The organism is Corynebacterium sp. LaCa_70 (assembly GCF_058182015.1).
In genome coordinates this window covers 805,129-862,799 of sequence record NZ_CP190914.1, presented here as the reverse complement: position 1 = coordinate 862,799, position 57,671 = coordinate 805,129, and the positions used below count along the sequence as shown (strand labels likewise).

Annotated in this window: 53 protein-coding genes, 1 tRNA gene and 4 pseudogenes (2 of these 58 only partly in view); 20 read left to right on the top strand and 38 right to left on the bottom strand. The window is 55.1% G+C overall.

All coding sequences use genetic code 11. The annotated features are described in order from the left end of the window. From ACP8MI_RS03915 to glyA, 4 genes are all read right to left on the bottom strand, one after another. On the bottom strand, nt 1-206 hold the start of the coding sequence (locus ACP8MI_RS03915) for an aminotransferase class IV (RefSeq protein ID WP_144736693.1). It extends 586 nt beyond the left edge of the window; the window shows 206 of its 792 coding nt (coding positions 1-206); the start codon lies at nt 204-206; the stop codon falls past the left edge of the window. A gap of 27 nt (nt 207-233) precedes the next feature. After that, nucleotides 234-1,166, bottom strand: coding sequence for an ABC transporter substrate-binding protein (locus ACP8MI_RS03910; RefSeq protein ID WP_018119915.1), 933 nt, complete (start codon nt 1,164-1,166; stop codon nt 234-236). A gap of 101 nt (nt 1,167-1,267) precedes the next feature. Continuing rightward, nucleotides 1,268-3,457 carry a chorismate-binding protein gene (locus ACP8MI_RS03905; RefSeq protein ID WP_284589518.1) on the bottom strand — a complete coding sequence of 730 codons (2,190 nt, stop codon included), beginning with the start codon at nt 3,455-3,457 and terminating at the stop codon, nt 1,268-1,270. Between the two features lie 3 nt (nt 3,458-3,460). After that, nucleotides 3,461-4,729: a serine hydroxymethyltransferase gene (gene glyA, locus ACP8MI_RS03900; protein WP_018119913.1), complete on the bottom strand. Its 1,269-nt coding sequence runs from the start codon at nt 4,727-4,729 to the stop codon at nt 3,461-3,463. An 81-nt stretch (nt 4,730-4,810) separates the two neighbouring features. On the opposite strand from glyA, the gene coaA reads away from it, so the two are divergent. Beyond that, nucleotides 4,811-5,725 carry a type I pantothenate kinase gene (coaA, locus tag ACP8MI_RS03895; protein WP_049168812.1) on the top strand — a complete coding sequence of 305 codons (915 nt, stop codon included), beginning with the start codon at nt 4,811-4,813 and terminating at the stop codon, nt 5,723-5,725. A gap of 39 nt (nt 5,726-5,764) precedes the next feature. Here the strand turns inward: coaA and ACP8MI_RS03890 are convergent, their stop codons facing one another. From ACP8MI_RS03890 to mca, 3 genes are read right to left on the bottom strand one after another with little or no spacing between them, the layout of a single operon-like run. Next, complete coding sequence (locus ACP8MI_RS03890; protein ID WP_018119911.1) at nt 5,765-6,532, bottom strand: isoprenyl transferase; 768 nt, start codon at nt 6,530-6,532, stop codon at nt 5,765-5,767. Between the two features lie 2 nt (nt 6,533-6,534). Continuing rightward, on the bottom strand, nt 6,535-6,861 hold the full coding sequence (locus ACP8MI_RS03885) for a hypothetical protein (protein WP_018119910.1): 327 nt from the start codon (nt 6,859-6,861) through the stop codon (nt 6,535-6,537). After that, nucleotides 6,861-7,727, bottom strand: a complete 867-nt coding sequence (mca, locus tag ACP8MI_RS03880) for a mycothiol conjugate amidase Mca (protein WP_018119909.1) — start codon at nt 7,725-7,727, stop codon at nt 6,861-6,863. The genes ACP8MI_RS03885 and mca overlap by 1 nt, the downstream gene beginning before the upstream one ends. 92 nt (nt 7,728-7,819) lie before the next feature. On the opposite strand from mca, the gene ACP8MI_RS03875 reads away from it, so the two are divergent. The 3 genes from ACP8MI_RS03875 to ACP8MI_RS03865 all read left to right on the top strand — a co-directional run bounded on the left by ACP8MI_RS03875 (nt 7,820) and on the right by ACP8MI_RS03865 (nt 9,712). Further along, the gene (locus ACP8MI_RS03875) at nt 7,820-8,293 is read left to right on the top strand and encodes a DUF4307 domain-containing protein (RefSeq protein WP_018119908.1); all 474 of its coding nucleotides are present in this window, start codon (nt 7,820-7,822) and stop codon (nt 8,291-8,293) included. A 259-nt stretch (nt 8,294-8,552) separates the two neighbouring features. Beyond that, nucleotides 8,553-9,077, top strand: a complete 525-nt coding sequence (gene greA / locus ACP8MI_RS03870; protein ID WP_018119907.1) for a transcription elongation factor GreA — start codon at nt 8,553-8,555, stop codon at nt 9,075-9,077. 14 nt (nt 9,078-9,091) lie between these two features. Further along, nucleotides 9,092-9,712: a hypothetical protein gene (locus tag ACP8MI_RS03865; RefSeq protein ID WP_049148222.1), complete on the top strand. Its 621-nt coding sequence runs from the start codon at nt 9,092-9,094 to the stop codon at nt 9,710-9,712. 140 nt (nt 9,713-9,852) lie between these two features. Here ACP8MI_RS03865 and ACP8MI_RS03860 read toward each other — a convergent pair whose 3' ends face one another. The 8 genes from ACP8MI_RS03860 to ACP8MI_RS03825 all read right to left on the bottom strand — a co-directional run bounded on the left by ACP8MI_RS03860 (nt 9,853) and on the right by ACP8MI_RS03825 (nt 16,140). After that, nucleotides 9,853-10,695: a Bax inhibitor-1/YccA family protein gene (locus ACP8MI_RS03860; RefSeq protein WP_026167761.1), complete on the bottom strand. Its 843-nt coding sequence runs from the start codon at nt 10,693-10,695 to the stop codon at nt 9,853-9,855. Between the two features lie 237 nt (nt 10,696-10,932). Then, nucleotides 10,933-11,009: transfer RNA gene (locus tag ACP8MI_RS03855), tRNA-Leu, on the bottom strand. A 46-nt stretch (nt 11,010-11,055) separates the two neighbouring features. Beyond that, nucleotides 11,056-12,042, bottom strand: coding sequence for a Ppx/GppA phosphatase family protein (locus ACP8MI_RS03850; RefSeq protein ID WP_018119904.1), 987 nt, complete (start codon nt 12,040-12,042; stop codon nt 11,056-11,058). A 24-nt stretch (nt 12,043-12,066) separates the two neighbouring features. After that, nucleotides 12,067-12,612 carry a DUF501 domain-containing protein gene (locus ACP8MI_RS03845; RefSeq protein WP_018119903.1) on the bottom strand — a complete coding sequence of 182 codons (546 nt, stop codon included), beginning with the start codon at nt 12,610-12,612 and terminating at the stop codon, nt 12,067-12,069. Between the two features lie 53 nt (nt 12,613-12,665). Next, on the bottom strand, nt 12,666-13,271 hold the full coding sequence (locus tag ACP8MI_RS03840) for a septum formation initiator family protein (protein ID WP_018119902.1): 606 nt from the start codon (nt 13,269-13,271) through the stop codon (nt 12,666-12,668). A 31-nt stretch (nt 13,272-13,302) separates the two neighbouring features. Further along, entirely contained in the window at nt 13,303-14,580 is a 1,278-nt protein-coding gene (gene eno / locus ACP8MI_RS03835) for a phosphopyruvate hydratase (protein ID WP_018119901.1), read from the bottom strand. Nucleotides 14,581-14,688: 108 nt separating this feature from the next. After that, on the bottom strand, nt 14,689-15,492 hold the full coding sequence (locus ACP8MI_RS03830) for a lytic transglycosylase domain-containing protein (RefSeq protein WP_049148224.1): 804 nt from the start codon (nt 15,490-15,492) through the stop codon (nt 14,689-14,691). 12 nt (nt 15,493-15,504) lie between these two features. Beyond that, nucleotides 15,505-16,140 carry a MazG nucleotide pyrophosphohydrolase domain-containing protein gene (locus tag ACP8MI_RS03825; RefSeq protein WP_026167760.1) on the bottom strand — a complete coding sequence of 212 codons (636 nt, stop codon included), beginning with the start codon at nt 16,138-16,140 and terminating at the stop codon, nt 15,505-15,507. 82 nt (nt 16,141-16,222) lie between these two features. Between ACP8MI_RS03825 and ACP8MI_RS03820 the strand changes: the two genes are divergently transcribed. The 4 genes and pseudogenes from ACP8MI_RS03820 (at nt 16,223) to ACP8MI_RS03805 (ending at nt 22,080) form a co-directional block, all read left to right on the top strand. Further along, entirely contained in the window at nt 16,223-17,788 is a 1,566-nt protein-coding gene (locus tag ACP8MI_RS03820) for an amino acid permease (protein WP_275042151.1), read from the top strand. Between the two features lie 139 nt (nt 17,789-17,927). Further along, nucleotides 17,928-19,043: a quinolinate synthase NadA gene (gene nadA, locus ACP8MI_RS03815; protein ID WP_236658163.1), complete on the top strand. Its 1,116-nt coding sequence runs from the start codon at nt 17,928-17,930 to the stop codon at nt 19,041-19,043. After that, nucleotides 19,044-20,006 carry a carboxylating nicotinate-nucleotide diphosphorylase gene (nadC, locus tag ACP8MI_RS03810; protein ID WP_018119896.1) on the top strand — a complete coding sequence of 321 codons (963 nt, stop codon included), beginning with the start codon at nt 19,044-19,046 and terminating at the stop codon, nt 20,004-20,006. Continuing rightward, nucleotides 20,003-22,080 (top strand): annotated as a pseudogene (locus tag ACP8MI_RS03805) (FAD/NAD(P)-binding protein). The gene nadC and the pseudogene ACP8MI_RS03805 overlap by 4 nt, the downstream one beginning before the upstream one ends. On the opposite strand, the gene ACP8MI_RS03800 reads toward ACP8MI_RS03805, so the two are convergent. The 3 genes from ACP8MI_RS03800 to mfd all read right to left on the bottom strand — a co-directional run bounded on the left by ACP8MI_RS03800 (nt 22,043) and on the right by mfd (nt 27,109). Beyond that, nucleotides 22,043-22,642: a TetR/AcrR family transcriptional regulator gene (locus ACP8MI_RS03800; RefSeq protein ID WP_239212076.1), complete on the bottom strand. Its 600-nt coding sequence runs from the start codon at nt 22,640-22,642 to the stop codon at nt 22,043-22,045. The pseudogene ACP8MI_RS03805 and the gene ACP8MI_RS03800 sit on opposite strands and share 38 nt — an antisense overlap. A 106-nt stretch (nt 22,643-22,748) precedes the next feature. Then, a complete protein-coding gene (locus tag ACP8MI_RS03795) occupies nt 22,749-23,357 on the bottom strand; it encodes a DNA-3-methyladenine glycosylase (protein ID WP_049148230.1) in 609 nt (202 codons plus the stop codon). 14 nt (nt 23,358-23,371) lie between these two features. Further along, nucleotides 23,372-27,109: a transcription-repair coupling factor gene (gene mfd, locus ACP8MI_RS03790; RefSeq protein WP_239212085.1), complete on the bottom strand. Its 3,738-nt coding sequence runs from the start codon at nt 27,107-27,109 to the stop codon at nt 23,372-23,374. 493 nt (nt 27,110-27,602) lie between these two features. Here mfd and ACP8MI_RS03785 point away from each other — a divergent pair, with 493 nt between their 5' ends. The 9 genes from ACP8MI_RS03785 (at nt 27,603) to ACP8MI_RS03745 (ending at nt 36,844) form a co-directional block, all read left to right on the top strand. Then, nucleotides 27,603-28,757 (top strand): MFS transporter, encoded by a 1,155-nt coding sequence (locus tag ACP8MI_RS03785; protein WP_490290713.1) that lies wholly within the window; start codon nt 27,603-27,605, stop codon nt 28,755-28,757. Between the two features lie 90 nt (nt 28,758-28,847). Then, nucleotides 28,848-30,356, top strand: a complete 1,509-nt coding sequence (gene glmU, locus ACP8MI_RS03780) for a bifunctional UDP-N-acetylglucosamine diphosphorylase/glucosamine-1-phosphate N-acetyltransferase GlmU (RefSeq protein ID WP_018119890.1) — start codon at nt 28,848-28,850, stop codon at nt 30,354-30,356. A 25-nt stretch (nt 30,357-30,381) separates the two neighbouring features. Then, nucleotides 30,382-31,371 carry a ribose-phosphate diphosphokinase gene (locus ACP8MI_RS03775; protein ID WP_018119889.1) on the top strand — a complete coding sequence of 330 codons (990 nt, stop codon included), beginning with the start codon at nt 30,382-30,384 and terminating at the stop codon, nt 31,369-31,371. Next, nucleotides 31,371-32,141: an SDR family NAD(P)-dependent oxidoreductase gene (locus ACP8MI_RS03770; protein WP_126843836.1), complete on the top strand. Its 771-nt coding sequence runs from the start codon at nt 31,371-31,373 to the stop codon at nt 32,139-32,141. The genes ACP8MI_RS03775 and ACP8MI_RS03770 overlap by 1 nt, the downstream gene beginning before the upstream one ends. A 244-nt stretch (nt 32,142-32,385) precedes the next feature. Next, nucleotides 32,386-33,072 (top strand): 50S ribosomal protein L25/general stress protein Ctc, encoded by a 687-nt coding sequence (locus tag ACP8MI_RS03765; RefSeq protein WP_018119887.1) that lies wholly within the window; start codon nt 32,386-32,388, stop codon nt 33,070-33,072. Nucleotides 33,073-33,155: 83 nt separating this feature from the next. Further along, nucleotides 33,156-33,740, top strand: coding sequence for an aminoacyl-tRNA hydrolase (gene pth / locus ACP8MI_RS03760; protein WP_018119886.1), 585 nt, complete (start codon nt 33,156-33,158; stop codon nt 33,738-33,740). Between the two features lie 125 nt (nt 33,741-33,865). Then, a complete protein-coding gene (glnA, locus tag ACP8MI_RS03755) occupies nt 33,866-35,302 on the top strand; it encodes a type I glutamate--ammonia ligase (RefSeq protein WP_284589517.1) in 1,437 nt (478 codons plus the stop codon). A 324-nt stretch (nt 35,303-35,626) separates the two neighbouring features. Continuing rightward, nucleotides 35,627-36,448, top strand: coding sequence for a class I SAM-dependent methyltransferase (locus tag ACP8MI_RS03750; protein WP_018119884.1), 822 nt, complete (start codon nt 35,627-35,629; stop codon nt 36,446-36,448). Nucleotides 36,449-36,550: 102 nt separating this feature from the next. After that, the gene (locus ACP8MI_RS03745) at nt 36,551-36,844 is read left to right on the top strand and encodes an antibiotic biosynthesis monooxygenase family protein (protein WP_018119883.1); all 294 of its coding nucleotides are present in this window, start codon (nt 36,551-36,553) and stop codon (nt 36,842-36,844) included. A 206-nt stretch (nt 36,845-37,050) separates the two neighbouring features. On the opposite strand, the gene ACP8MI_RS03740 is transcribed toward ACP8MI_RS03745, so the two are convergent. The 3 genes and pseudogenes from ACP8MI_RS03740 to ACP8MI_RS03730 form a co-directional block, all read right to left on the bottom strand. Beyond that, nucleotides 37,051-37,530, bottom strand: coding sequence for a hypothetical protein (locus tag ACP8MI_RS03740; RefSeq protein WP_018119882.1), 480 nt, complete (start codon nt 37,528-37,530; stop codon nt 37,051-37,053). After that, nucleotides 37,527-37,811, bottom strand: a pseudogene (locus ACP8MI_RS03735) (DUF6973 domain-containing protein); the annotation flags it as partial. The gene ACP8MI_RS03740 and the pseudogene ACP8MI_RS03735, both read right to left, overlap by 4 nt. A 221-nt stretch (nt 37,812-38,032) precedes the next feature. Next, the gene (locus ACP8MI_RS03730) at nt 38,033-39,124 is read right to left on the bottom strand and encodes a transposase-like zinc-binding domain-containing protein (RefSeq protein ID WP_488815306.1); all 1,092 of its coding nucleotides are present in this window, start codon (nt 39,122-39,124) and stop codon (nt 38,033-38,035) included. A 379-nt stretch (nt 39,125-39,503) separates the two neighbouring features. On the opposite strand from ACP8MI_RS03730, the gene ACP8MI_RS03725 reads away from it, so the two are divergent. Both ACP8MI_RS03725 and ACP8MI_RS03720 read left to right on the top strand, forming a co-directional pair. Next, nucleotides 39,504-39,692: a hypothetical protein gene (locus tag ACP8MI_RS03725; protein WP_018119880.1), complete on the top strand. Its 189-nt coding sequence runs from the start codon at nt 39,504-39,506 to the stop codon at nt 39,690-39,692. 18 nt (nt 39,693-39,710) lie between these two features. Next, nucleotides 39,711-40,382, top strand: a pseudogene (locus ACP8MI_RS03720) (IS3 family transposase); the annotation flags it as partial. A gap of 24 nt (nt 40,383-40,406) precedes the next feature. Here the strand turns inward: ACP8MI_RS03720 and ACP8MI_RS03715 are convergent. From ACP8MI_RS03715 to ACP8MI_RS03640, 16 genes and pseudogenes are all read right to left on the bottom strand, one after another. After that, entirely contained in the window at nt 40,407-40,736 is a 330-nt protein-coding gene (locus tag ACP8MI_RS03715; protein ID WP_152671649.1) for an integrase core domain-containing protein, read from the bottom strand. Further along, nucleotides 40,717-42,120 carry an IS30 family transposase gene (locus tag ACP8MI_RS03710; RefSeq protein WP_049168789.1) on the bottom strand — a complete coding sequence of 468 codons (1,404 nt, stop codon included), beginning with the start codon at nt 42,118-42,120 and terminating at the stop codon, nt 40,717-40,719. The genes ACP8MI_RS03715 and ACP8MI_RS03710 overlap by 20 nt, the downstream gene beginning before the upstream one ends. Then, complete coding sequence (locus tag ACP8MI_RS03705; RefSeq protein WP_430622798.1) at nt 42,006-42,719, bottom strand: DDE-type integrase/transposase/recombinase; 714 nt, start codon at nt 42,717-42,719, stop codon at nt 42,006-42,008. The genes ACP8MI_RS03710 and ACP8MI_RS03705 overlap by 115 nt, the downstream gene beginning before the upstream one ends. An 81-nt stretch (nt 42,720-42,800) precedes the next feature. Next, nucleotides 42,801-43,121 carry a transposase gene (locus ACP8MI_RS03700; protein WP_236588369.1) on the bottom strand — a complete coding sequence of 107 codons (321 nt, stop codon included), beginning with the start codon at nt 43,119-43,121 and terminating at the stop codon, nt 42,801-42,803. Nucleotides 43,122-43,275: 154 nt separating this feature from the next. Then, nucleotides 43,276-44,622 (bottom strand): annotated as a pseudogene (locus tag ACP8MI_RS03695) (IS256 family transposase). Between the two features lie 690 nt (nt 44,623-45,312). After that, the gene (locus ACP8MI_RS03690) at nt 45,313-46,128 is read right to left on the bottom strand and encodes an MFS transporter (RefSeq protein WP_490290712.1); all 816 of its coding nucleotides are present in this window, start codon (nt 46,126-46,128) and stop codon (nt 45,313-45,315) included. Beyond that, entirely contained in the window at nt 46,125-47,318 is a 1,194-nt protein-coding gene (locus ACP8MI_RS03685; protein ID WP_082150607.1) for an ATP-grasp domain-containing protein, read from the bottom strand. The genes ACP8MI_RS03690 and ACP8MI_RS03685 overlap by 4 nt, the downstream gene beginning before the upstream one ends. Further along, the gene (locus tag ACP8MI_RS03680) at nt 47,315-48,127 is read right to left on the bottom strand and encodes a polysaccharide deacetylase family protein (RefSeq protein ID WP_161796705.1); all 813 of its coding nucleotides are present in this window, start codon (nt 48,125-48,127) and stop codon (nt 47,315-47,317) included. The genes ACP8MI_RS03685 and ACP8MI_RS03680 overlap by 4 nt, the downstream gene beginning before the upstream one ends. Before the next feature lie 17 nt (nt 48,128-48,144). Beyond that, entirely contained in the window at nt 48,145-48,792 is a 648-nt protein-coding gene (locus ACP8MI_RS03675; RefSeq protein ID WP_284589908.1) for a GNAT family N-acetyltransferase, read from the bottom strand. Further along, the gene (locus ACP8MI_RS03670) at nt 48,793-50,025 is read right to left on the bottom strand and encodes an ATP-grasp domain-containing protein (RefSeq protein ID WP_490290711.1); all 1,233 of its coding nucleotides are present in this window, start codon (nt 50,023-50,025) and stop codon (nt 48,793-48,795) included. Nucleotides 50,026-50,173: 148 nt separating this feature from the next. Next, complete coding sequence (locus ACP8MI_RS03665) at nt 50,174-51,205, bottom strand: ATP-grasp domain-containing protein (protein WP_049167877.1); 1,032 nt, start codon at nt 51,203-51,205, stop codon at nt 50,174-50,176. 17 nt (nt 51,206-51,222) lie between these two features. Beyond that, a complete protein-coding gene (locus ACP8MI_RS03660; RefSeq protein WP_152680551.1) occupies nt 51,223-51,966 on the bottom strand; it encodes an FAD/NAD(P)-binding protein in 744 nt (247 codons plus the stop codon). A gap of 146 nt (nt 51,967-52,112) precedes the next feature. Continuing rightward, nucleotides 52,113-52,646, bottom strand: coding sequence for an FAD/NAD(P)-binding protein (locus ACP8MI_RS03655; RefSeq protein WP_049167879.1), 534 nt, complete (start codon nt 52,644-52,646; stop codon nt 52,113-52,115). A gap of 459 nt (nt 52,647-53,105) precedes the next feature. Next, entirely contained in the window at nt 53,106-53,651 is a 546-nt protein-coding gene (locus tag ACP8MI_RS03650; RefSeq protein WP_236588370.1) for a replication initiation protein, read from the bottom strand. A gap of 553 nt (nt 53,652-54,204) precedes the next feature. After that, nucleotides 54,205-55,671 (bottom strand): glyceraldehyde-3-phosphate dehydrogenase, encoded by a 1,467-nt coding sequence (locus ACP8MI_RS03645; protein WP_018121259.1) that lies wholly within the window; start codon nt 55,669-55,671, stop codon nt 54,205-54,207. A gap of 64 nt (nt 55,672-55,735) precedes the next feature. Then, the gene (locus ACP8MI_RS03640; protein ID WP_018121258.1) at nt 55,736-56,734 is read right to left on the bottom strand and encodes a nitronate monooxygenase; all 999 of its coding nucleotides are present in this window, start codon (nt 56,732-56,734) and stop codon (nt 55,736-55,738) included. A gap of 77 nt (nt 56,735-56,811) precedes the next feature. Between ACP8MI_RS03640 and pth (ACP8MI_RS03635) the strand changes: the two genes are divergently transcribed. Beyond that, the gene (gene pth / locus ACP8MI_RS03635) at nt 56,812-57,516 is read left to right on the top strand and encodes an aminoacyl-tRNA hydrolase (protein ID WP_018121257.1); all 705 of its coding nucleotides are present in this window, start codon (nt 56,812-56,814) and stop codon (nt 57,514-57,516) included. Here the strand turns inward: pth (ACP8MI_RS03635) and ACP8MI_RS03630 are convergent, their stop codons facing one another. Continuing rightward, nucleotides 57,517-57,671, bottom strand: the end of a protein-coding gene (locus ACP8MI_RS03630) for an NADPH-dependent FMN reductase (protein WP_018121256.1). Its footprint extends 406 nt past the window's final position; 155 of the gene's 561 nt are visible here — the last part of the coding sequence; its start codon lies beyond the right edge, outside the window; the stop codon is at nt 57,517-57,519.

Sequence of the window (57,671 nt, the reverse complement as noted above, 5' to 3'; positions counted from 1 at the left end):
TATGTGCCATCACTGGGCAGTTCATCGCGCACCCGCAGCAGGAACGCTTCGATATCCCACTGGTCTAATCCGGCCTCGCGCGCGCCAAGGCTGAACCGGTGTTCGTGGGCTTCACGGCCAACCACGCGGCCATCTTTAATGAGGTAAGAATCCAGGATCTTCATCGCCTGCCCGATTATGCCAGAGTCTCCATCTCGCCTACGCACTCAGCGGAACTGCTAAGCCCCGACGTTTTACGAAGCGCGTTCGGGCAGCTGCGTGCCGTCGGCAAGATGCTCGGCCAGGCCGTCTTGAATCAGCGTTGCCGACAGCCACGAGGCATTCAGGTACCAGCCATCATTGTCCACTTCAACAGCGTGGTCTTTGTGTACCGCACCCAGGCTTCCCCACAGAGAGGTTTCCGTGGGATTTGGGCTGCCGGGTACTACGCCGTAGAAGATCCAGTCAGCGTCGGCGAGTCCGAGTTCTTCGGCAGAAATATCGTGGCTGGATTTATCCGTGAATTGCTGGCTATCCGGCCGCTGTAATCCGGCATCTGCAGCGACAATTCCTGCCATGGATTCGACACCGAAAATATTGAAGGAATCATTTTTCGGGCGTAACAGAGAAATCGTGCCGACGCCATCGTCGATTGCGGCATCCAATGCATCTGCACGCTTCTCGTAGTTCTTCATAAACTTGTCGTATTCTTCGGTTTTGTCGAGCGCGTCGGCAAGAATCTTGAAATCACCTTTCCAATTTTCACCGCCGCCTTTACCCAATGTCACGGGTGCGAGTTGCTCTAGTTTTTTCACAATCTCGGAATCCGTGCGCTCGTTAGCGAAGATATGCGTTGGCTTCAGTGCTGCGATGGCTTCAATATCCGGATTCGCGCGTTCACCAACGACTTCGATTCCGTCCAGGTCAACCTCATCACCATATTCTTCGTGCACAAATTCCGGGATCGCCTCTGCATTTTTAGCGACGGCGACACCTACCGGAACCACTCCAAGCTGCAGGGCATTTTCCAGTTGTCCCGTATTCAGGACAACCACGCGTTCCTCGCTGGCAGCATCCGCTGAGTTGCTTTCGGGCTCAGATTGCTCAGTAGCACATGCTGTCAGTGCGGCCAGCATTCCAACACCAGCCAGTGCCGCGCAGGCTTGTCGAATACGCAAAAATCTCACGAGTTTCTCCTAGTTCGAGCACCATAGCGCAGGAAATCTGCCAATTAGCGTGGTGCAGCCAACAAAACTCGCCTATATTAACACAGCCTAACCTGAATTGGCTATGTGCGTAGCCACCCGAACAATGGCCGGGCCTTCACTTGGGTCTCAGTGTATTCGTCCTCCGGGTCAGACAAGGACACGATCGCTCCGCCCACGCCATAAGTCACCTGTCTGCCCTCAAAAATCAGGGTGCGAATTGTCATGGACAAATCCACTGCCCCATGAAATGAAAAATAACCAAAGGCACCGGAGTATGCACCGCGGTGGCTGCCTTCCAGCCGGTCAATGATGTCGAGCGTGCGTTTTTTCGGCGCGCCGGTCATCGAACCCGCGGGAAACAGCGCACGCACGGCCGCAACTGGGCTGACCGCGCCCAACCGCGCCGACACCGTACTCACGAGCTGGTGCACGCTCGGAAATGATTCCACATCCCACAATTTCGGCACCTCCACGCTGCCGGGCACCGCAACGGCGTTCATATCGTGGCGCACCAGATCCACAATCATCAGATTTTCCGCGCGGTCTTTTTCAGCCTTCTGGAGGCTCTCGCGCAACGCCGTATCTTCAACATCACTCGCTCCCCGCGGGCGGGTCCCTTTAATCGGTTTGCTGGTAACCACACCACCTGCGATGCGCACGAAACACTCCGGGCTTGTCGACACCAACCCAAAATCAGCAAATTCCAGCAACCCTGCTCGCGGCGACGCATGGTTGGCCCGCAAATACGCGAACGCGTCTTTCGGGTGATGCCCGGCAGCTGGCATAGTCAGCCGGTTGGTCAAACAAATTTCATAAGACTCACCGGCTGCAATGAGTTCCTGGGACTGCGCAATCAAATCTAGGTATTCCGCACGCGAATGTAGTTGCTGCGCGACGCCTTGTGGTGCGCCTTGCTGCTCAGTAGCCAGGGAGTGCTCCGGACCAGGAACAGAGACGCCAGCGTCTGCAGTCTTGAACACCTGAGCTTCTTGTAATCCTGCAACCATGGCATCCACCCACGCCTGTTGTACAGCAGCCGTTTCTGCATTCTCACACAGCGCCACCACATGGCACTGGCCGTCGACAAGAATGAGCGCCCGATCCGCCAACAACAGCTGCGCATCCCAAAAATCCTCACGCGCATGGGGAGCAGAATAGCCGCAATCCGCCTTGAGCTCGTAGCCCAAATAGCCCACTAGCCCCAAGCTAAATTCGCACCCAGGCACCGGTGGTTGCACCGCGGAATAGTGCTGCATCAGGCGCTCGATTGTAGCGAACACGGACTCGCGGTGTAGTGCAGGGCTTTCCTGTTCCCCCGCATCGCCAAGGCGAGAGATTTCGACTTCCCCGCGCGCAACAGAAGCTTTGATATGCCGAGCAAGCGGGCCAGAATCATCCCCCATACAGAGTGCCCCGGAACCGTCTTCGATCCACCAGCGCTGCCCATGCAAATGCTCATAGGCACGCATCGGGTCGGTGGCCAGCGCTTCTGCCGGAAAAGCTCGGGAAATCAGCCAGGGCTTGATGCCATGCTCATTCGATTCGGCGAAATCAGCACACTCTGTATCTCTATCTGTATCTGTGTCTGTATCGCACCTCACGTCATCGAAATACGTGCGCTCACAACCCGTGCTCTCGCAACCAGCACTACCGCCAGGAAAACTATCCCGCGCAGCAAGCTGCAAGAAATTACGCACGATGCCCATGCCATGCGCATCAGCAATGGATTCTGGATGGAACTGCACGCCCCACCACGGCTTGTGCTTGTGCTCCAAACCCATCACTAATTTATCCGCGTCCGCGGTACGCGCGGTGACACGAAAACAGTCCGGGACGGGATTGTTAACGTCGTCGGCCACCACCAGCGAGTGATAACGCACCGCCTGATAATCCACGTCAATACCGGAAAACAACCCGGTACCATCGTGCGTAATCCGACTCCGGCGACCATGAAACGGCTCGGGTGCACCTACCACCGAGCCGCCTTCCACCCAGGCCATGGCTTGCTGGCCTAAACACACCCCCAACACCGGCAACCCAACGTGTAACGCGGCTGCGGAATGCCCCAGATCAGACGGGTTTTCCGGTGTTCCCGGCCCCGGCGAAATAATCACTGCACCGAAGCCGGCCTGACGCACGAAAGCGGCGAAATCTAGCCCGCCGAGATCAGCGTCATTAGCAATAACCACAACCTCCTGGCCGGCCATGCGCACATAACTAGCCAGGTTATTGGTAAACGAGTCGTGGTTATCAACCAGGACTACCTTCAATTACTAAACCAGCTTCCAGTCTTCCAGGCCCTCATACAGTGGGAAGTCCTGGGTGAGCTTCTCAACGCGGCTACGCAGCTGTGCGACATCTTTGCCCAGCAATGCCTGGGCAATAACGTCAGCGGTTTCTTCAAATGCCTTCTCGTCGAAACCACGGGTGGCCAACGCCGAGGCACCAATGCGCAGACCAGAAGTCACCATTGGTGGACGCGGATCGTTCGGCACCGCGTTGCGGTTGACGGTGATGCCTACCTCGTGCAGGCGGTCTTCTGCCTGCTGGCCGTCTAGTTCCGAGTTACGCAGGTCAGCCAAGACCAAGTGGGTATCAGTACCACCGGTGAGCACGGAAATACCAGAATCCAAGCAATCCTGCGCCGTCAGGCGCTCCGCCAAGATGCGCGCTCCGTCGATGGTGCGCTGCTGGCGCTCGCGGAATTCTTCAGTAGCAGCAACTTTGAAAGACACTGCCTTCGCAGCCACAGCATGCATCAATGGGCCGCCCTGCTGGCCCGGGAATACAGCGGAGTTGATCTGCTTAGCATAGTCCTGCTTCGCCAAAATCAGACCAGAACGTGGGCCGCCCAAGGTCTTGTGCACGGTGGAAGAGACGATATCGGAGTGTGGAACTGGCGATGGGTACAGATCCGCAGCCACCAGACCAGCGAAGTGCGCCATATCAGTCCACAGATAAGCGCCCACCTCATCGGCGATGGAGCGGAAGGCTTCGAAATCCAAACGACGCGAATACGCCGACCAGCCAGCGATGATCACCTGTGGCTTTTCTGCCAGAGCCTGCTCGCGGACCTTGTCCATATCGATGCGGTGGGTTTCTGGATCCACCTCGTATGCAGCAACCTCATACAGCTTGCCGGAGAAGTTCAGCTTCATACCGTGGGTGAGGTGGCCACCGTGTGCCAGGGACAAGCCCATGATCTTGTCACCTGGCTTGATCAGCGATGCCAATACCGCAGCGTTGGCCTGTGCACCGGAGTGTGGCTGCACGTTAGCGAATTCCGCTCCGAACAGTTCCTTGGCGCGCTGACGTGCAAGATCTTCAATAACATCGACGTGCTCGCAACCGCCGTAGTAGCGACGACCCGGGTAGCCCTCAGCGTACTTGTTGGTCAGTACCGAACCTTGTGCCTGCAACACCGCGCGTGGCACGAAGTTTTCCGAGGCAATCATTTCCAAGGTTCCACGTTGACGGGAGATTTCTCCGTCGATGGCAGCAGCTACCTCTGGGTCAAACTCAGACAGCGGGGATTCAAACATCAAAGCGGGCCTTTCTGCACGCAGGTGGCGATTATGATGCTTATAACAATAACACCAAGCAGCAATGAGACAATACCTACTATGACTACCAGCCCCTACCTGGATTTTTCCCGCGAACACTGGCGTAACCTGCGTAAATCCGTTCCCCAATTATTGACGGAAGATGAGGTCGCCGAACTTGCCGGGATCGGGGAAAATATCGACCTCGACGAAGTCGCCGACGTCTACCTGCCACTGGCTCGTCTGCTGCATTTCCAGATCGAAGCCCACCGCCGGGTCAACGATGCCGCCCAGCAGTTTTTGGGGCATCCACCAGAAAAGGTGCCGTTTATCATCGCAGTCGCGGGGTCAGTAGCCGTCGGCAAGTCCACTACCGCCCGCCTGCTGCAGGTGTTGTTGCAAAAGTGGGATAAACACCAGCGCGTTGACCTCGTGCCCACCGACGGTTTCTTGTTGCCCACCGCAGAATTGAAGAAGCGTGGGTTGATGAAGCGCAAGGGATTCCCAGAATCCTATGACCAGCGTGGGTTATTGCGTTTTGTCACAGAGGTGAAATCCGGCGCACCTGAGGCCCATGCACCGGTATATTCCCACACCGCCTATGACATTTTGCCTGGTGAAGTCCAGCGCATCCGCCAACCAGACATATTGATCATTGAGGGCCTGAACGTGTTGCAAACCGGGCGCACGCTCATGGTTTCGGACCTTGTGGATTTTTCCGTCTATGTCGACGCTCATATCGACGATATCGAGAGCTGGTACATCGAGAGATTCTTAAAACTGCGACGCACTGCATTCCGGGAGCCCGGCGCACATTTTGCCCACTTCGCGGATTTAGACGAAGCTGCCGCACGCGGCGAAGCCCGCGAGATCTGGCAGTCCATCAACCTGCCCAACCTGGTGGAAAATATCTTGCCGACGCGCGTGCGGGCGTCGTTGGTCCTACGAAAAAACCAGGATCACCTGGTAGAAAAGGTGCGGCTACGCAAACTATAACCGCCGCACCTGTGTGCGGGAATCTACCCGCGTGGTTGCCTATTTACCGAATCGTCGTGAACGCTGCGAGAATTCGCGCAGTGCGCGGAAGAAATCAATTTTGCGAAACGCGGGCCAGTAAGTATCGGTAAACCAGATTTCCGAGTACGCTGCCTGCCACAGCAAAAAACCCGACAACCGCTGCTCACCCGAAGTTCGGATCACCAAATCCGGATCGGGCAAACCTTTGGTGTACAAGTGGCGCGAAATAGATTCCGCGGTAACGGCCTCTGCGATTTCGTCGGCAGATAGCCCCTTGTTCGCCTCGGCGCGTATCAGTTTTTGTACAGCATCCACGATTTCTTGTCGGCCACCATAGCCCACGGCCACGTTGACGATCACACCTGTGTTGTCCCGGGTCGTTGCCGCTGCTTGCTCCATGCGCTGGGCCACCTCGTCTGGCAACAGATCCAAATGGCCCACCAAGCGAACCTGACAATCTGGTTCCCCCTGTGCAAGCTGCACCACAACGTCAGTGATGATGTCGAAAAGCAGATTTAGCTCTTCTGGGGCACGCCGCAGGTTTTCCGTGGACAACAAATAGCAGGTAACAACCTCGACTTCGGTCTCTGCACACCATGAGACTAATTCGGCGATCTTGTGTGCACCACGACGGTGCCCCTGACTGATATCGGTAAACCCGGCTTCGCGCGCCCAGCGCCGGTTTCCATCGGCCATGATCGCGACGTGTTTCGGCTGTGGGCGTCCTTTCAGGCCACGACGAATGCGTGCTTCATAAATTGGATAGACCAATTCCCGCAGTTTCATCTCTACCGCCGATCGTGCACGCCGGCTTCGCGCATTGCAGCCTCAACAGCCTCGACGTCAAAAGGATCCAAACCATGATCTTCCGCAAACGCGCGCCGACGGCGGAACTTCGACTGGCGACGGTGAAAAGACCAGCCCAAAACCATAATCGCGACCGCTAAGGACACGATAACCAGCAAACCGATCGGCGAGGCTTTGCCAAACTCTGGCCCCATCGGGCCTTCGTGCACCTGGTTTTGTGCCCAGTAAAATACCTCATCGGCGGTGTAGGCGACGTGCGTTACTGAGGCATGCAACGTCGACGGCAGTGACTGCAGTGAAATCTGCATCAGTCGGTCCCCTCCAAACCGGCGAATAAATCAGTCTCCGGCAACTCGGTTGCTACCCTGCTGCGCGCCAGTTCATATTCTTCAGTGGGCCAGAGTTCCTGTTGGGTGGACACATCAGTAGCCATGAACGCACCCGCAGGATCGATTTGGGTGGCGTGTGCGCGCAACGCAGCCTCACGGTGCGAGAAATAGTCGCTGCACTCCACCTGCGTGGTCACACGCGACATGATATCCGCCAAGTGCGGATCCCAACGTTCCATCATCGGACCATACGGCGAGGACTTCCCCTGTGCCAACAGCCGGTTATGGAACATTTCCATGCGCTGGTACACGAAGCCGTGGCTGTAATACAGCTTCAGTGGTTCCCAGGCAGGAACTTCCGGAAGAAACTCTGGATCACCAGCGCGCTCCCACGCGATCATGCTGATCTCATGGACCTTCAAGTGATCCGGATGCGGGTAGCCGCCGTTTTCGTCATACGTCATGATGACGTGCGGCTTGAACTCACGAATGATTTCAATCAGCTCGGTGGCGACCTTCATGCTGTCCTCACGAGCAAAACAGCCGTCGGGAAGCGGCGGCATCGGGTCCCCCTGCGGCAGGCCTGAATCCACATAGCCCATCCACTTGTGCTGCACCCCCAATGCACGCACTGACTCGGCCATTTCTTCATGGCGCACAGCCTGTATGTTTTCTTTCACCCCGGGCTTATCCATTGCCGGGTTGATAATATCGCCGCGCTCACCACCCGTGCAGGTGACAATCATGACCTCGTGACCATTGTGCGCATACATCGCGGTCGTCGCTGCGCCTTTTGATGCCTCGTCATCGGGGTGGGCATGGATAGACAGCAACCGGTAGCTCACATCGGTCCTTTCGCACAGTCGCTAGATATTTGCTCGAACTGATTATATTACCTAATTGTACTGGCCGATACACCTGCCTTAAGATGCGAAGAATGAGCACTCGCAAGCGCGCACGGTACGGTTCACGTGGCTCCACAGGCCCGAATGGCTCGAAGGGCTCAATTGGCTCTACTACTTCCGGGAACAACCTCACCGGCAAAATTCTCGTGGCCCTTGTAGTGCTGATGCTGGCAATCGGTTCCTGGGGGCTATTCCGGTTATTTAATGCCGACACACCCGCCGCCGAAATCACGCTTTTAAGCCAGGAATACCCCGATGATGACACGCTGCGGGTATGGGTAGATATCACCCGCGATGACCCGGAAGTACCTGCGTATTGCATCGTCCAAGCGTTTAACTATGAAAAGGCCGAGGTGGGTCGTGTAGAAATCCCCATGGCCCCCGGTGAGAAACGCACTGAACGCCTCAGCGTCGATGTACCGGTACGCGCAGGCGAAAAAGCCGTGGCGGGTGGTGTCTATGGTTGTTCCGGCACTATCCCAGCCCATCTGAAACTCGGTGACTAGCTCGTTACTAGATAGCGATTAGCTAGTGCGGAGACACCCTACCGTAATTCATCGCACGCACCGAGTACGTCGAGAAGGCTTTGCACGGAGACTACGCAGAGAATGGTGCGGGCAGAATATCTGAAGCCCTGGGCAAAATTACACGGGCATATGCGTTAAGATCTAGGCAGAATCGTCGCAACGCAGCGAGTGCAAACACCAGAATTTTTGCACAACCATTTGCGCAACCAGAAGAATCTAAGGAAGGCTTCACACGGACATGGCTGAAAACCGAAAGCAGTACATTACGCCAGAAACCAAGGCAAAGCTGGAAGAGGAACTGCAGGCTCTGATCGACCACCGCCCGGTAGTCGCTGCTGAGATTAACGAGCGCCGCGAAGAAGGCGACTTGAAAGAAAACGCCGGCTACGACGCTGCGCGTGAGATGCAGGACCAGGAAGAGGCCCGCATCAAGCACATCTCGGAGATTCTCGCGAACTCCACCACCGAGCGCACCGGTGTGCAAGAAGGTGTTGCCAACGTCGGTTCCGTCGTCCACGTGCACTACAACGAGGATCCAGAAAACAAAGAAACCTTCTTGATCGGTACCCGCGCCGCGGCCACCGACAACGAAAACTTGGAAACCTACTCGGAGCAATCCCCGCTCGGTGCAGCAATCCTGGGCGCCGAAGAAGGCGAAACCCGCCAGTACTCCGCACCAAACGGCAACGTCATCAAGGTCACCATTGACTCGGCCGCACCTTATGACTCCGCGTTGTACGCTACCCCACGCGACGAAAAATAAGTAAGGAATTTCCCATGACTAACTACCGTAAATTCGCCGTGACCGGAGTTTCTGCAGCAGCCCTCGCATTGGCTGCCTGCACCCCTCCGAATGAAAACCCTTCGGATCAGAAGGTCGAAACTGGTAATACTTTCGAGGCACCAACCTCCAGCGCCCCTACGGGCACTGAGACCGCTGAAGCTGGCACCACTGCTACCGACAGCACCACAGGCACTGGCACCAGTGGAAACGGTCAATCCGTACAGACCACGGAAACCGTCATCGGTGGAACCGAGTCCGAGCTGGACGACGACGAAGACGCTGAATTAGCCAAGGCCTCTGGAGATTCCGCGAGGGGTTCTGCAGGGGCCACGAAAACCACTGGCCCGCGCAAATCCACCGGGAAAACAATCGGGTTCATCAACTGCCTAGGAACCCCTGAGAAAAAACCCGACCATATCGTGTTGAACTGCGCGCACCCCGACGACCGCTTAACCAAGCTCAAGTGGGATTCGTGGGATGCCGATTCGGCGAAAGCCAGCGCACAAGATGCAGACAATAACACCGTCTCGTTAGTTCTCCGCAGCCCTGTGGAGTCTGCACAGGGCACCGTCTTTTCAGAAATCTGGGTCGACGGACAACTGGTTACTCCATAACCGCTGTTAATCCGTAGCCGCTGAATAGCACACACAAAACTCCGGTGGGCCGGACTGCTTATTAGCAATCACACGCCCACCGGAGTTTTCCACTGTTCGCACGGTAATTACCCGTGCGAAAGCTACGAATAGTCGACCATCTAGCGCTGCTGGAAGTACGACAGCAGACGCAGAATCTCAGTGTAGAGCCAGACCAAGGTCACAGCCAGACCCAATGCAACGCCCCAGGCCATCTTGGATGGTGCACCGGCGCGGATCATACGATCAGCAGCGTCAAAATCCGTCAAGAACGATGCAGCGGCCAAACCAATGCAGACCAGCGAGAAGATAATCGCCAGGATTCCACCATCACGCAACGGGTTATTGCCGGTAAACATCGCCAATAGGAAGTTGCCCAGCATCAAAACAACGACACCAATGATGCAGGAAGTCAGGATCTTGTTGAAACGCGGGGTAACTTTCACTGCGCCGGTCTTATACACAATGAGCATGCCCAAGAAGACACCCACGGTTCCCAGGACGGCCTGACCGATCAGGCTCGCCGCATTGGCTTCGCCGACGTACATGCCAGAAAAGACCAGCGAGATACCACCGACAAACAAGCCTTCAAAAACGGCATAGAGCAGGGTCACAACCGGTGAACCCCATTTCTTGCCGAAGGAAGCGACCAACACGGTGACAAATCCGGCAATGGCACCGGCAAACGTTGCCATCATCGCGATCTGTGGATTCACCATGCCGATGCCGAAGTTCACGACGGCAAACAAGATAATTACGCCCAGCGTGATACCAGTCTTGGTGACGACGTCGTCGACAGTCATCGGGCGGTCAGCTTCTTGCTGCTGGCTCATTGGGGCGTAGCCGCCCTGCCCGCCGTAATTATCGTAAGCGTTGTAGTCCATCTGCTGCTGGAAACCAGCACTGTTGCCATTTCCATTGGCCCCAGCAGACAAATTGCTCATAACGGGGTTGCTGTTACGCACTGTAGAAATCCCGTGCCTTTCGTGTCATGGGTTGTACGTTTCTCATCTAGTGTAACGATGCGAAAGGCAAAATAGTTCCCACAATCATGAATGAATTATCAGCGGTGTGCCTGATCACCGGTGCGTCTCATCATTGTGGATATTGTGGGGTGTCATGGGGAGGGTGATTTAATAACGGACACTACATGGACACCAACCACGTTTTAGTGCCCACGTCTCCAGAGTTTCCGCTGGTCATGGTGCCCCCAGTCGGGCTCGAACCGACACTGTATGGATTTTAAGTCCACCGCCTCTGCCAATTGGGCTATGGGGGCAAATACCACGCCATCAGCTACTACGAGCTGCGGGTGGCACGGATACTTACTTTAGCACAGGAAGCGTTCCCGCTAGTTTCCAGATCACCCCATCCAGGATATCTTTTTCACTAATCACGAACTCACGCACTCCGTTGTGACGTTCAATCATATCCATGATGCCGCGCACAGCCACTGCCCCACCACCAAGTACATCGGCACGGCCAGGGTGCACCACGGGGTTTTGCGCACGCTGCGCAGCAGAAGTATGAATTACCTGCTCCAACAACACTCGCAGCGCTGCAAAGCGTAACACCGAACCATGGATCTGTTCCGGCTCGTAGTGTTCCAGGCCTTGTGCCAGCGCCGACAGCGTCGTGAAGGTTCCAGCACAACCAACGACGGTACGTGCCTTGTCAATCGGAACCAGTTTCTCCACCTCAGACATGCGCTCGGCGACGAAATCATCAGCTATTTCAATCTCCGTCTCACTCGGTGGATCAGACGGCATCATACGCTCAGTAATACGCACGCAGCCCATTGCTGCAGAATGTGCGCCAAGCAGCTCTTCGCCCTTTTCACTGACGATAAATTCTGTCGAGCCACCACCTAAATCAATGACGCAAAACGGGCCGGCATCGTCGGCAAGATCCTGCACAGCCCCCAAAAAGGACAGCTCCGCTTCTTCCTCGCCGGTAATAACTTCGGCCTGCGCGCCGCTTTCTACTTCACCGAGCAACTCCGCAGTCATGGCAAAAAACTCGCGGTTGTTTTTCGCATCACGCACCGCGGCCGTGGCAACCATGCGCACCTTTTCCACATTCTCGAATTTCATGATGTTGACGTAATTCCGCAAGGCTCTACGAGTACGTTCAATCGCATCCGGGGCAAGCTCGCCAGTAGCATCCACACTCTGCCCCAGGCGCACGATCTCCATCCGGCGCGTGACTTCGTGAGCCGTAAATCCCGACGGCGCACTACTCGTGCGGGTGATATCGCTGATCAGCAAACGGATCGAGTTCGTGCCACAGTCCACGGCTGCAATGCGCGTCATAAAAGTCCTTCGTCTTGGCGTTATTTAGGCGTTACTGAAATCAAAATCGTCGAGATTGATCCCCAAAGCTTCGCACGAGGGCCAATCCACCGGGATAGCAATCCCGCGCAGGTTTCCATGATCTGCCGCCATGGCCACAGCTTCCGTCCCCAAGCGGAAGTGGTCTGGGCCTTTTGCCAACGCGTAGGCGATCAGTACATGCAGGCATTTCACTCGCTCCGGCATACCGCCGCCAGAAAAATCTGTGCCCAGATCTTCCAATTCGTTGCGCTCACGCAAAAAGGCCTCGTGTGCGCGGAGGTAATCGTCGGCAAGCTCGTCATCGTCGGCCAACCGTGATTCCATCCACTTCATCACGTGCGCCACCTCGAGACGGGAAGCCTCCGCCGTAAGACGCGGATCAGTGAGGTAAAACAGCGTGGGAAACGGGGTGCCGTCGGGAAGTTTCGGCGTCGTTTTAATCACAGCGGGCTGACCATCAGGGGTGCGATAAGAGATCTCGACGACGCCGCGTGGTCGCCGCCCCAATTGTTTTTCGACGACAGCAAGCTCGGCGGAAGAAACACTCATGCCGCCTATTCTCGCATGAAACGACTCGCTACGCGCAACCGGTACCAGTACGCTTACTGGGCGGGTTCTTCTGCTGGCTCTGGAGCATCCGGGGCTGACTCAGCGCCCGGCTCTTCCGGATTATCCGAGCTTTCGCCCGCACCGGCAGGCTCCGGTGCCTCAGGTGGCTCTACTGCCTGCGGTGGTTCCGTGATCGAATCCCACAACACCTCATACCACGGCCGGGCTTCTTCATAGTCTTGCCGTGAAGTCGTGACCGAATCATTATCGGTAATACGTGGATCCAAAATACGGTAAGCAGTCTCACCAGGTGCTACCAAGCCAAAGCGGCGTCGCGCTTGCTCACGAACAAAATCTTCGTCGTGATAACGCTCTATTTCTTCTTCCAGCGCCGACTTTTCGGCCTGTTTCGCGGCGATGGAATCTTCCAAACGGGCAATTTCTGCCCTGCCTTCATAATAATTGCGCAGTGGTACTGCCACAGAGACCAAAATCACCAGCACCACAGAGACCATCACGCCGATGCTGACCAGATCGAATCGCTGGTGCAGCTTTTTCGTGGCCTTTGGATTCCGGGCAGCACCATTCTGCCCGGTGGTACGAGAAGAAACGGGCACGGTGGTCCGTGTCCGCAGCGTAGATTTTTTACGCTCAGTCATGATCTCCTCGAATTAGCATCCAGCGCAGGTTTTAGCCCCGGAAACGTGGGAATGCGTCCCGTCCAGCGTAACGTGCTGCAGCATCGAGTTCTTCTTCGATACGCAGCAAACGGTTGTACTTGGCTACACGCTCAGAACGGGCCGGTGCACCCGTTTTGATCTGACCGCACGATAGTGCAACCGCCAAATCGGCAATGGTGGTGTCTTCGGTTTCACCGGAACGGTGCGACATCATCGTGCGATAGCCGTTACGGTGTGCCAGTTCCACCGCATCGAAAGTTTCTGTCAGGGTACCAATTTGGTTGACCTTCACCAGCAGCGCATTCGCTGCACCCTTGTCGATTCCTTCACGCAAGCGCTGCGGATTGGTGACGAAGAAATCATCACCGACGATTTGTACCTTGTCGCCGATCTCGCGGGTGAGGTTAACGTAGCCGTCCCAGTCATTTTCATCCAATGGGTCCTCGATCGACACGATTGGGTACTCGTCGATCAGTTCGGCATAGACCTGTGCCATTTCCTCGCCGGACAGCTCAGAGCCTTCGAACTTATACGAGCCGTTGTCGTAGAACTCAGACGATGCCACGTCTAGTGCCAGTGCGACGTCCTTACCTGGCTGGTATCCGGCCTTCTTGATGGCTTCGACGATCACGTCCAAGGCAGCGCGGGTCGATTCCACGGACGGCGCGAATCCGCCTTCATCACCGAGACCAGTGGAAAGACCGCGTTCTTTCAGCACGGCCTTCAGCGCGTGATAGACCTCAGCGCCCTGCTGCAACGCTTCGGCAAAACTGGTGGCAGACAATGGTGCGATCATAAATTCTTGCACGTCGACACCGGAATCCGCGTGCGCGCCACCGTTGAGGATGTTCATCATCGGTACCGGCAGCACGTGGGCATTCGGGCCGCCGATATAGCGGTAGAGCGGCAGCGCTGCAGAATCAGCGGCAGCCTTGGCCACTGCCATGGATACACCCAAGATCGCATTGGCGCCCAACTTGGATTTGTTCTCGGTACCATCCAGCTGCAGCATTGCTGCATCGATCAGGCGCTGATCATCAGCTACCTGGCCAGCCAACTCATCAGCAATGACTTCGTTGACGTTTTCGACCGCTTGCAGAACACCCTTCCCCAGGTAACGCGTGCCACCGTCGCGCAGCTCATGGGCTTCGTGCTCACCAGTAGAAGCTCCAGACGGTACCCCGGCGCGGCCATGGGCGCCGTCGTCTAGAACAACTTCTGCTTCCACGGTAGGGTTGCCTCGCGAATCCAGGATCTCGCGAGCGAAAACGTGCATGATATCAGCCACTGGCTGGGCCTCCTCAGAGAATTAATGCGCAGTCGTGCGCCTTGTCAGGTGCAGTGAACACACTTAATTGTTCCAGATTTTCTTCCCAGCTGTAACAGGCACCCCGCACTAGCGGGATGCGGGCTGGTCAATGGCATAAGAATTCGCGGCATCGCGGACTTTGAGGACATAATCATTCGAGTTGTTATACGACAGGATCGCCTCGGTCCATGCTTGGGCATCATCCAAGTTTCGGCCATCAGTGCACAGCAATTTCGCAGCTGCCAGCGCAGCATCGTCGATGTGCTGTGGATCCGCAAACCCGTCCCCGGAAGCATCCAGACCATAGCGGTGCCAGGTTTGCGGAATAAACTGCATTGGACCAACCGCACGGTCATAAACCTCGTCGTTATCAAATTCACCGCCGTCGGTATCCGGGATGTGCACAGTGTTATTGGTGCCATCCAGCGCGATCCCGATAATCGGTGGATCTACCCGGCCGTCCTGCCCAATGGAAGGCCTATCGAACCAGTTACCGGCATAACTGCCGTGGCGGGTTTCGACCCAACCTATGCCCGCCAACGTCGTCCAATCCAGATTGCACGACGGCCACGCATCGCGGGCAATCAACTCCGCGTTGCCATACGCCCGCAACGCCTGCTCCGGGATCCCGGTGTCGTCGGCAAGCCCATCAGACCAGTAGGTGAGCTTATCGGCGGTACGTCCTTCGCTATGCACGTCAATCGAGGGCACTTCCTGCCCAGCCGCCGGCGGCACGTTATCCGGCACCGGCTGCAACTGGCGGGTCACCGACGGTCCATCAACAAATGACAGTAGCCACAGCACCACAGAGATGATCAACACGATCCCCAGCACTGAAGCACAACCGACTTTTAGGCAGCCTGATCTCCCACTTTGCACTGAATAATCCATGGTGGAATAAACCTACCCTCGCGCCTGTTCCGCACGCTTACCCTCTGCCCACAGCCGGTCTTGCTCTTCTTGCGAAACCACAGTGCTGGTGCCATCGAAAAGGTACGGCGCCCGTGAACGCATTTTCGCGATGAAACTCGCTGCCACATCATCCAGACTAAACGCTTGCCGACGCCGCCCGAGCTCCGCATGAAACAGCAATTGCAGCAGGACATCCCCGAGTTCGCGCACCAGCTGGCCGTCGTCAATATCGCTATTGGTGTCGGCAGACTCGATAACGTCGGCAAGCTCAGCGACTTCCTCCCGCAAATACGGCACGAGAGTTTTATGCGTCTGCAGTAGTTCAAACTCGCCAATATCGCGGGCACGCTGCATCACCTGGCGGGCAATATGCAGCTGATCATCGCGTGAACGGGCAGCGATCACACGCTCGCCGCGATCCAGTCGGTCCAGTACTCGCTGATCTGCCTCGTTAGTACTCACCAAAAGACCCTGGCCAACAGGGTCTGTTCCACTGATGATGTCGCCGAGGGTCCACCGCACCGACACAGGCACTTCCTCGGTATAACTCACTGGCCCATAGACACCACTGAATACTTCCAACGGGATTTGTTCGGGCCAACGAGGATCAAGAAGCAGAACAGTCATGGCCACAATCCTATAAGCAACCATGCCCGCTATACCCACCCCACCTTTCGCATCCAGAGTTTTCCAGGGTAGCTTTACCATCATGCACAGCGAGCCACATGCGAGAACTTCGAACACCGCAACCTCACGCGGGGCTGCAGCCACATCCCCCACCGGCGCAGATTCGCAGCACTCAGGAGAGGGAAAATCCAAGCACACCGTGACAATGTGGTCACTGGTGGCACTGATCATCGGCTCCTGTGTTGGCGCCGGCATCTTCTCATTGCCGCAAAATATCGCCTCGGTTGCCGCGCCCGGCGCGATGCTCATTGGGTGGGCAATCGCCGGTGTGGGTATGCTCTCAGTGGCGTTTGTGTTCCAGATTCTGGCGCACCGCAAACCGCACTTGGACTCCGGGGTGTATTCGTATGTGCGCGCTGGGTTGGGCGATTTCATTGGCTTTGCCTCAGGCTGGGGCTATTGGCTGGGCTCGGTGATCGCCCAGGTGGGCTACGCCACGCTGTTTTTCAACACCATCGGCCACTACATTCCACTGTTTCACGAGTCCAACCGGTGGGCCTCTTTCCTCTCGGTCAGTGTGATGACCTGGGTGATTTTCGCCCTGCTGAGCCGTGGGGTGAAACAAGCAGCGATCATGAACACCGTAGTGACCGTCGCCAAGCTGGTGCCCATCCTGGCGTTTATCGTGTTGCTGCTGTTCTTTGGGTTCAGCTGGGATACCTTCACCCTGGATTTTTGGGGCCATGACTCCAGCGAAGGCTCTGTGTTCGAGCAGGTGCAAGGCATCATGTTGTTTACCGTCTGGGTATTCATCGGTGTGGAGGGCGCCTCGGTGTATTCCAAGCAGGCTAGGCAGCGTACCGACGTCGGACGCGCCACTGTCCTGGGCTTTGTCTCCGTTCTCGTGCTGTTGGTATCGGTGGCAACGCTGTCTTTTGGTGTGTTAAGCAAAGAGGAACTAGCCGCCTTGCCCGATAACTCCATGGCTGCAGTACTCGAAGCAGCGATTGGCCCGGTCGGTGGGCTGCTGATCTCGATCGGATTGTGCATTTCCGTGCTGGGTGCCTATGTTTCCTGGCAGATGCTGTGTGCTGAACCCCTGACCATGATGGCTATCGACGGCCTGCTGCCCAAACGCACCGGATCCATCAATGCGGCCGGGGCACCATGGATGGCACAGTTGATTTCCACCTCGGTCATTCAATTCGCCGTCATCGTATTCTTCCTGAACGAAACTGCCTATATTTCCATGGTGCAGCTGGCCACCGTCATGTACCTGCTGCCCTATATTTTCTCCTCGCTGTACCTATTGCTGCTGGCTCTGCGTGGCAAAGGCATCACCCATCCGCACGCAGGCACCAGGTTTGATCTCTCCGGGCCCGAGATTTCCCGGCGGGAAAACCGCAAGCATTTATTCATCGGCGCCGTCGCTTTTATTTATTCGATGTGGCTCATTTATGCCGCCGATCCGGTTTATATTCTTTTCGGCGCACTCGCAGTTGTGCCCGGAATTGTCCCCTACGTGCTCACGCGAATCTCGCGCCGGGAAAAGCTATTCAACGGTTTTGAGTGGTCAATCGTGGTCCTGGTCTTCGTCGCTGCGATTATCGCTGCCGTGGGACTGGCGAATGGTTCGCTGCAGCTGTAATTCTGCGGTGTTGTATGCCCTGGGTGCGCTGGTCGCGAATTAGCCGTAGCTGGTAGTTCGCTGAAGGTTTTTAGTACGGTATGTACAACTGTTTCCTGTGACTATTTCCTGTGACTTTGACTTCTTTTTGGGAGCTTTTGTGACTCGTACCAGCGCGCATCTCACGCGTCCAACTACTGACGCTGCTACTACTGACACTGTTTCTGATCCTCATTTCGACGCCAGCACTACTGCGGAACACAATGCCGCACCGCACAAGACCGCAACCGCCGCAAACCGGAGCCTTGCAGGCGGCTACACCGCATGGGCCAACCGGGTGCGCGAGCTGGCAGAACAACGCAACGCTGTGATCTTGGCGCACAATTACCAAATTCCAGAAATCCAGGACGTCGCCCATCACACGGGTGATTCACTGGCGCTGTCCCGCCAGGCCGCAGAAACCGACGCAGACATCATCGTGTTTTGCGGTGTGCACTTCATGGCAGAATCCGCGAAGATTCTCTCGCCAAACAAGAAGGTGTTGATTCCGGATGCGCGCGCTGGTTGTTCTTTGGCCGATTCGATTACGGCGAAACAACTTCGCGAGTGGAAAGCCGAGCACCCCGATGCACTGGTGGTCAGCTACGTCAATACCACCGCTGATGTAAAAGCCCTGACCGACGTGTGCTGCACCTCGTCGAATGCCGTCGATGTCGTCAACTCCCTGCCTGCCGACCAAGAAATTCTTTTCTGCCCAGACCAGTTTTTGGGCGCTTATGTCAAACGCGAAACCGGCCGAGAAAATATGCACATTTGGGCTGGCGAATGCCACGTGCACGCCGGGATCAGTGCGGAACAATTAACGCAACAAACCCAGGACAACCCCTCGGCTGATCTCTATATCCACCCCGAATGTGGTTGTGCGAATTCCGCGCTGTACTTAGCGAACGAAGGCTTGGTGCCGCAGGAGCGTGTGCACATGCTTTCTACTGGGCAGATGATCACGCAGGCACAAAAGCAGCCGCACAACAAGGTGCTTGTGGCTACCGAAACCGGCATGCTGCACCAACTGCACCAGGCAGCACCGGACATTGATTTCCAAGCCGTCAACGACCGCGCTGAGTGCAAATACATGAAAATGATCACGCCGGAAGCCCTAGTGCGCTGCCTGGAAACCGAAACCGACGAAGTCACGGTGGACACCAATATCGCGGATGCTGCGCGCAAATCCCTCGAGGCCATGATCTCCATCGGCAACCCCGGTGGTGCCGAGTAAATGGCGCACCTGCAGTTACCTGATTGCTCTGCCCTAATCACCAGAGCCTTAGAAGAAGATTTCGCGTACGGGCCAGACCACACCACCGTGGCGACGGTAGCCGCTGATGCCACCTGCACCGCCGAATTGAATGCGCGCCAGGATGGAGTCATCGCTGGGTTGGGGCTAATCGAGCCAGTATTTTCCGCTACCGCCCAGCGGCTAGCCAGCTTGGGCATCTCGCTTGCCGACGCACCCGCAGACGATAGCCGTGCCGATGCTCACTCACCACAGGCTTTCCGCCTGACGCTGGAATGCCGCGACGGCACGGAGGTTGCCGCGGGGCAGCGCTTGGCGACGATTACTGCGAACACTCGTCTGGTACTCGCTGCCGAACGCACACTGCTCAATATCATCTCGCACGCCAGCGGTATTGCAACGGAAACCCGCCGGTGGGTGCGTGCAATCGAGCACGCGGCGGCCCACAAAGCGACACACCACACCGTGATTCCGCAAGCCGGTGTCCGCGATACCCGCAAGACTTTGCCGGGAATGCGCGAGCTGCAAAAATACGCGGTCCGCGCTGGTGGTGGCAGTAATCACCGCATGGGCCTGGGCGATGCCACCATGATCAAAGACAACCATGTGCACGCCGCCGGAGGTAGTGTCAGCCAGGCGCTACGCCTGGTGCGCGAACACGCCCCGCGTGTTCCTTGCGAAGTAGAAGTCGATACCCTGGAACAACTCGACGACATCCTACCGCTGCACCCAGACATCGTGTTGCTCGATAATTTCACTCCTGCTGAAGTCCACGCCGCCGTAGCGCGTCGGCAAGAGCTTAGCCCTGCCACCAAGCTGGAAGCCTCCGGAGGTTTGTCGCTAGATCAGGCCGGTGACTATGGCACCACCGGGGTTGATTATATTGCGGTAGGTGCACTGACCCATTCAGTGCGCGTGTTGGATATTGGATTGGATTTTTCATGAGCACAACCCACATCGCGCTTATTGGCGCCGGCCCGCGCGGAATCTCCGTGCTAGAACGTCTAGCGGCGTATCTGCACGAAGCGTCTGGCAAGCACTCCCGGCCAGGGCACGCGCAGCCGAGCGCCCCACGCGTTACCGTCCACATCATCGATGATTCACAAATCGGTGCCGGGCGCGTCTGGGATACCGACCAAACCCGCACGCTGTGCATGAACACACTGGCAGATGCCGTCACATTGTTCACAGAGCCCGGTTCCTCGGTCGGCGCACCCGTATTGTCCGGGCCAACGCTTTACGAATGGATTCGCCTGCTTCGTGGAGATGATCTGCTGGCAGCACTCGAGGCCGGCTCTCTGAATTATGATACTGCTGCCGAGGTAGTCGCAGCGAAACAAGAGCTTTTCCGCCAGCACCCACCACGGGATGGCATAGCTGAGGATTACCGCGAGGAACTAGCCGGCAGCGTGGAACAATCTAATCCTTCGCGGGCACTTTATGGCGAGTATTTACGCTGGGTATACCGGGTCGCCGTGGCACAATTGCCGGATTCCGTGGACGTTGTCGAGCACAACTCGCGTGCTATCAGTATCCAGCAGGCCGACATCCAACAGGCCGACCGGGATGCGCAGGCTGGCAACGCGGACAGCGCATCAGACTATGACGCCGCAGATGTTGGCAGCCCGAACTATGACCTCATCACGCTGGCCGACGGCACCACCATTTCCGCGCACGCCACCGTGCTGGCCACCGGTTGGGTACTAAACGCAGATAACGACGAACAATACCAATTGCGTGCTGCCAACCAGTCGGAAGACCTACGCTGGATCGGCCCAAATAACCCTGTGGAACAGCCCGTCGAGACGATACCTGCAGGGAAACCGGTGCTCGTGCGTGGTTTGGCATGGGATTTTTTGATCTCATGGCATTGTGCACCCTGGGGCGCGGCGGCTTCTTTGAGGTGGACCCCACCAGCCGTTCCGGGTTACGGTACCGAGCTAGTGGCACTGAGCCGCAGTTCGTGGTGACTTCCCGGCGGGGTTATCCTTTCTTACCCAAGTCGGATTATGGATCACTCCCACCCAAGGCACAGATGCCGCGGCTGCAGGACGCATTGGCGGCAGCGCAAGACTGGGAACGGATTGATTTCTCCATCGATTTCGCCCCGTCGATTATCCGTGATGCGTTCGAAGCTTTTTACCGCACCCTGGCACACGTGCGCCCAGACACGATTGTGACCAGTCTGGATGAGATTGTCTCGGTCATTGATTCCACCCCGGTGCACGTGCTGCTGGACTCGCACGGTGTCCACAGCGCATTGGCACGGCATACTTCGGATTTCTGTGATCTGCAGCCGTATTTTCATCCGCGCGCAGAATCGACCAGCCAGGTTGCAGATTCCCTGGCCCGCGATATCGACGAGGCCCTCAAGGGCACAGATTCGCCGATCAAAGCCGCCCTGTGGGTATTTGCCTCCTGTCGCAAACACGTCGGCATTGCCGGTAGCCAAGGCAAATTCACCCCGGATTCCGCATCACCAAGCCTGCAAGAGGTCATGGCTTTGGGCCAGATGGTGGGGTCAGGACCACCACTATTTCGGTCCCAGCAGTTGCTTGCGCTTGTCGACGCCGGCCTGGTGGAATTCCTCGGGGCTTATCCACAACTGGAAATCAGCGCAGACGAGTTCACGCTGACCTGCGGTTCTGGGGTTGCTGCGCGCCGGGCTAGTGCTACCACACTTGTCGACGCTTGGTTGCCGAAGCCCGATATCCGCTTCCCCGCGGATCTGCTCAGCCAGTCTTTGTTTGCTTCTGGTCGAATCCGCCCGTTTGTGGTCGACGGTGTCCAGACTGGTTCGCCGGAAACTGACACCACTACTCGTCGGACGATTCATCCGGACGGCGTCCAGGATTCCCGGCTGCACATCATCGGTATTCCTACGCATGCGCAGATGCCTGATACCACGATTTCCCCGATGCCGGGAACTGATCCACTGATGCTGCAAGAAACGGATCACACCGCGCGCAGTCTGCACGCGATTATTCGAGATCTACCCGACGCAACTCCACAGTCGTAGGTGCTTGTGCAAGGCCTGCAAGCACCAGCTGCGTCATCCACCGCTGGTGGTCAGGCATAATATCGCTGGCCACGCTAGTGAGTTTCCGGGACAGCACGCCAATGGTGATAATAAATCGTTTGGCGTGCAGATCTTCCGATACAAAACCGTGGTGCGCGGCTTTTGCCAGTAACTTTTCGAATGGTTGCATATCGCGGTTGCGCACTACGCTGGCGAATTGTTCGACAAGGTCTTCACGCTCGGCATACCGCGATACCTGCTCGCTCAACGGACCTATCCCCTGTTCCACGAGTTCAACGACCACATTGGTCCACGCTTGCCAAGGGTCGTCATCCCAGCGCGCATCATATTTTTCGATGATTTCGCGGTGTTGCGCGTAGACGTAATCACCAACTGCCAAAATTAATGCCCACCGGTCCGGAAAATTCCGGTGCACTGTGGCTACTCCAACCTCAGCTTCGGCAGCGATGGCGCGAAATGTCACATCAATTCCTTGTTGCCGGAACAGACGATGAGAAGCCCGGATGATGGCTTCACGGTTTGCTTGGGCATCTGCGCGCACTGGTGCGGCTCCTTTCTCGGAGCGAATCAGGCAGTCGGTCATTATGCCTGTGATGGGGTGTTTTTGTTCCGCTCTATCTTAGTACACCGGCCCTCATGAAACCGGTCTACTTTTTCGGCGGGCGCTTCGGGCTGGTCACAGTCTGATCACCCGGAATCCAAAACCGCAACGGGGCATCCACGTTTTTCGAAATGCCGATACGCGGCCCAGCCACCCATGCTGGTTCTTGCGAGCGAGCTTCAAGTCGCGGATGCATCGGTGCGTCGGCAGAAATATGCGTGTCCGGGGCGTCGCGTGGAATCTGGTGCACGGGAAGATGATTGTGCTCGGTTCCCAGTCCCAAGGCCTTGCCGACGTTACCCGGCCCAGAGGCTAACCGTGCAAAACTCACCTCGCCCCTGCGACTACGCGCCTCCTCCTCGCCGCTAAGCACGCGACCGGCACGAATCAAACATCCCTGACCAGTGCCGTCTGGCCCACACACCAGATTGCAGCAGCGGTGAATTCCATAGGAGATATACACATAAAGATGGCCACCCGGCCCCCACAATGCAGCATTGGCAGGCGTTTTGCCGCGGAAACTGTGCGCAGCTTCGTCGGTGCCATGCAGATAGGCTTCCACCTCCGTGATCTCAATCGCCACGGGTCCATAGGACAACGTGCAGCCCAATAATTGTGGAGCAACGACATCTGCGTTTGCACCAAAATCCAGCATCGTCGCGCCACCGCCTATTCACTGAGGGAAAACACGGATCCACCGGATTTTTGCGCCCGCATAGTCTTAGTCGAGCCTTTACGCCGCGTCGTGGTTGTGCCGGTGGCACCGGAGCCTGCCCCAGAGGAATCCTGCACGGGTGCCTTCGGTTTCTTGCCACCAGAAACATCAGTGGCTTCCACATCAAACATCTCGCTCAGGAAATCCGCCATCCACTGCAGAAGTTCCACATCGCGCAACTTCGGGTCCGTCACGTTGCCGCGACCAGCCTTCGGAAATGGCAGCTGAATAGCCTTGGCGGCGGCACGATAATTCGCACCAGGATGCGTGCGTTTCAGTCGCACCTGTTTCGAATCCGGCAACTCTACCGGCCCGACCTTAATCCGGGTGCCTTGCACCATGATGTCGGTGACCCCGGCGCGCCGTGCCTGGTGGCGCAGGCGTGCCACGGCCAGCAAACGCTCGACCTCTTCCGGAATCGGTCCGTAGCGGTCTTCCATTTCCTCGACGACAAGGCGTAGGTCTTTATTATCCTGCGACGAGGCCAGCTTGCGGTAGACCTCCAGGCGCAGGCGTTCCGAAGAAATATAGTGTTCCGGGATATGCGCATCCACCGGCAGGTCGATACGAATTTCTTTCGGTGACTGATCTGTGGCATCCAGTGCCTCACCGCGGGAAAGCGCTTTGAAGGTTTCGACAGCTTCGCCGACCAACCGGACATACATATCGAAGCCGACGCCTGCGATATGCCCGGATTGTTGGGCGCCCAGCACGTTTCCGGCTCCGCGCATTTCCAGGTCTTTCATGGCCACTGCCATACCGGCACCGAGATCGTTGTTTTGTGCGATCGTCGCCAAGCGGTCATAGCTGGTCTCAGAAAGTGTGGCTCCTTGCGGGTACAAGAAGTAGGCGTACCCGCGCTCCCGGGAACGTCCGACGCGACCGCGCAGCTGGTGCAACTGTGACAGCCCCATCTGGTGGGCATTTTCCACGATCAAGGTGTTGGCGTTGGCGATATCCAAGCCGGTTTCCACGATCGTGGTGCATACCAACACGTCGTATTCGCGATCCCAAAAACCCTGCACGGTACGTTCCAGCAGGTCCTCGTTCATTTGCCCATGGGCGACGACGACGCGAGCCTCTGGCACCAGTTCGCGGATTTCCCGGGCCTTTTTCTCGATGTCCGCGACCTTGTTGTGGATCACGAAGGTCTGACCATCGCGTAACAGCTCGCGGCGGATCGCAGCCGCAACTTGTTTGTCTTCGTAGGCACCGACATACGTCAGGATCGGGTGCCGGTCTTCCGGTGGGGTGAGGATCGTCGACATTTCCCGGATACCCGCCATCGACATCTCCAGGGTGCGTGGGATTGGGGTTGCCGACATCGTGAGTACGTCGACGGATGAACGCAAGGCTTTGATGTGTTCTTTGTGCTCGACACCGAAGCGCTGTTCCTCATCAACGACGATCAAGCCGAGGTTTTTCCACTGCACGCCGGTCTGCAGCAACCGGTGAGTGCCAATGACGATGTCGACGGTGCCGTCGGCAAGCTCTTTAATGATCTGCTTCGCTTCTCCCGCGGTACTAAACCGCGACAGCACCCGCATCTCCACGGGGAAGCCTGCCATGCGTTCGGCAAACGTGTCGTAGTGCTGCTGTGCCAACAGCGTGGTCGGCACCAACACCGCGACTTGTTTTCCATCTTGCACCGCTTTGAATGCAGCGCGTACCGCAACCTCGGTTTTGCCATAGCCAACGTCGCCGACGACAACGCGGTCCATCGGGACCGACGATTCCATATCCGCTTTCACTGCTTCGATGGCCAGCATCTGGTCTTCGGTTTCGACGAACGGGAAGTTATCTTCCATCTCCGCCTGCCAAGGAGAATCCGGGGCAAAAGAATACCCCGGCGCGGCTTGGCGCTTCGCATAAAGTTGCACCAGCTCGCCAGCGATTTCACGGACCGCGGCGCGCGCCTTTTTCTTGGTGTTTTTCCAGTCCGATCCGCCCATTTTCGACAGCGTCGGTGCTTGCCCGCCAGTGTATTTGCTCAGCAGGTCCAGCGATTCCATGGGCACCCACAATTGGTCTGCGGGTTGTCCGCGCTTCGACGCGGCGTATTCCAGCACGATGTATTCGCGGCGGGAGCTTTCCCCACCGGCATTAATTGTGCGCTCAGCCATTTTGATGAACTTGCCGATGCCGTGGGTTTCGTGGACGACGAAATCGCCTTTTTTCAGTGCCAGCGGGTCCACGCGGTTGCGGCGTTTGGCGGGCCGACGTTTGGCACCGGCGATATCGCCAACACGGTTACCGGTCAAATCGGTTTCGGTAACCACGACCAACGGGAGCGTCGCACCGTCATGCTGGTTGCGGACTTTCGGAAAGACCAATCCGGCGTGGCTCAATGCCTGATACAGCGTAATCTCGCCAGCGTTGGGTTGCCAGCCGGGTTCTGCCACGTGCGCCGAAATGCCGTTTTCGCGGAATCGTTCCGCCATGCGTTTGATAGCACCGGCCGCCGGGGCGATATATGCTGCGCGTCCACCCGACTGGCAATGGGCGCGAAGCTGCGACATCATCGCTTCGATTTCTTTGGCATCGCCTTTTGGCTGCGGACCAGCCTCAAATTCGAGCGGCAACGTCGCGGCCTCATCTGCGGCAAACATTCCTGGAGGGGCGAACGTCCACCAGGAACTGCCACGTTCCCGGGTGATGTCTTCTAATTGTTCCAGGGACAAGTAGTTTGCTGCCGACAAGTCAAGTTTGTTGTGGGCCACCGGGCCATCCGCCCCCATGGCTGCTGCTTCCCAGCTCGCGGCCAAAAATTCTGCGTCGGTATCGTGCAGGTCCTCTACCCTACGCCGCACCTTTTCTGGGTCCATGACCAGAACATGCGTGTTATCAGGCACCAGGTCCAACAGCGACACCATCGGCGTATCCGCCAGCACCGGAAGCAACGCTTCCATGCCTTCCGATGGGATCTTTTCCGAGATCTTGGTGAGCAATTCCGCTAGCGTCGCGTTGGAAGCATACTCGCGTGCGAGTTTTTCCGCTTTCGCTGCTACCGCATCGGTAATGGGCAGTTCACGAGCCGGGAAAATAGCAACTTTGCCAACTTCGATCTCAGAGATCGTTCGTTGGTCTGCCACAGAAAACTGGCGGATATCGGTGATTTCATCACCCCAGAATTCGATGCGCACTGGATAGTCCAGGGTCGTGGGATAGACATCGACGATGCCGCCGCGTTTGGCGAATTGGCCTTTTTTACTGACCATATCGACGTGCGAATATGCACGGAATTCTAATTCAGCAACCAGCTGGTCAAAGTCATATTCTTGGTCTTCAGCCAGGCTAATCGGCACCCGGCCGTCGACAGATTCCAGCACTGGTTGCGCCAATCCGCGTGCTGGGGTCACGATAACGTCCAGCTCGTCTAAGCGATGCAGCACGTCAGCACGCTTACCGACGATATCTGCCCCCGGAGACAAACGCTCATGTGGCAAAGTTTCCCACGCGGGAAACATCGCGACCTTATTACCCAGCATGGCAGCTAATTCTGCCTGTAGGTCTTCAGCTTCACGGCCGGTGGCTGTGAGCACTACCACCGGGGCATGGTGCGCCAGGGTGCCGATAGCCCAGGGCCGAGCTTGCGTAATGCCGGTGATGTGCAGGGTTGGTTCACCAACATGATTGATGAGCCCTTTGAGTTTCGGATCGCTGGCAGCAACTTTTAATAGGCCGGCGAGCATATTCACTTCGGGATCATTCTCCTGACTGAAATGGCTGGTGGCTGGAGCCTTACCCCTTGATATGAAAAAGCTTCCCCACCAGGACTCGAACCTAGAATGACGGTACCAAAAACCGTAGTGTTGCCGATTACACCATGGGGAAACGTCAGCGCTACTGCATTATCATTACGTTGCCATTCGGGATAATCATCATCAGATGATGACATCGAGACGAATGTGCAGTTGTGCACCAACGGCTTGCAATCTTACACAACTAGGTGAAGAAATAAAAACCACCGGTCACACAAAGCTCCATACAACAGGCCATACAACACACAGCCAGGACTTTTCGCCCCGCACTCGCCATTATCATTAGCCTTGAACTATAAATCTCGGCTCCCCGCGCACCGCACGCAATCAGCAGCACCACCAGCAGCAGAGCAATGGCCGCCACATTGCCATCGCCAACGCGCTACAAAACATTGGTGACCAGACGGCCTCAGCCAAAACTGTCTTGCCCTGGCTATTTACCGCTGCTGGAGTGCCAGCAGCATTTTCTGGTTTGCTGGTGCCGGTTCGCGAGTCCTTAGCCATGCTCCCACAGGCTGCACTGCGGGGGTGGGTCACATCTCAAGGATCCCGGAAACGGATTTGGCTACTGGGCTCACTAGGTCAAGCGCTCTGTGCTGCACTCATGGCAATTGCCGCATTAGTACTGACCGGAACCTCGCTGGGGGTTGCGATCGTGGCGCTTTTAGCCTGCCTAGCGATTTTTCGTTCCTTGTGTTCACTTTCCGGGAAAGACGTTTTGGGCCGGGCTGTCAGCAAAGGACAACGCGGCGCGGTCACCGGCACCGCAACCACGTTATCGGGCATCGTCACTATCGCTGTCGGTGGCGTGCTGTTGTTCGTCCCCTCCCCAATTCCTGTTTGGGTCGGTGCAGTCCTCATTGGCATTGGTGCACTCGGTTGGTGTGTGGCAGCGCTATCTTTCGCGCGTGTCGACGAAAACCTCAGCACTCGACCGGCCAAGAATGCTGCGCAATCAGCCCTTCCCAGCACCACACTTCCCTGGTATAGCGATACCTGGCAGTTATTGCTTAACGACGCCCATTTCCGACAATTCGTCATCGTGCGCTCTCTACTCTTGGTCTCTTCGTTCTCCACCGCTTTTATCGTCACACTGAGCGCGCGCAACGACAGCAGTTTCGCCGATTTGGGCGCTTTCGTGTTTGTCTCTGGCCTTTCAGCGCTGCTTGCAGGAAGGATTTCCGGGATCTGGTCTGATCGTTCCTCCAAGACCGTGATGTCCGTCGCCGCTGGCACGGCCTCATTGGTGCTGTTGCTGCTGGTAGCAAGCTCACTGACTCTTCCTCCCGGCTGGAATTCCGTACTATTTCCACTGGGATTTTTCTTAGTTTCCCTCAGCCACGCCGCCATACGCGTGGCTCGTTCGACCTATCTCGTGGATATGGCTGAAAACGACCAACGCACCCGCTATACCGGTGCCGCAAACACACTGATGGGCGTAATTCTGTTAGGTGTCGGCGCATTGTCGTCGGTCATCGCACTCCAAGGCCCTGCCTGGGCATTAGTGTTTTTGGCTCTTATCGGTTTCGTCGGTGTTTGGGCCGCTCGCAAGCTTCCGGAAGTCTCACAAGGTAGCTAACCGCCCCGCGGTCAACCGCGCGTGTGCGAACACATCGTTATGATTGATGCCATTAGTTAACCCCCATTTGTTCAGGAGTGAATTCTCGCTGTGGCTCAACAATCTTCCTGCGCGGTCATCGTCTTAGCTGCCGGCGCCGGTACGCGGATGAAATCTGCGACCCAGAAAACACTGCATGAAATTGGCGGGCGCTCGCTGCTTTCCCATAGTGTGCACGCTGCGGCTGGTTTAGAGCCAGACAATGTCGTAGTGGTCGTCGGCCATCAGCGTGAGCAGGTAGCACCGGCCGTCGACGCGCTTGCCGACGAGCTCGGCACAGAGCTGACCACCGCCGTGCAAGAAGAACAGCTTGGCACCGGACATGCGGTGCAATGTGCGATGGCTGGGTTGGAAGATTTCCAGGGCACCGTGATTGTCACCAATGCCGATGTCCCCCTGCTGCGTACAGAAACCCTCGATCACCTACGCGAGCACCATGAATCCGCGCGAGCTGGCGTTACGGTATTATCCGTCGAACTTGCCGACGCCACCGGCTACGGCCGCATCGTGCGCGATGATAATAAGCAGGTCACCGCAATTGTCGAGCATAAGGATGCTTCGGAAGAGATCCGCGAAATTAAAGAAATCAACTCCGGGGTTTTTGCTTTCGACGCCGCCGTTCTGCGCGATGCGCTCACACAACTGAACACGGATAACGCACAGGGCGAGCTGTATATCACTGATGTCCTGGCAATTGCGCGCAAGGCGGGCCATGGAGTCGGTGCTTATGTCGCAGCTGACGCTGGCGAGCTCGCTGGTGTCAACAACCGCGTGCAGCTGGCAGAAGCGGGCAAGGAATTCAACCGCCGCACCGTAGAAGCAGCCATGCTCGGGGGTGCAACCATTGTCGACCCTGCCACCACCTGGATCGGTGCTGGTGTCACCGTGGGACAAGACGTCACCATCCACCCGGGCACTCAGCTGTGGGGAAAAACCTCCATCGCGGACGGCGCAGAGATTGGGCCTGATAGCACGCTCACAGATGTTGCCGTCGGCAAGAATGCACGTGTGGTCCGTGCCCACGCAGAAAGCTCGCGCATTGGTGCAGAAGCAAATGTCGGACCGTTTACCTACCTTCGTCCGGGCACAGACTTGGGTAATAACGCCAAGCTTGGTGGCTTTGTAGAGACCAAAAAAGCCACGATCGGTGAAGGTTCCAAGGTCCCGCACCTGACATATGTGGGTGATGCGACAATCGGCAAGCACTCAAATATTGGTGCTTCTTCGGTCTTCGTTAACTACGACGGCGTGAACAAGAATCACACCGTGGTGGGCGATCACGTGCGCACCGGTTCCGACACAATGTTTATCGCACCGGTGACCGTCGGTGATGGCGCCTATTCCGGGGCAGGTACAGTGATTAAAGACGATGTTCCTCCAGGGGCACTGGCCGTCTCGGGTGGTCGACAGCGCAATATCGAGGGTTGGGTCGCAAAAAAACGTCCCGACACCTCCTCTGCGCAGGCCGCACGAGCTGCCGAACAGAGCCACGCTGACAATGGCGAGGCCACTAACGGCAGCACCGACGCAGGCAGTGACCAGGGTTCCGAACAAGCGTAGACACCAAAGCAGAAGGGTTAATCCTATGACTGGCAAGATCGCTATGAACCAAAAGAACATGATGGTCTTCAATGGCCGCTCACACCCAGATCTTGGCGAAGCCGTCGCCAAAGAACTCGACACCCACATCACCCCGATGCGCGCTGAAGACTTCGCAAACGGGGAAATCTTCGTGCGCTTCGAGGAATCAGTCCGCGGCGCAGATTGCTTCGTCATGCAATCTCACGCAACCGTCGAGGGCGGCGATCTGAACAAGTGGCTGATGGAACAGCTCATCATGATTGATGCGCTCAAGCGTGGTTCCGCCAAGCGCATCACCGCTATCTTGCCGTTCTACCCATATGCACGTCAGGATAAAAAACACCGCGGTCGCGAGCCAATTTCTGCCCGTCTGATCTCCGACATGCTGCAAACTGCCGGTGCTGACCGCCTCGTCTCGGTAGATCTACACACTGACCAGATCCAGGGCTTCTTCGATGGTCCGGTGGATCACATGCACGCGATGCCTGTGCTGACTGACTACATCAAAGAGCACTACCCAACCGAAAACATGTGCATCGTTTCTCCGGACGCGGGCCGTGTCAAGGTCGCTGAGAAATGGGCGAACGTTCTCGGCGGCGCCCCAATGGCGTTCGTACACAAGACCCGCAGCGTCGATGTTGCCAACGAGGTAGTTGCAAACCGAGTCGTCGGTGATGTCAAAGGTAAAGACTGCATCCTGGTCGACGACATGATTGACACCGGTGGAACTATCGCGGGTGCCGCAAAGATCTTGAAGGATGAAGGCGCCAAATCCGTCGTTGTAGCCTGCACCCACGGCGTATTTTCCGGCCAAGCCCGCGAGAAGCTCTCGAACTGTGGCGCTGAAGAGGTCATCACCACTGACACCATCCCGCAATCAACCGAGGGCTGGGACAACCTCACCGTTTTGTCCATTGCTCCGTTGCTGGCACGTACCATCAATGAAATCTTTGAAAACGGTTCGGTAACGACGCTGTTCGAGGGGTCTGCCTAATGAAAAGCTTTGACGAATTCCGTGGGAAAGTAGCCTTGGTCACCGGCGGTGGCTTCGGTATTGGTGAAGAAATCTGCTATGAATTGGGTGAATTAGGCGCCCACGTGGTGGTCGCCGACACCGCAGAACACGCACCGTCCGCCGTCGCGGAAAAGATCCGTGAAGACGGAGGCTCGGCCTATGCCATTGACATCGACATGACTGCCGAATCGGACTACAAGGCTGCGGTACAAACCGCCGTGGAGCAATTCGGTGGCTTGCACTACGCGGTTAATTCGCCAGGCTACGGTGGAGAAGGTGAATACACTGGGAAGATGAGCGGCCGACAATGGCGCGATTTGATCGACCTCAACTTGAACGGTGTAGCCTACGCCATGCGTTATGAAATTGATCAATTCTTGGACATGGACATGACTTCAGAATGCTCCATCGTCAACGTCGCCTCGGTACACGGTCTCGTTGCCGCCAAGGGCAAGGCGGCCTATTCTGCCGCCAAACACGGTGTCATTGGTCTGACACGTTCTGCTGCTGTGGAATACGGTTCCAAGGCGATTCGCGTGAATGCGGTCTGCCCAGGCTATATCCGCAATGCCCTGTTGGCTAACTTCATGGATGAAGATGAGCTGACCAAGCTGATCAACGATCACCCATTGGGTCGGCTGGGCTCTGTACGGGAAGTAGCAGCGATGGTGTTGTTCTTGCTGTCGTCCAATGCTTCGTTTATTACCGGCAGTGCACAGACTGTGGACGGCGGATACACTGCGGTCTAGCCCAAATGCAGCGCTGCCTGACCAGTAACTGCGCGGTTACTGGATGGCGCGTGCCAGACGCAGTATTTCTTAGCTAGCACGCTTTTTGCTATGATGGCTCTCGTCTCGGCGAGGGCCATTCATTTTTGGCCGTTATCGACGCGATCTACACTTAACCCGGTAGCTCCCCGGTCGTGGATGTGCCCTTGCCTGTGCACGTTTGTCCACAGTATAAATTTTTCACCGCACTGAGGAGTTATCCATTATGGCTGAAAAGACCCCTACTCTTGCAGCACAACCACGCACCGAATTCGGTAAGGGCGCTGCCCGCCGTCTGCGCCGTGAGTGGCGCGTACCTGGCGTTCTGTACGGCTCCAACACCGAGCCAATCCACTTCTCTGTAGATCTGCTGGAACTGCAGACCATGATTCGTTACAACGGCTTGAACGCCGTTTTGGAGTTGGAAGTGGATGGCGAAAAGCACCTGTCCATGGTGAAAAACGTCGACCAGAACGTTTTGACCCTCGACGTTGACCACGTAGACCTACTGTCGATTAAGCGCGGCGAAAAGGTCGAGGTTGAAGTTCCAGTTACCATCACCGGCGAGCCTGCTGCAGGCCTGATGTTCATCCAGGACAACGACGTTCTGCTGGTTGAGGCCGACGTTCTTTCCATTCCGGAAGAGATCGAAGTTTCCATCGAAGGCGCAGAAGACGGCACCGTCATTACTGCAGCTGAGCTGGATATGCCTGGCAACACCACGCTGGTAGCGGAAGAAGACACCGTCATCGTCTCCGTCATGGAGCCACAGGAAGACGAAGAGCTCGAGGCTGCTGCTGCCGCTGCCGAAGAAGGCGGCGCCGATGCTGGTGCAGACTCCGAAGAGGAAGCCGACGAGGAGACCCCTGCAGACCGTCTGGACCCTGACACCGAGTCCTCCGACGATAACTAAAATCGACGCCGAATAAGATCGACGCCGAATAAGATCGACGCCGAGTAGCGTCGACAAATAAACACGAAAGCCGAGCCCCGACCATGCCTGCTGCACCTGCTTTTTCTCAGCATTCCAGCGTTCTTGTGGTTGGGCTCGGCAACCCCGGTGCTCGTTATGCAGACACCCGGCACAACATCGGTTACCGCGTTGTGCAGGAATTAGCAGAAACTACTGCTTTTCAACCGGTGCCTTTTAGTTTGCATAAACGCACCGGGGCTTTTGTCGCTGAAATGCCGGCCGGTGCGCTAGGTTCCGGGGCTCCGAAGCTAATTTTGGCGCGTACCGCCACGCCAATGAATACCTCTGGTGGCGTGGTTAATGCCTTAGCAACGTACTATCGTATCGCCCCGGCGGGAATCATCGCCGTGTACGACGATATGGAACGTGATTTTGGGTCTTTTATCCTGAAACACGGCAGCGGCGATAAAGGCCATAACGGCTTGAAATCGATTACGAAAGCAATGGGCACGAAAGATTATGCCCGTTTGAGCATCGGGATTGGACGCCCACCCGGAAAAATGGATGCTTCTTCGTTTGTGCTGGGCAGATTTTCTGGTGCCCAAGAACACGAGCTGGATTTCGTGATTCCAGATGCTGCTGATTATCTCCGGCGGGAATTACTCTAGATTCACAACGGTGCATCAATCAAAGCCGCAAAGCAATCAGTGCCACGAATCTCAGAAATGAATCACGCTTAGTCGGTATAGTGGGAATCACGACTGCACAGTTGCACCCAAAACGAGGAGTTCCCTTGAGTTTCGAATCCATTTCGGATGTCGTCCAACATATCGAAGATGAAGACATTAAATTCGTCGACATTCAATTTACCGATCTTCCAGGTGTAGAGCACCATTTCAGCATCCCCGCCTCGGAGTTTACTGAGGAGACAGCAGAAGAAGGTCTAGCTTTCGACGGCTCCTCGATTCGCGGTTTTACCACCATTGATGAATCCGACATGATGCTGTTGCCGGACCCTCACTCTGCAGTGGTTGATCCGTTCCGCAGCACCAAGACTCTCAACATTAAGTGCTTTGTGCACGATCCGTTTACTCGTGAGCCTTTCTCGCGCGATCCACGCACCACCGCGCGCAAGGCTGAGGAATACCTGAAATCCACCGGCATCGCTGATACCTGCTTCTTCGGCGCCGAAGCTGAGTTTTATTTGTTCGATAAGGTGCGTTTCGACACCTCGAGCAACGCTGGTTTCTATGAGGTGGATTCAGACGAGGGTTGGTGGAACACCGATAAGGAAACCACCATCGACGGTCTACCCAATCCTGGTTACAAGACCCGCCCCAAGGGTGGCTACTTCCCTACTGCGCCGTATGACCAATCCGTAGAGATCCGCGATGCCATGGCGTTGAACCTGGAAAAGGTCGGCTTTGAGCTGGAGCGCTTCCACCATGAGGTCGGCTCCGGTGGGCAGCAGGAAATTAACTACCGCTTTTCCACCTTGCTGCACTCTGCAGACCAGATTCAGCTGTTTAAATACGTCATCAAAAACACTGCGTTTCAGCACGGCAAGACAGCAACGTTCATGCCGAAGCCGGTAGCAGGTGACAACGGTTCGGGCATGCACGCACACCAGTCCCTGTGGAAAGATGGCTCGCCGTTGTTCCATGACGAAGACGGCTACGCTGGTTTGTCCGATATGGCCCGCTACTACATTGGCGGCATTCTGGAGCACGCGGGCGCGGTTCTGGCATTCACCAACGCGACGCTGAATTCCTACCACCGTCTGGTCCCTGGTTTCGAGGCGCCAATCAACTTGGTCTACTCCCAGCGCAACCGTTCGGCAGCCGTGCGTATTCCCACCACCGGCAACAACCCGAAGGCGAAGCGTTTGGAATTTCGTGCACCAGACCCTTCGGGTAACCCGTACTTGGGCTTTGCGGCGATGATGATGGCTGGTATCGACGGTATTAAAAACCGGATCGAACCACACGCTCCAGTGGATAAAGACCTTTACGAGCTCCCACCGGAAGAAGCCCAGGACATCCCAACCGCACCAACCTCGCTGGAAGAATCGCTGAAGGCCTTGCAAGAAGACAACGAGTTTTTAACCGAGGGCGATGTCTTCACCGAAGACCTCATCGATACCTACATCAAGTACAAGTACGACGAGGAAATCACTCCGGTTCGCCTGCGCCCAACCCCGCAGGAATTCGAGATGTACTACGACTGCTAAACACCAAGCTTCACGCACCAGCGCCCCACTTTCGGTGGGGCGCTTTTTTGGTTGGCTATCATCTCGCGGAAACTAAACCACCGAATTTTAGGTCGTCTATTTACGCTGCTGCATCGCGGCCGTACAGATCAGCTTGGCTCACCCAAAACGGGGGCGCTATATCCCGGAAAAAATCACAGAATTTTGGTAATCCTATTCTTTACAGGCCCCTTTTAGTAGGCTGAGAATTAGATACGGAATTAGGCCTGCCTTAATGTATCTGTCATTGACTAACGTTGACTAACGCTGTCTAACGCTGGTGGGCCTTAAAGAAAGGACTTCACCATGCCCCGTACCTCCTCGAACAACGATGGCAAGACAAATCCACTTCCCTACGCGCAGCGCCGCGCAGAAGATGCGCCCGGACATTGGCTGCTTGCACGGCTCGGAAAACGCGTACTGCGCCCAGGCGGATTAGAGCTCACCCGCGCATTACTACAGAATGCCAAGCTCACTGACGCTGACGTCGTCGAACTTGCTCCCGGGCTGGGGCGCACCGCCAGCGAGATTCTCACACACCAGCCAGCCAGCTATATTGGCGTCGAAAAAGACGAAGATGCAGTGCGCATTACTGGCGACATCGTCAAAGATACCGGCCGCATGGTACACGCAGATGCGGCAGATACCGGCATTCCCGATGCTCATGCAGACGTCGTGATTGGCGAAGCGATGTTGACGATGCAGTCACCCACCGGCAAGCAAAAAATCGTACAGGAAGCAGCCCGAATGCTGCGCCCCGGTGGCAGGTACGCCATCCACGAACTTGGTTTGCAACCCGACGACCTTGACAATGATTTCAAAACCGAGTTGCGCAAGAATCTCGCCCGAGTGATTAAGGTTAATGCCCGGCCGCTGACCATTGCTGAGTGGACTCAGCTTGTGGAAGAAGCGGGCTTGCAGGTGGAATGGACTGACACTGCCCCCATGGCCTTGCTACAACTGCGCCGAAATCTTGCTGACGAAGGTGTAGTGGGCACCCTGCGCATTCTCAAAAACGCACTCCGCGATGCAGACGCCAGGCGCCGAATGCTGGCGATGCGCAAGCTTTTCAGCCAACACAGCGATGTCTTGCGCGGTGTAGCGCTGGTGGCCAGGAAGCCAGAGTAACAACCACAAGAAACCCTGGTAAAAAATCACACAATTTCTACCATGCCGATAACGTGCATTAGATAAAATTGTGGATAGATCGAACCATAGAAAGGATGAGCCATGACCTATGTAAATATCTCCGCGCTAACCTTCCCGGCAGGTGCTGGCGAAGAAATTGAGCAGCGCTTCGCGCAACGCGCAAAGGGCGTCGACAAGGCCGAAGGTTTTGAAAGCTTTGAACTGCTCCGTCCTGTTTCCGGCGAAGATCGTTACTTCGTCATCACCCGCTGGGATAGCCAGGAAAACTACCAAAAGTGGGCAGATGCCCGCCCGGCAGGCAATCACACGGAAGATGAAAAACGTGGCATGTCTGTCGACGTATTGGGCTTTGAATCCATCCAGCTGGAAAGCTAGCCTAGGCACCACGCAAACATAAAACAAGCCGCGGGTCCAATCTCGGATCCCGCGGCTTTGATCGGCACTGGCACTAGTACCCGTGCATCAACTCCTCGCGACTTCCAGTTCGCTGATTGGACTGCGGTGCGGCAGCACACGTGGCCGCTTACCCGCTGCCCACAAATGGCCGGCATGGTGTATAGCTACTTAGGCTACAGAATGATCTATTCCGTGGTTGTATCCCCCACCCCTGTGAGGGCCCAGCCATCATAATTAACCTCAAAAATCAGAGGCAGGTCTGCCGGTAACCATCCACGATAACCAAAGTATTCCGGGGCCCTATGGGAGCACAAAGTAACATCTAGCCTATCGAGCACGTCAAAATCAACGTCACCGTCGGCATCTTTCAGGTACACCACCTCTTGAGTGTCGTAGCTACCTAAGTCATAAGCCTCATCAGGCTCCAGACCCAGATGTTCGGAAATATCATCAGCACTGGTGTATGGACATTGGACACCAAATTCTACCCAATGCTGACCATAAGCATCGCGAACCGAGATAGTAACCGGACCCCCAGATTCACTTGCAGCTGGTAACGCTTGTTCAATTTCGCTTGAACAAGCCACCAAGAATGCCATCAAGGACAACGCAAGGAGTGCTTTACCCTGCCCAAACCTCAAGGAAAAACTGGAAGAATATCTCATTTCGGCAATGCCTTTAGCAAAGATGTATTCGCCATATGCTTACAGACATAAAAGATTCCCTTATCCGTACTCCCTTTTCCTTTTATCACCAACCCAATAGCACGTCCTGCAGCATTGTTAAAAACATCCATCTCCGCTTCGCCTGGATCATTCGGCCGTACGTCTTCGTGGTTATTCGCAATCCATAACGCTGCATCTTCAGACAAATGCAAAGTCATCAATCCGCTCCAGTAGCAGTGCCGGAAAACATTCCCCTGGCCATTTTTATGGGTATACTTGGCGAAAGCTTTTTTTGGGTCGCAACCTCTGCTTTGCTTCCTAGTTCTTTAGCTTTATAGCATGAGGGCACATCAACTACCGAGACACAGCGTGCAGCTTCTAACAGTTCCCTCAACCTTCCTTGAGTATAGCCCACAAACCTCGATCGTGGCCTAAACGACAAAATGTGTTGTTTTACGGCGTGTCGAGTTAAACGACAGATTGCGTTGGTGGAGTTGGGGTTTTAGCGTAGGTGGCCTTTGCGTATTCCGATAGAGTGGTTGTAGGCAGTGTCAATGGCGCTGTCGTAGGTTGCTGGTCGGCCGTCCTCATGGCCGCTGGTAGCTTGTGTTTCCTGGCTGGCTAAGGTTTGTGCTTTGGTGAGTGCGTTCTGGCCCCAGTTTTGCTGCCTGGCGATCTCTACAGGGTCGTCAGGCAGCTGCGTGTGTAGGTACAGCCACCAGTCGCAGGCGATGCGTTGGTGCTCGTCGCGCAGTCCGCGGTGGGCGTGCATTAATTGCTTGATCTGCGAGTTCACCCCGCCTTCCAGGCTGTTGGTTGTGCGTTCTAAACGTTGGCCTTCTTTAGCTTGGGTGAGGTAGGCAAAGAGGTGTCCTTGTTGGCTCATTTTCTTTAGTTGTAGGTAGATTCCGCGGTGAACATCGTGGGTGTACCACCATTTTTTGTTGCCGCGTTTGGATTTCGGAATCTGCTCGAAGGGCACGTCTTTGACGTAAGTCCTGGCTTTGAGCTGGGAGCTAAATACGGTGCCGAATTGGTGTAGCTTGACTGTCCATTTAGCTGCTTTATCCAGATTGTCAGCGGCGAGCAGTTCAAAGGAAAGCCGTTGTAGTGCTTTAAGCCCTCCGGAATCCCCATCACAGGTCACCAGTTGTGGTGGGGCTAGTTCGTCCAGCAGGCGCATGTAGGACCAGGAAGATTCCTTCGTGCACCAGAACCAATTGATGACATGGCTGGAGTCAGCAGCCACGACAAGGCACTTGGTGTTGAAATAGGTGCCGTCGATGAAGATTTGATCGTAGATTCGCTGCTTATCAACATTTCGGGGAGGTTGGATAAACCAGAACGTTTTAAAGCGGCGTTGCAGAGTTCGTGGTGAAACTCCACAACTTTTAGCTGTCTGTGCCAGGCTGCGGCCAGAGATAAGCCACAAGATGAAAAGGCGAAACCATTTAGCTTGTACTGCGTCGTCATTAGCGCGGGTGAAGGTGGCCTTGCAGGTGCGGCATCGCCATCGTTGGCGACCGGTACTCGTTGTTCCGTATTTGGTACACGCCCCGCTACAGACGGGACATCGAGGATGATTCTTACTCATCCTCCCATCGTGAATCTAGGCAACTAGCACACCAGCACGCCCCTGGCGGTATTTCCGGCCCGAGGCCGGTTTATCCCTCCAGATAAGTGAAATAATCCTAATAACAACCCGCCAGAGCGGTTAACCATACAACCTCACCAACACATCCTGTCGTTTAGGCCTCGATCGTAGCCGATTTTTTATGTTTTTGAGGTTACCCCTCGTTTAGTGGACACCCAATTAGTACGGATCTTGTGGCCGTAGGAGAGGATGTTCATTGTGAGTTCGTCAAGGAAAAAGTACACCCCGGAATACCGGCAGGAGGCCGCCAGACTAGTCATTGAGTCCGGGCGCCCAATCGCTCATGTAGCTCAAGGAGATCGGTGTAGCCGAAGGCCTCTTGGGCAAATGGGTCAAGCTTGAACGAGAACGTCAAGGCTCGGTAGATGGCCGCAGTGATGCCGATATACGAGCCGAAAACGCTCGTCTGCGTCGCGAGTTAGCTGAGGCCAAGATGGATAATGAGTTCTTGTCAAAAGCCACCACCTTCTTCGTGGCGTCGCAACGCGATCGGAAAAATTTGAGCTAATGCAGCCAGAGCAAGGCGAACTACAGCATCAAACGTATGAGCAGGTTATTAGAGGTTTCCCGTTCTGGCTACTATAAATGGGAAAAGGCTCAAGCAGTACGGCATCGTGGTGAAAATCAGCGCCAAAGATTCCTCGACCAGTTAGACAGGAAAATTCATGAAATCTGGGAGGATTCTGACGAAGTCTACGGTGCCCCACGTATTACCGCAGAACTCGCTGAGGATGGGGTCTATGTGAATCGCAAAACCGTGGCCAAGCGTATGCGGATGATGGGTATTGAGGGTATTTCACCGAGGGCGTTTGTTCCCGTAACGACGATTCAATCCAGGCGGAAGTCCACGCTTCCAGACCTGGTGAAACGTCTATGTGATCAAGGTCAGCTCAACCGGGTGTGGATGTCAGATATAACCTATCTACGCACCGGAGAAGGATGGCTATATCTGTGTGTTATCCGCGATGGACACTCCCGCCGAGTCCTAAGCTGGTCCATGGATAGTGTGCAAGATTCTTACCTGGTTGAACGCGCATTGCGTATGGCTTACACCCTGCGTGGTGATGTGCCAGATGGCCTTGTATTCCATGCGGATCGCGGCACTCAGTTTACGAGCGAGAAGTTGTGGCAGGTCTGCCAAGAATTAGGGATTGCACAATCGGTCGGCCGTACTGTGGGCTGTGTCAATTTTTGTTGACGGTGAAACTCTTTAGTTTGTTGGTCAGGCCGCTTTCGCGGCGGTAGTCACAGGTGGGGTCAGGAAGTCGTCCATTGCTTTCTTAGGGATTTCACCGGTGCTGGTGTGAATGCGTCGACGATTGTAGTAGGCCTCGATCCATTCGCCCACGCTGATTCGTGCTTCGAGCTTGGAAACGAACTGTTTCCGCCCGTAGAGTAAATGTAGCTTCAAGGTAGAAAAGAACGATTCCGCCACAGCGTTATCCCAGCACACGCCGACCTCGCCGACTGATAAGCGAACATCATGGTTTGCGGCCCACTGACTTAATTCCGCACTGGTGTACTGCTTGGATTCAATCGGTGGTTGCAACACTGTTGTTTTGAATTGATTGTAGTTGTTCATTGAAGACTTCGACTGGGGTTCGAAATCCAAGGACTTTTCTTGGTCTGTTGTTGAGCGTGTAGGCGATGGCGGCGAGGTCTTGGGCTGTCCATCGAGACAGGTCGGTACCCTTGGGAAAGTACTGGCGTAGGAGTCCGTTGCTGTTCTCATTCGTGGGACGTTGCCATGGCGAGTGTGGGTCCGCGAAGAACACTTTCGTGCCCGTGGCTAGAGTGAAAGCGGCATGGTCAGCGAGCTCGGTTCCGCGGTCCCAGGTCAACGTTTGACGCAGTTGTAACGGTAGATCTTTCATCACGGTTTGTAGGGCGGTGTTCATCGCTTCAGCACCGTACCCACCCAAGGCAGGTCCGTTCTTCGTCCTTGGTTGTTCACCCCAGCCGTCCAACCGGGGCAGGTGCACCAGCAGGATCGACCGGCTGTAGCGTTCGACCACGGTCCCGATCGCTGACCTGCCGGTACCGATGATCAAGTCTCCTTCCCAATGCCCGGGCACCGCCCGATCCGAGGCTTCCGGGGGCCGGTTAGAGATGACAACATCGGCGGTGACATGACCTTCAGGCTTGCTCTTGGACCGGGCGCGGGGTTTACGCAGGGCCCGCCCAGTCCGCAGTGCGGCCACGAGTTCACGCTTCAGCGCCCCGCGCCCCTCGATATAGAGCGCCTGGTAGATCGCTTCATGGGAGATTCTCATACTCTCATCATCAGGGAAGTCGATCCTTAACCGCTGCGATATCTGCTCCGGGCTCCACGCGGTCAACCACCGTCGGTCTGCCCTGTGAGGTTTGCTCCGGCCCTTCCACGCAGGCGTATCAGGCCCCGCCATGACGACCCCGTTTTCATCTCGGACCGTCCCAGCAAGACGCTCCTGAACATAGTCCCGCAGGCGCGGATTATCCACGAGTTTTGCTTGTTTGGGACGCTTAGCGGCTTCCTGAGCTTTCCACTGGGCCACCCCTGCCCGATAAACCTGCTTGCCACCACGGGTGGCAGCATTACGCCGTAGCTCACGAGAAATCGTCGCCGGATTGCGGCCAATCCGTCGAGCGATCTCACGCACACCCGTCTGTTTCTCCCACAGGATCGCGATTTCCTCTCGTTCAGCAAACGATAGATACCGCCCCGAGGGCTCGTCCAAAGCTAACGGTCTCATTCCACCAGCATGACGGAACCACCTCGTTCCCACCGGTACGGACACCCCCACCTGAAGGGCGGCCTGCGCAGTGGTGATTCCCGTCGCGATCAGACCCCAGAACTGGCGTTGCACTGCCCGTGACGGAACCGGCCTACCCGGGGAACGCATCGCAGGCCGCAACGCCCGATCCGCACGCCACTGACGCCGCACCCCCACCGGCATATCACTGGTCTTCTTACTCCAGTCCTTGGTAGCCACCTTCTCATACCTCCATGCTCAGGGTGTTGCGACAACCAATTGAATCCACCCTGGCTGCCACGATCGGAATGAAATATGGCGTTACCTGCTACATAGCCACCGTTTTGAGCCATTGTTAGGGCATCAATGACCAGCTGGCTGGTCATACGATCAGCTACTTGCCAGCCTGTGACCATCCTGGTTGATAAATCAATGACTGTAGCCAGGTACATCCAGCCCTGCCCGGTACGAAGGTAGGTGATATCACCACACAAATACGTTGTGGGAACTGGTGGTGTGAAATTACGTCGTACAAGATCACTGCGGTCTTGAGTATTGGCATCGGCAATAGTCGTGCGTTTAAACGCTCGGCGATACTTAGTTACTAGCCCCAGCTTCCGCATGGTTTTACGCACGGCGTACAAGGTGGCTGTAATACCACGTGTGGCCAGTTCTGTGGCGATGGTACGTACGCCGGCGAAACCATTATGCTTGGCGAAGATTTCTTTGACGTCATCGGCAATCTGGTCACGAAATCCTCGTGGGGTAGATAAAGGATAACTCTGGTTTTGGCGCTTTTCCACCGATAGTAGCCGGCACGGCTTACCTGTAGAACCTTGGCCATCATAGTCACCGTATACCGTGGCTTGTGTGAGCCTTCTTCTTCATAATGACAGATCACGGGAAAGGAATGCTCGTCTACATGCCCTTGGCGAAGAAGGCGGCCGCTTTTTTAAAAACTCGTTCTCTAGTTCCAGTTCACGAACTCGTTTAGATAACTCGGCCGCATCCTGCGAGTTGGGATCGGCTTTGCGTAGGTGCGAGCCGGAGCCAGTACCTTGCGTGCCTTGTGCAGCAGCTACCCAGCGTCCTAACGCTGATGCTGAGACCTCGTATTCCCGGGCCACTTCTTCCCGAGTCTTTCCTAGCACTAGCACTGCATCAACGCATTGCTGCTTAAACTGTGGTGGAAAAGCCTTTGGCATACTCTCAATCCTTGTCGGTTACGGGTTTCCCCGTCAACAAGAATCATCACACCCCACTGGTGTGTGCTTTGATAACGCGATGTCAGAATCATTTTGGTCGACATTGAAGACCGAATTTTAGAGCGTGTCAAGTTGTTTGTGTGTGGGGTTAGGTTTATAGGTATTTGTCGAAGCGGTCGGGGTAGGCCACGGCCATTTGGTTGATAGCTTGTTTCCAGCCGGAAACTCGGGCTCCTTCCATGAGTCTTCCGGCTGTCACCGAGACTCGTTTGCCCTGCTTCGCCCTCTTTGCAGCTCGTTTGTCTTCAATGTTGCAGATCATCAACCACAGCGTCTTCAATGCTGATTCATCGTTAGTGAACTGCACCCTATTGCGGGTGGCTTTTCGCAGCTCATTGTTAAACGACTCAATCGAATTCGTGGTGTAGATGACCTTTCTCGCTGCTGGTGGGAACTGCAGAAACGGGACGAACCGCCCCCACGCGTCGCGCCAGACCTTCACGGGCCTGGGGTATTTCTCGCCAAGCTCAGAGGATGCGAACTCAGCCAGTGCTGCAGCAGCACTGGACTCATCAGGGGCGGTATAAACCTTCTTCAGTGCTGCTGACACGGTCTTACGGTCCCCGTAAGCTACCCACCGGTTAGCTGCACGAATAAGATGCACCACACAGGTTTGCACCATCGAACCTGGCCAGGTTGCCTCTACTGCTTCAGGTAGGCCTTTCAGCCCGTCGCAGCAGACAATGAAGACGTCTTTAACCCCACGATTAGCCAGGTTAGAGCACACTTGTGCCCAAAACGACGCGCCTTCTTCTTTAGCTATCCACAAGCCCAGAATGTGTTTGATTCCGTCAACATCAACGCCGATGGCCATATAGGCAGACTTGTTGACTACACGTCCACCATCACGGACTTTGATACGCAACGCGTCAAGGAAGATCACGGGGTAGAACTCATCTAACTGGCGGTTTTGCCACACCATGACTTCATCGAGGACTGCGTCAGTCACAGCTGAGATGGTCTCGTGGGAGATATCCACGTGCATAGCAGTGGCCATGTGATGCCTGATATCGCGGATGGTCATTCCACCGGCATACAAGCTGATGATCATCTCACTCGACATCCGTTAAACGCCTCGAGCCCTTGGGAACCATGGTCGGGATAAACGTCCCGGCTCTGTCCCGGGGGATTTCTACGGTAACCGGCCCGTAGTTGGAATCAACAGTCTTCGGGTAGGTGCCGTTGCGGTGATTATCAGTCCCAGTAGCAGTTTTAGCTTCCCGATCACCGGATTGATAGCCGAGGTGGGCATCCATCTCAGCATTCAAACCCTAGAGTCAATCGAGGCTTGCAGCATACCTCTAACCAGGTCATTAGCGTCCGTGGTGGACGTGCCTAGGTCATCAATCAGCTTCGCGATTTCAGGGTTAGCAAGCAGCTTCTTTTCAATCGCATCAATCTTGGCCTTATCGGCCGAGTCTCGTCGTGCCACAGTAGTCATTCTGGCTTATCTCCTTATGCGGGATGGATTCCCACACACAAACCATCAGACACTCTCGAATTTTACGATCGGAAGAAATGGCAAACCCGTGATGCAGCCCGAAAGGCGGTGGCTTGTTGGATTGAGATTGTCTACAATCGGCGCCGTCGACATTCGTCTATCGGGATGATCAGCCCTGTCGATTTCGAGGCTCGGATCGCTGATCAAGATGACAAAAAGAAAGCCGCTGCTTAACCACTAAGCAGCTTAACAATGTGTCCACGATTTGCGGGCAACCCCAGATCGTACCCGCCCGTTAGTTAGATACAGACCGGGCACCGCTGTCGACCTTGCTGAGAATCACATTGAGGAGAAGGCACGCGGCCAAGAAAACAGCCACGCTTAAATAGGCGATTAAGAGGTTGGCCCCAATAACAATACCTAGGAGAGGAAGCGCCGCCGCCGTGGTTAAACCTATAATCGCTTGCCGGAGTGATCCTACTTTTCCAATCGCCTCACCTTCGACAGAGCCTTGTAGGAAACTAACTTGCTGACTCGAGGAGAGCGCCATCCCCGCCCCCAAAATGACAGCCCCCAAACAAGCACACACAGGGCCACCTGCACCCCATCCCACTCCTACAGCTATCACTGAGAGCCCCACGATTTGAATTACGTAACCCGCGGAAATCGTGCTGCGGAAAGGTCGTCTCTCTACCTGAAAGTACCTCCCCCCCCCGCAAAGGAAATTAACAGCGCCCCAAGGGCAAAAAGCCCGTCTAAAATACCCAGCCAAATCGTGTCATTAAAAACACTTTTAACCAGCGGAGCTAGAGCTACAGTGAACGCGGAAATGGTGACAAAATCGGCTCCCACGAGAAATAAGGCCATAAATTTAGACCAGCTAGCGAAATATCGCAGCACCTCAAACCAGTTAATTTGTGTTGGCTCCGACTGACTAACCGAGCGTTTAACTCGGGACTTCGCAAGCCACATCGCCACAGCAGAGGCCAGGAATGAACTTCCAGCTATGCCAAAAGCTAATTCCTCTCCCGCAGATGATAATGCGAATCCTCCAATTGCACCCCCGGCGATTTGTCCTGCTTGGACGGATACTGTCCATCTTAGGTTATATGCAACCAGATCATCTGTAGATACAGTTCGAGGCCCTGCTGCAAAAATCCCCGCCCGATAGAAAGGCCTAAAAATATTAATTGCTAGACCTAAGGCGATCCCCGCCGAACTTAGCGTCTCGGGAATAGCTAAGTAAATGAACAATGATACAGCGGCAAGTAACGAAGCCCACATACATAGCAATGCCGCGTTGAGCCGATCAGATAGACTACCTGCAATTGCGCCTAAAAGAATCGGTCCTACGTATTCGATAGTTACTACGGCCGTAAAGGCGCTAACGGATCCCGTTGCTTCAAACAGAGATTGTCCCAGAGCAATTGTGTAACAGCCCGACGCGAAATTGAAAGAGGCCGACCCCAACAAAAGCGAGGCCCCGGGAATGCGATGTAACTTCACTCTTTCTCCTTAGTTGCATGAGGAACTATTGTGTTAACAGCTTTTCGAGCGCGATATTGGGCTAAGCGGCCATCATTTGCAGTAGCAATCGCCCACGCCAAGCGCGTATAGCTACTTTGCTGCTCAACTTGTACCCAGTCCCCTATAGACAGAATTGTCCCTATATCGACTACTCCTTTGCACTGTTTAGCCTCGTCTATCCCAGACCACCCCGTAAGAACCCCAGAAGAATGCGGGAGTGAATATTGGCAACTAGCAGCGCGGCCGATTTGGGCATTCGGGAGATCATGAAGCCGATTAAGTAGATCGTCCACATAGAGATCCGTCAAATCTAAGCCAGTCGCATATTTCACTAAGTCTAAAATGCCATCACCCCCACCCCGCAAATGGGTTTCGACAATGTGCGGAACTCCCTGCCGATCAAGAATCACTTCGGTATGGAGCAATCCCCTTTTAATGCCCAGGTATTCGAGGGCCGATGCGGCTGCAGATCGTATAGTCCAAGCCTCCCCTTCAGTAATAGGGGCGGGGTGGACATGACCCGTTTCAATCACTCCAGCTGTTGTTTTAGCCGTCACCCCATGCCATTCACCTACGGATGAAAGGAGTGATTCAACACTGTATTCTGCCCCTATTTTGCGCTCTTCAACTAAATAACCTTCGAATTCAAAAGGGTCTTTCCCGATAACGCGCTGGACGCTATCTATGTCTGGCAAAACCTGGACCCCTACGCTGGCCCGCCCAGTAGATGGCTTTAATACCACGGAACCCTCAGGAGGATCTGTTATCCAAGAAACATCACCACCAACAACTACCCCATACCGCACTGAGCCTAGATTGGTGTTGGAAAGAATGTGACGCATCAAGACCTTGTCGACTGTAGCTTTCGCAGTCGACACCGAGGCGAAAGCAAGGCCTATCTTCTCTGCCAAACGGGCGCCAAGAACAACGGAATCATCGTGTAGGCACAGAATGGCGTCGAACGCTATCCCCTCGACTTGTTTGAGTACATACTTAAGTTGACTTAATTCGCGATTTGCAAGATGGCTAGCGTCTATTACTTTGAAATAGTGACTTGGGGGAAGCATGGTGTGATGTCGATGGGTCCGAACATGTACGAGTTGAACACCTCGAGACAGAGCCACACTATGAGCAGAAGCAATCCCACCTACTGCTAGAACAACAGTCATCGATCCTCCCACCAGGAAATTCCTCGCTGTGGATCAACAAGGGGAAGATCCGCAGTTCCGACGTTTTTGATTAGCTCGACAGCAGTTCCCGTCCACACTTCAGAATCACTGGATATGTAGTCGAGAACCATTTCTAGGGCGACGAAAGACGGGGCCCTTCCTATTAACCATGGATGTATGGTCAGGATGCCTGTGCCTCCATACTGGGCAATAGCAGAAAGATCATGGCACCACTTCTTCCCGAGATATTCCCCACTCACAGGCCGCGCAAAAGAGCGAGAAGTGCATAGTAAATAAGGTGCGTCATCTAAAGACCAGCTCACTGGCAATTCCACCAGCGGCTGGTCTCTCCCCTGTAGCAGGTACGGCGATTCTCTCCTCGCCATCGAGCTGTCATACAAAAGATTAGTAGAATTTAAGACCTCGAGAAGCTCTGCCGTCATTTGCCATTCGGGGGATCTGTAACCGCAGATGCGGTCCGCACCCGCTAGTTTTAACGAAAAAATCGTCTTCTGGAGATCGTCCCTAATCTCCTCTCTATTTTGCAAACGCGGCGGAGTATGACGCCACCCATGCGCTGCGACCTCATGGCCATCCGTATAAATATCTCGTACAATCTCGGGGAATTTTTCCGCTATTAGGCCAGGAACAAAAAACGTGGCTGAAATATCATGCTCGCGGAATGCTCTAAGAATACGCGGCAGGCCTACTTCCAAACCAAACATGCGTTGTTCTATTTCTTCGACGTATCTAGGCGCTTCGTCAATCGATAGTTCATCTAGCATCGGCGTCACAGCGTCTATGTCCACCGTTAGGAGTATGCGATTCATGCGCCAACCACCATAAAATCTCCGGATGCAGACCGGACCATTCGGTACCCTTTGCGCCTGTTCTCTATCTCGGCTCTGATCTGTGAAAAATTCTGCACGAGAATTAACGATACGTCCTCAATTAATTCATTCGGAGGAGTTTGAGAACATAAATCGAACGAAAGGATTAGTCGAAAACGGCCATCACGATAAGAAGCTACTTGAGTACATTGGAAACCCTCGGAAAACAGGTTCTGAAGAGAATTAGTATTTCGGGGTGATACTTGAGCAAGCAATCGTGAGGCGCCGACTTTTTCCGCTTCCTGAACCCTGATTCGGATTGCCTCGCGCTGCAGTCCACGACCCCGATAGTTGGGGTGAACCATTCCTGCAGCCAGTACCAAATCGCCCGGGCGAGGGGCACACACCTCAAATTCGCGTATTTCTCTGCTCCCATAGAGGTCAGTCGTTAATGCGCAATACGCTACTAGCGTATTATTTTCGAAGCTTCCGAACGACACCCCAAACTCTCCAAGATGCTCTCCAACAAACGACGTTTCATCATCTTCTCGCACATATTCATCAGGATGATTGAGATTTGAAAGAACGCAATCTCGAAGCTTTAAAATCGCCGAGGCATCATTTAGGTCCAATTTTTTCCACATTCACACTTCCTCCTCTAGATCTCGCAGCCATTCAGTGGTGCTATCTATCTCGTTAATCAAATCCTCAATAGTGATCTTTGCCTCTTCCACGCTTTCCGTCTCAAAGACAGCCCGAGCAAATTCACTATTCGTATGTGACATAAGGCTGAATTCTCCCCCCGGAGCAGCGATTTCACTCGTCACGATAGACGGGTGGTTCAATCGTTCAGGAGCACAAAGAAGCTTTCCCTCATGCGGAGAGACATGTAGCTGGCCCGCAAGTCTCTTTTGAGGATAGTCATCCATAGAAGTGGAAGTATCGCACTGAAGTCGTATTGATTCAGCAGCGATGTTCACCCCGTAGGACACCTCTATCTCCTCCGATATCGATCCCCCGCCGAGCCTGGCTCCTACCTCACTAAATACTGCTCCTTGATTTGTCCAAAAGGCTTCGAGGTGAAAAGCGCCGGTATAAGGGGGTAAAGCTTCCTCTATAGCTCTATGGGCCAAGGATGAAATTTCGACGCTTTTAGGATCATCCTGAGGCAAGATAATGGATCCTAAATATCCTCCTGCGAGGTAATCAAGATGGCTCCCGATATAGAGAGCTACCGCGCAAAACTGCACTTCCCCATCTTTACAAATACCGTCCACGCGGTATTGATCCCCGCTTATAAACGCTTCTACGATGACCCTTGAGGTATCACCCCGGTCGCTAAATGGTCCTTTTCGCAAGTACTTAATTAAGGCTTCAGGGTCTGCAAGGATTTCGACCCCCGATGATCCTCGGCCGTGGGGAGGCTTAACTACACACGGGTACCCCACTTCGTCTATAGCTTCCACAAGTTCCATCGCTGTCGTAACGACTCGATGTGCCGCCACAGGAATTCCTGTTTGAGCAACTCGGCTCTTCATTAAGACCTTGTCCCGAAAATACATAGCTTCTTGTGGCTGCAGGCCATCTATCCCATGGCGTCGTCGGAGTTCCGCTGCCCTGAGGATGTCAGCTTCGGCTAGTATAACTATTTTATCCAAACAAAATTGATCAATAGCTACTGAAGCCAATAGAGGGATTTCATCATTAGATGCATAGTTCTCAAACACTTTTAGGTCGGCAATTTGGCCCCGCTCAACATCAATATCATGTGACGTAAAAATTACCGACCCCTCTGGGAGAAGGCTTGTTAACCTAGCACTTCCCAATCGGTGAAGGACTTTTCCAGGAGACATGAGCAAAATCGGTTCAGTTGACATTAATTCTCCTTTTGAAGAGCTTTAACTGCCGAAAGGGCATTAGAGGCGGCATTCGGGCCGGCTGCTAGGGCGTAGCCTGTGCGTGTAGAGGAATCAATGATTTGATCCCTCCTTATAAGTTCTCTCCGAGACGGGTGCTTGACACGAATTAATCCCGGTATGACGGGGACCTCAGAATGGGAAGCCCAGGACATGAAAAAATAGCGGATTCTGAATATCGCGGCCCAGGTGCAGGTAGAGGGAGATCAAGAATTGCAAAAATAGTTTCTGTGGCCATGTGCCTCCCAGTGGTGAGCTCTGTGAGCTCCCAGATTTGATCTCCTCCGAATCGCGTATGAGTTTCAACAAGCCACACATCTTCACCATCAACCATTATCTCTGTATGACTAGGCCCTATCCTGTGTCCTATGGCGTCAAGAATGCTGGGTACGCGGCGTGAGATTTGGTCTTTTTGCTGCTCATTTAATTCTGCAGGTTGCCAGTGCCCCATCTCGACATAGCGGGGAGGGCCAGACGTGATTTTTTCCGTAATTTGAACAACTTCATGACTTCCATCCACTGTCATCGCTTCAACGCTGAATTCCCGCCCCGGCAAAACAGCTTCTACTAAGACTAGCAAGTCAGGGTTATCGAGAAGAGCCCAGCTATGCAAGCTCGAAATCTCAGCCAGATGGGCTCGGACCTCATCTTCGTTCTTCACACGTCGAACACCAGCACTCCCAGCTCCCGTGATCGGTTTTATCACCACACTTTCTTCCCCGAGTTCTTTCCAGAAAGCCAAAACCTCCTCTGGAGTTCCACACATCCGCCACGGACGCTGGGGAATATTTGCGTTGTCCAGGGCTTGCCTGGTTAGTGTCTTATCGCGAGCCGTGGAAACTGCGCACAGGGGGTTAGACCGAATGCCCAGCATATTCGCTACCCGAGCCGCAACTAGAATGACGGGCTCGAGGAAACACACCAACCCGGTAACAGGGTGCATCAGGTGAATGCTTCTTAAGACTTCGAGGAGTGTGTCTTCATTAATCTCCTCGACCTCAATATAGGAATCGACATATTTTTTCTGCCAATCAGTGGCCCTGTCGGCAGTTTGAATAAGTGTGATTTTCGTATTAGGTGGGGAAACCTTCGGCAAGCTCGAATCATTTCCACTGATAATAACCAGGTGTTTTTCCTGCATATCTAGACTCCTCAGCACTATATTTTGCAAAACTCTTTGTGCAAATTTTCCGCAATATGATTCGCTTGGCGATGAACCGCATCCAGCGCCGAGGTGACTAAAAGGCTTCCGGCTGTAGCTTGCCCCATAAGGAAAAGATTGTCCTGCATCTCACCATCAGAGCTAATGGCTCGGCCCGTGAAGTAATCCGACAGCCCCCTCCCCTCCGCATCCAATCCGATATGCCCTTCCGCCGCTAGCTGCCTCAAGAAGAAAGGGGCGTCTTCGTACTTTGCGGAAAAACCGGTTGCATTAATTAATCCCGCCGCCCCGATATCGCTCAAAATAGATCCCAGCTGGCGAGAATCCGCCCATACGCCTGCATGGAGAATAATCCGATCTTCCTCAATCATTTTTTTAATCTGACGCCAGCGCGCAAGAGGAACACGTACGCGGTATCGCGGCCATCCTGACCCGAGACCTTGCCTCAATGTGAAGCGCTCATCGACTGATAAGGATGCAAAAGCGGCATTCAACACATGATTCGTTTTACTAATCGTTCGATGACATGAAAGGTCTGCGGAATCACTGTAGGGATTTTGCCAATTACGAGTAATTCGACTTTCGTCATCGAAAGAAGCACGACTCATTCCGAATCTAGCAAGCTCAGCATCAAGAAGATCCAACACAGAGGAGGCAGAAAGACTGCCTGAATATTGAAGGCGGTCAAGATTATCCTCCGTAAGATATAGCGGGTCTAGCGTATCTTCATCGGATTCCACCTGCACCCAGGGTAAGCGCCCACTCGGGGAAAAAAGATGCACTGTAGCTGCCCTTTTCTCATAGACGCTAGCAATATCGATAGCAGTCAATCCCGACCCGAGCACTCCTATTGCGCTCGGGTTATCGAAAATTTGCAAAATTCTTTTCAGAGGGTAAGGAAATGGAATATAAGGAATTCCGCCAGTTTTAACAGAATTTTTTTATTCCACGTCCCAATAGATATCACCGCTTGATCTACTTCGACCTGGAATTTTCCCTCAGTAAGTACTTTAATTTTCCCCGGCGAAAAATTAACCTCTTTCGCTTTTTCGGGAACCAGACTGATTCGTAGACCATGCTCTTGCAATATCCGAATCGCATAAGAAAGAGCCTTAATTAAAAAGGTTCCGTACGCTTCACGAGGAAGAGGATTGCTATTAAAATCGGATAACTCAAACGGGCTCTGAGAAAAGTATCTATCAAGGGGATAAAAGGGCGGCGCTAAAGACGCGAGACGGGAGCGGCCCGTGTTAATAATCGCTTCCGCTACATCCCGGTTAAAAGCCAACCCTGCCCCTAAGCACTCAGGATCCTCGAACAGGAAAATTTCTCCCCCCGCCCAATCCGGAGAACTTAACTCCGCCAAGCGGCTGAGAAGGAATGTCCCTCCAGCCCCAACGCCTAAGATCGCTAGTCGCATAAACAATACCGATTCTTCTATAGGTGGATCCTTAATGCCACAAGAGTAGCACAGAGAGCTAGGTTAAAACCCTACTTTTATATAATATGAGTCACATTATCATTCCCCCTGACTCCACTTGCGGCTCAATACTTTCTCCAATGAGCGGACTCGCACCGACAGATACGGTCCGGTCATCGAGCTCTACGCCCCCTGTATAAGTATTTTCCAGGCGGATGTCTGGAGCTAACGACCGCCGTAGACACGTCTAACCCTGTAAATTCACCCCGGCAGAGCTTGGCAAACACACAGATGCTGAAAACCTTCGGCGACGTGGTGGGCCACCATACGCCTTGAAACGCCTAGCTCCTGGGATATTTCTTTCCATGCAGGAATCTGCCCGGTTTGATTAAATGCCTGTGACGCAATAACCAAGACTTGTGCACGCGCGTATTATTTCCGGGCGCCCGCTTTCGCTTATTAACTTCTTGCAGGTTTTCCGCTGGCTCTGGGCGTATTCTCCTTCGGGGTCTGTTTCCCACCTCTTGGCGGCTTTTTGGCCGCCTCTGCGGCCCATGGTGGACAGGGCCTTGCGTTGGCTTGTGGTGGCATAACGGGCGGTCGGTGTGCCGTAGGAGTCGGTCTTGCCCTGGGTGACATAACCACGCACCCGCCGGGCCATGGTTTGGCGATCGCACGGAAAGCCTGGGCCGGCTCCCGGCGTGCCTTGACCGTCTCGATGAGCTCGCGCCCACTGGAGAACTCCTGGCGGGGCGATACATGCTGGGGCTCGTCGGCCACCTCGCGCACCTCCCTGATAAAGTCGGACAACCGGTCAATACGGTGATGCTGCCGGTACCAGATATAGCGATCCGGGCTCTCACCCGTGTAGAAGGGGCTGCGGCTGAACCGGTGGGCGAAGTTCGGGTCGTGGCCCAAAAAACCGCCCAGAGTCCGGCTCGTCGCCGCCAGAAGTGCCATATTGGGCGATTTGCAGTCCCTGTCCGCATAGACCAGGTCAATCAACCACAAACACTGCGCCTTGCCGGTTAACCGGTTCTGTCCTGCGATTTGGAACGCTCGATTGGGTGACAATCATCTGCATTGAGCCGATAGACGCTATCTTCTCTACGATAGCTATGCGACCACTATCGCTCTCATCTGTGCGTTCACATTTTGCTCGCCCCGGGAGACTCAGTAGATAGCGTTCTTTTGTGTTCATTTCAGCATCATTCGCATCCACAATCGCCGCAGGAGTAGATGCTATTGCGTTTCTACTCACACTTGAAACGATAGAGAATGCGCTGGACTATTTGGACATGCTGCGATTCTCTACGTCAACTAGGAAGAGAGGTATCACAGTGGTATTCGAGGTCTTCGTAAGCGTCCCCCATGCAGGGCACTCCGAGCGTGACTCTGCACAAGCGGGACATCTTATTGATCAACGCCGCCGCCCATGCTCTCATCGGCAAGGCTGATGTCGTGGAGTTGCTCTTCGATGCGGAGCGCCGCGTGATGACTCTCCGGCCGGCCGCTCCGTCGCCGACGGCGTACCAGTTTCGAGGTCCATCCAGCTGGATTACAGTTCGCTGATTGGGCTGCGGTGCGGCAGCACACGTGGGCGCTTACCCGCAATATCTTCCACAAAGCGCACTACCTGGTTGGAGTAGCCATACTCGTTGTCGTACCAGACGTAGACCACCAGGTGCTTGGTGCCATTGGCAATCGTCGCCAAGCCATCAACCACACCGGCTTTCACGGAGCCGACGAAGTCCGAGGAGACCAATTCCGGATCATTGACGTAGTCCACCTGCTGGCGCAGGTTCGACAGCAGCGCCACCTTACGCAAATAATCGTTGACCTCGTCCTTGGTCACCTCGGTTTCCAATTCCAGGTTCAACACCGCCATCGAAACGTTCGGGGTAGGAACGCGGATGGCATTACCGGTGAGCTTTCCTTCAAATTCCGGCAAAGCCTTTGATACCGCTTTCGCAGCACCAGTTTCGGTCAGCACCATATTCAGACCCGCAGCGCGGCCACGACGGTCACCCTTGTGGTAGTTGTCGATCAGGTTTTGATCGTTGGTAAACGAGTGGGCGGTTTCGACGTGGCCGTGCGCGACGCCGTAGCGAGCGCCCAGTGCCTTGAGCACTGGAGTAATGCCGTTGGTGGTACACGATGCGGCGGACAACACCTTGTCATCATCAGTAACGCTATTTTCGTTAATTCCAAAGACCACGTTCGGGATATCGCCTTTGCCCGGCGCCGTCAGCAAGACACGGTCTGCACCCTTGGCCTCCAGGTGCTGCGACAAGCCCTTGCGATCACGCCATGCGCCGGTGTTGTCGACGACAATAGCGTTGTTGATGCCGTAGGAGGTGTAGTCGATTTCCTGTGGCGCGTTGGCGTAGATAACCTGGATCTTGGTGCCGTTTGCCCAGATGATGTTGTTTTCTTCATCCACGGAAATGGTGCCGTTGAATTCGCCATGCACGGAATCACGGCGCAGCAGCGAGGCGCGTTTAATGATGTCGCCGTCGCCTTTGGAGCGCACGACAATCGCACGCAGACGCACACCGCCATAGGATGCTTCGCGCTCGACGAGAATGCGCGCGAGCAGGCGGCCGATGCGGCCGAAACCGTAGAGCACGACGTCGGTCGGTTCTTTCACGTTGGTGCGGCCACCGATGACTTCCTCCAGTTCGGAGTGCAGGTAGTCAGCAAGATCAGTAGCACCGGATTGTGCAAATCCAACGGCCAAACGCCCGACGTCGATCGATGCAGTACCCAAATCCATCGAAGTGAGTTCGCGCAGCACCGGCAGGGTTTGCTCCAGCGGCAAGTCTTCTTCGATGACCTGGTGCGCGCGCTCGTGGGCCTTGATGATGTCGATGTCGGTGACGCTAATCAGCAGACGACCAAAAATAGAGGTCACAACGTTGTTGTTGCGGTGCAGCGAGCTGATCAGCGGGATCATCTCCTGTGCCAGCGCGATGCGTTCATTCCAGTTGTCGTGTCCTACCTCGGCGGGCTGATTCACAGTCATCTTCCTTTACGCGGGGGTATCGGGGTGCAAAATTACAACCCACATCCTACCCCGATTTTGGTTACTACCCCCGTAATTGGGCAAGAATGTCGGCCACGCTGCCCTGACCGATCTTGTCGACGTCGTCGCCAACCAAGCAATATGCCACCCGCGGATCATTCTCTTGTCGCAGTGGCGCCAGCAATGAGTTCAACAGCGGATACATCGCCGGCACGTCATCGTGGTGTTCACGGATAAATTCCGTCTCGAGGCCACGTGCCACCCGGCCAGACAATGCCCGGGTCGCTACCGAGGTACCCCCGGAATGCAACAAAGCACGGTTGAAATCACTGGTGCCGGCCTCGTCGGCAAGCAAAAATGCCGAACCACAACTCACCGCTTTTACCCGCGGAAGCTGCAACAACTCGCGGGCATCGTCAGCAGTACGCACCCCACCAGAGGCCACCAGTTGCGTATTCACGCCAGCCATCGACATCGTCTCAATCAGATCAACCAACCCCAGCCCGGAAGGCTGCTCATCTACCGACCACGTTGCGCGGTGCCCACCGGCTGCCGGGCCTTGCACGACCACAACGTCGGCACCCGCGTTTTGTGCACTCAACGCGTCTTCAATACTGGTGACGGTCACCCACGCCTCGATACCTGCCTCATGCAGACGGCTGATTTCCGCAGCGCTAAAACACCCGAACGTCGAGCTGACCACCGCCGGTGGATTATCGGCAGATATGACAGCATCCAGCTTGTCCTGCCAACCATTGGTGTAATCCGGATCCGCGAGTTGTTCCGCTACACCGTAGTCGCGCTGTAATTGTTGATGAAACCTGCTGATCTCTTCAGTAATTTCCACAGGGGTTTGTGGGGCAAATAAGTTCACCCCGTAACGCACCCCCGAATCAATGCTGGCAAGCATGCTCTGCACGCGATCTACCGGAGTGGTTCCGAACGCCAGAAAACCGAAGGATCCGGCGTTATCGGCCGCGGTGACAAGCTGCGGTGTGGACGGACCACCTGCCATCGGAGCAATCAGGATGCGCGATTCCAACTGGCGTAATAATTCCGACATACCTGCCAGGCTAATGCAGATCGGGCACATGCGGCAGTCAGTAGAGAAAATACGCGCAATAATGAGACACTGGGCGGGTGAATATTGTGCGCAACTTGTTATCGAAAGTATTCGGCCGCAATGCCGACGGTGATGGTGACCCAGTCGCTAACCCTGCCGACGGTGGCTATCAAAGGGCCACGAGCCAACAGCCGGTGTTAAATCTCGCAGAGGTCACAGCCGAGTGGCTAATCGTCGGCTTGGGTAATCCGGGGCAAAAATATGCGGCCACGCGCCACAACGTGGGCTATATGGTGGTCGATGATTTGCTCGCTGAATCCGGTGAGACCCTGCAGCCTATTAAGGACGTGCAGGCTTTCGGCGCCACCATCGTCGCAGGCAAGAACACCGCCCTGGTGCTGCGGACTGCCAGTTTTATGAACAATTCTGGCCCTGCGATTGCCGAGGTTGCGCAGCGTTTAGACATTCCCGCCGAGCGAGTGCTGCTTATTCACGATGAATTAGATCTGAAAGAGCACAAAATCCGCCTCAAACAAGGCGGAAATGAAGCCGGACATAACGGACTAAAATCGACGACTGAGCACCTGGGCACCCGCGATTATCCCCGCGTACGTATGGGGGTGGGCCGCCCTGGCAAAGGAAACGACATCATTGCCTGGGTTCTGGGCCCAGTACCAGCAGGGGCTGGTTTTGATGAGTTTATTGCCACCGGCGCCGAGGCTGCCCGACTGATCGTGGCCCACGGGCTAGGCGCCGCGCAAAACGAGATTCATTCTCGCTAATTAGCTTTTAGCACCAGCCTGGGTGACCTGATCCAAAATCTTGTCCAACCCAGCTTTTTCTGCTTCGGATGCGCGGAATTCACCGTTGGCATCTTCTGGGTATGCAGTGTTCAGGTCGATGTTGACATCTTCGTCGGCAAGCTGCATAGCCAACA

What these genes read in the sequence shown, in the direction of transcription:
- ACP8MI_RS03795 (WP_049148230.1), bottom strand. Translation starts at nt 23,357, where the DNA reads ATGCTGGATTTTGGTGCAAACGCAGATGTCGTTGCTCCACAATTATTG.
- mfd (WP_239212085.1), bottom strand. Translation starts at nt 27,109, where the DNA reads ATGCTCGCCGGCCTATTAAAAGTTGCTGCCAGCGATCCGAAACTCAAA.
- ACP8MI_RS03770 (WP_126843836.1), top strand. Translation starts at nt 31,371, where the DNA reads ATGAAAAGCTTTGACGAATTCCGTGGGAAAGTAGCCTTGGTCACCGGC.
- ACP8MI_RS03845 (WP_018119903.1), bottom strand. Translation starts at nt 12,612, where the DNA reads ATGAGTGTTTCTTCCGCCGAGCTTGCTGTCGTCGAAAAACAATTGGGG.
- ACP8MI_RS03740 (WP_018119882.1), bottom strand. Translation starts at nt 37,530, where the DNA reads ATGAGATATTCTTCCAGTTTTTCCTTGAGGTTTGGGCAGGGTAAAGCA.
- ACP8MI_RS03775 (WP_018119889.1), top strand. Translation starts at nt 30,382, where the DNA reads ATGACTGGCAAGATCGCTATGAACCAAAAGAACATGATGGTCTTCAAT.
- ACP8MI_RS03765 (WP_018119887.1), top strand. Translation starts at nt 32,386, where the DNA reads ATGGCTGAAAAGACCCCTACTCTTGCAGCACAACCACGCACCGAATTC.
- ACP8MI_RS03820 (WP_275042151.1), top strand. Translation starts at nt 16,223, where the DNA reads ATGCACAGCGAGCCACATGCGAGAACTTCGAACACCGCAACCTCACGC.
- ACP8MI_RS03685 (WP_082150607.1), bottom strand. Translation starts at nt 47,318, where the DNA reads ATGACTGTTGTTCTAGCAGTAGGTGGGATTGCTTCTGCTCATAGTGTG.
- ACP8MI_RS03840 (WP_018119902.1), bottom strand. Translation starts at nt 13,271, where the DNA reads ATGACTGAGCGTAAAAAATCTACGCTGCGGACACGGACCACCGTGCCC.
- greA (WP_018119907.1), top strand. Translation starts at nt 8,553, where the DNA reads ATGGCTGAAAACCGAAAGCAGTACATTACGCCAGAAACCAAGGCAAAG.
- ACP8MI_RS03700 (WP_236588369.1), bottom strand. Translation starts at nt 43,121, where the DNA reads ATGCCAAAGGCTTTTCCACCACAGTTTAAGCAGCAATGCGTTGATGCA.
- ACP8MI_RS03825 (WP_026167760.1), bottom strand. Translation starts at nt 16,140, where the DNA reads ATGACTGTTCTGCTTCTTGATCCTCGTTGGCCCGAACAAATCCCGTTG.
- ACP8MI_RS03865 (WP_049148222.1), top strand. Translation starts at nt 9,092, where the DNA reads ATGACTAACTACCGTAAATTCGCCGTGACCGGAGTTTCTGCAGCAGCC.
- ACP8MI_RS03640 (WP_018121258.1), bottom strand. Translation starts at nt 56,734, where the DNA reads ATGTCGGAATTATTACGCCAGTTGGAATCGCGCATCCTGATTGCTCCG.
- ACP8MI_RS03885 (WP_018119910.1), bottom strand. Translation starts at nt 6,861, where the DNA reads ATGCAGATTTCACTGCAGTCACTGCCGTCGACGTTGCATGCCTCAGTA.
- ACP8MI_RS03670 (WP_490290711.1), bottom strand. Translation starts at nt 50,025, where the DNA reads ATGTCAACTGAACCGATTTTGCTCATGTCTCCTGGAAAAGTCCTTCAC.
- ACP8MI_RS03665 (WP_049167877.1), bottom strand. Translation starts at nt 51,205, where the DNA reads ATGCAGGAAAAACACCTGGTTATTATCAGTGGAAATGATTCGAGCTTG.
- ACP8MI_RS03850 (WP_018119904.1), bottom strand. Translation starts at nt 12,042, where the DNA reads ATGACGCGCATTGCAGCCGTGGACTGTGGCACGAACTCGATCCGTTTG.
- ACP8MI_RS03830 (WP_049148224.1), bottom strand. Translation starts at nt 15,492, where the DNA reads ATGGATTATTCAGTGCAAAGTGGGAGATCAGGCTGCCTAAAAGTCGGT.
- glyA (WP_018119913.1), bottom strand. Translation starts at nt 4,729, where the DNA reads ATGTTTGAATCCCCGCTGTCTGAGTTTGACCCAGAGGTAGCTGCTGCC.
- ACP8MI_RS03645 (WP_018121259.1), bottom strand. Translation starts at nt 55,671, where the DNA reads ATGACTGTGAATCAGCCCGCCGAGGTAGGACACGACAACTGGAATGAA.
- ACP8MI_RS03750 (WP_018119884.1), top strand. Translation starts at nt 35,627, where the DNA reads ATGCCCCGTACCTCCTCGAACAACGATGGCAAGACAAATCCACTTCCC.
- ACP8MI_RS03730 (WP_488815306.1), bottom strand. Translation starts at nt 39,124, where the DNA reads ATGAGTAAGAATCATCCTCGATGTCCCGTCTGTAGCGGGGCGTGTACC.
- coaA (WP_049168812.1), top strand. Translation starts at nt 4,811, where the DNA reads ATGACTACCAGCCCCTACCTGGATTTTTCCCGCGAACACTGGCGTAAC.
- ACP8MI_RS03655 (WP_049167879.1), bottom strand. Translation starts at nt 52,646, where the DNA reads ATGCGACTAGCGATCTTAGGCGTTGGGGCTGGAGGGACATTCCTTCTC.
- pth (WP_018119886.1), top strand. Translation starts at nt 33,156, where the DNA reads ATGCCTGCTGCACCTGCTTTTTCTCAGCATTCCAGCGTTCTTGTGGTT.
- ACP8MI_RS03875 (WP_018119908.1), top strand. Translation starts at nt 7,820, where the DNA reads ATGAGCACTCGCAAGCGCGCACGGTACGGTTCACGTGGCTCCACAGGC.
- ACP8MI_RS03710 (WP_049168789.1), bottom strand. Translation starts at nt 42,120, where the DNA reads ATGCCGGTGGGGGTGCGGCGTCAGTGGCGTGCGGATCGGGCGTTGCGG.
- nadC (WP_018119896.1), top strand. Translation starts at nt 19,044, where the DNA reads ATGGCGCACCTGCAGTTACCTGATTGCTCTGCCCTAATCACCAGAGCC.
- ACP8MI_RS03745 (WP_018119883.1), top strand. Translation starts at nt 36,551, where the DNA reads ATGACCTATGTAAATATCTCCGCGCTAACCTTCCCGGCAGGTGCTGGC.
- ACP8MI_RS03675 (WP_284589908.1), bottom strand. Translation starts at nt 48,792, where the DNA reads ATGTGGAAAAAATTGGACCTAAATGATGCCTCGGCGATTTTAAAGCTT.
- ACP8MI_RS03890 (WP_018119911.1), bottom strand. Translation starts at nt 6,532, where the DNA reads ATGAAACTGCGGGAATTGGTCTATCCAATTTATGAAGCACGCATTCGT.